The following is a 56,978-nucleotide window of genomic DNA, read 5'->3' on the forward strand; positions in this document are numbered from 1 at the left end:
CTTCTCTCCTTCCTCTTAAAACTTGTACCCTATTTTAAATTAACAGGCTGTAATCTCGAGTTAATCTTTTTGGGGTACCCTGTAGCTTGCAAGTGTTTGCAAAAGGCAAAAATGTAAGGCCAACGCAGATTTTGACCTTGGAAATCTTGAAATAAAACTGCCTTGGTTATCAGTAAATCGACAGCTAAGCGAATCGCTCAAACAAGGGAGAACTATGATACGCCCTCTACCTTTGTTAGCAATGCTCTGCACTGTGGCCCTTGCCCAGGCCCTTGGGTGGGGATCCCTGAGCTCGGTCTGGGCCAAGCCATCTGGGGCGTTGCGTTTGTACACTTCCCAACCTGATGCAGACGCTCAGAAAACCGTGTCTGCGTTTCGGGAAGTTTATCCAGAAGTTTCGGTAGAGATCTTTCGCTCCGGCACCGAGGAGGTGATCAGCCGCTTTTTGCTGGAAGCGGAAAAGGGTAGTCCCCAAGCCGATGTGCTGCTGGTGGCCGATGCGCCTACTTTCGAGTTGCTGAAATCCCGCAATTTGCTGGAGTCCTACTGCAGTCCCGAGGCCAAGGCCATCGCTGCCACCTACTACGACCCAGAGTGTCACTACTTCGGCACCAAGATCTTGGCTACAGTGATCGTCTATAACACTGCCAAAGCCCAGCCCATTGACAGTTGGGCGGCTCTAGCCCAGGTTCCCCAAGGCCAGGCAGTGATGCCCAGCCCCACCTATTCGGGTGCTGCTGCTTACAACTTGGGAGTTATCACCCGCACCCCTGGCCTGGGCTGGGAGTGGTACGAAGCTCTGAAAAAGAATAAAACCGTGCTGGTGCAAGGCAATGGCGCTGTGGCCCGTAACGTCGCTAGCGGTGAACAGAGCTACGGCATGGTGGTAGACTTTCTTGCTATTCGCAGCCGCAACGAGGGATCCCCAGTGGAGGTGGTTTATCCCAAGGAGGGCGTGCCAGTGATTACCGAGCCGGTGGGAATTGTCAAAGGAACGCCTAACTTGGAAGCTGCCCAGGCTTTTGTGGACTTCTTGCTGTCTCAGAAGGGACAGGAGGTCGCTGCTGAGATGGGCTACATGCCGCTGCGGCAGGATGTGACGCCGCCAAAAGGTTTCCCCGCTTTGAGCGAGCTGAAGATCTTGAGCGCCCCGGCAGCGGAGTTGGCCGAAAGCCGCGAGGCCGACAAAGCCCGCTTTGCCAAGTTGTTTGGGGAATAGGTGGGATCCCTTGGGCGTCAGCAAAGGCGTGGTCTAACGTTTCTGGGGGAGGGCTTGAGTAAAGGGTTAAGGCACCCCATCATCCCCTGGCTGGTAGCCGTAGCGTGCCTTTTGACTTTGACCCACGCTTATCCCCTCTGGAAGCTGTTGCAGCGAGCCTTGAGCAGCGAAGGGGAAGGGCTTTCCTTTGAGAACATCCGCTGGTTGCTGGAAACGCCCCGCGTCCATCTGGCGCTGGGCCACAGCCTTTGGGTGTCGGCGGTCTCAGCCGCATTAGCGCTGGTCGGCGGCCTGGTGCTGGCGGTGCTCACCACCCAGACAGATCTGCCGGGCCGCGGCATCCTGCGGGTGCTCTTTTTATCTCCCCTCGTGGTTCCGCCCCAGGTTTTGGCCTTGGCCTGGATCCAATGGGCCGGGCCGGTGGGCTATTTGCAGCAGGGGCTGCGCTGGATTTTGGGGAAGCAGGGATCCCTGTGGAGCTTCTACACGCCGGGGGGGATCATTCTGCTGCTAGCTCTTTTTGTGCTGCCAATTGCCTACCTGACGCTGGTGGCGGGCTTGAGCCGGCTCTCCAAGCAAGCTCAGGAGGCGGCCCAACTGGATGGGGCAAACCTGCTGCAGGTTTGGCTCTTCATCACCCTGCCCCTGTTGCGGCCCTCTGTGGCAGCAGCGGCGGCGCTGGCTTTTCTGGGGGCCTGGGGCAATTTCGGGATCCCGGCCTTGCTGGGGATCCCAGGACGCTACCTGACTTTGCCCACCCTGCTGTACCAAGAGGTGATCAACTTCGGCGGGGATGGGTTTGGGCGCAGCGCGGCGCTGGCGTTGCTCTTTGGCCTGCCGGCCCTCTTCTTTTTGGCCTGGTCACAGCAGCCTCAGGCGGGGCTGGATCCAGGCGAGGCCCCTCCGGATCCCTATCGCTTGGGCTGGCTGGGTTGGCTGCTCAGCGGGATCCTCTTCGCCGCAGCCTTGCTGCTCATTCTCGGGCCTTTGCTGGCCATGGCTGCAACTGCCCTGCTGCGGGCCTATGGCCTGCCCTTAGTCTGGTCTAACCTGACGCTGGAGCATTTCCGCCTGGTTCTTTTTGAGCTGGAGCGGGCCCGCCGCGCCACGCTGCACAGTTTGGGCTTGGCGGGAGGAGCAGCGCTGCTCTGCAGCGGGATGGCGACGATCTTGGGCTATGCCCTGACCCGGTTGAAAGTACGGCTGCTGGCGCTGCTCAGCTTCCTCGTGGACTTGCCCTATGCCCTGCCGGGCCTGATTTTTGCGTTGTCCCTCATTTTGGTGTGGTTGCCCCCGCCCCTGCCGGGGCTGAGCCTCTACGGCACCCTAGGGCTGATCCTGATGGCCTATCTGGGACGGTTCTTGGCCCTGGCGCTACAACCACTGCAAGCTGCTTGGCGCAGCCTGGACACCAGCCTAGAGGAGGCAGCCAGCCTGGATGGGGCTTCTCTGCTGCAAACCTTTCGCCACATTCTGCTGCCCCTGCTGGCACCGGCCTTAACGGCAGCGGTGTTGCTGGTGTTTTTGCAATCTTTTGCCGAGCTGACCCTCTCTGCCCTCTTGGTAACCTCCCGCTCGGAAACCTTTGGGTGGCTCATCTTTGGCTTGCAACAAGGGGGCTACACCCACCAGGCGGCGGCCCTGAGCACCCTGCTGCTGATCGTCCTGTTGGGTCTAGCCGCAGGGATCCAGGCGCTGCGGCGGCAGGTCGGGCAGCCTTGAGCAGGGGATCCCACCAGATCCTTCACGGATGGGGGTCGATGGTGGTGGTGCGACGGATGGGTTGCCCCTTCAGGTTCCAGGTCTGGCCTTGTTGGGTGGTCACCTGGCCGGAATAGTCCCCTTCCACCCCTTGACCGGGGGATCCCTGGCCGGAATAGGTGCCACTAGCCGCTCTGCCGCCTGGCCCGCTGCGCGTGTAGGTGCCAGAGTGGGCGCGCTGACGGGGGCGAGCCTGCGCAAAGGGAGCAAGCGCCATTAGTAAAGCAGTAACCAATAACAGGCAAAAGCTTGCATTTTTCATCATTTTCATGTTCGAGACCCCTTGAGAAATTGCCAATCATAACCTGGGCTGGGCGCTCATTTCATCTGACTCTGACTGCGGCCTGAGGGTTCACTTTCTGGGGGGATCCCGGCCAGATATAACCTGCTCTTAATGTCGGTGCAGTATTCTCGGATGTGCCTTTAGCGAGTGCAACTGCCTTTTTCTATGAACACCCGTCGTACTTTCCTGGCTTTCGCCGCTGGCTTGGTGGCTGCCTTCCTGGCTGCCGACAGCTTTGCCCAGTCTCCTGCCAACGTCAAAGTTTGGATTGCCTTTACCGATAACCGTCTCGATTGGGCCCGCGCAAAAGCGGCGGAGTTTAACAAGCAATTTCCTCAATACAACGTAACCGTTGAGGGCTACGGCAACTACGAAGAAATTCAACAGGCTACCGACCTCGCTATTCAACAAAATGCCGCTCCGGCGGTGGTGCAGTGGTTTGAGGTGGGCACCCAACGGGCACGGGATTTCGGCTACTTCAAGTCCATCGCCGAGGCGCTGGGCAACCGCACCGAGGTGAACGGGATCCCGGTGAACTTCGACGATTTTATCGAGCCGGTGGTGAGCTACTACACCCTGGATGGTAAGTTCACCTCCATGCCTTGGAACAGCTCCAGCCCCATCCTCTATTCCAACACCGCCATTTTGAAGAAAGCTGGGATCGAGAAGCCACCGGCCACCTGGCAGGAGCTGGAAGCCGCCTGCGAGAAGATCATGGCGCTTCCCGATGCGCCCCAGGGCTGCGTCACCTGGCCCAACCACGGCTGGTTCTACGAGCAGTGGATGGCACAGCAGAATGCTCTCTTGGCCAATAACGAAAATGGCCGCGCCGCTCGGGCTACCCAGGTCTTTTTGGACTCGGAGCCCTCGGTAGCCATCGCCACCTGGTGGAAAGGGATGTACGACAAACGCTACTACATCTACAGCGGCAAGCAGCGGGATTGGGCGGCCACGGAGCAAGCCATCCAAACCGGCACCGTCGCCATGGCCATCACCAGCAGCGCCGATGCGGCCAACATCACCAACGCCGCCAAGCAGAACAACATCGAGCTGGTCACCACCCGCATGCCCTACAACGCCGACAAGGGTTGGACGGGGAACTTGATTGGGGGCGCCAGCCTTTGGTTGGTGAAGGATCTGCCCAAAGAGGTGGAAGAGGGGGCACTGACCTTCATGTTGTGGCTGAATAGCACCGAAAATGCTGCCGAGTGGCACAAGGTAACTGGCTATCTGCCCATTCGCAAAAGCTCGGTAGCCTTGCTGGAGTCGCAGGGCTGGTTCAAGGAAAACCCCAACTTCTTCACTGCCATCGACCAAATCAACAACTCCAAGGTCACCCCTGCCACCCGTGGGGCGTTGCTGGGAGCCTTTCCTGAGATTCGCAACGTGGTGACCCAAACCATGGAGGATCTCATGCTCAAAGGCGGGGAGCCGGCCCAGGCCATGGCCAAGGCCAACGAGGAGGCCAACCGCCTGCTGGCCGAGTACAACTCCCTCTATCAGTAATTGGCCGGTAGCTGGGATGCTGTCGGATTGACGGCGAAATCCGAAGATGGGGAGTGGGCAGCTGCCTGCCCCTTTCTTGGCTTTTACAAGGTTAGAGGGGAAAGAGAACATGGGGGAATGGATGCAAGTGCTGGTGCCACTGCTGGCAGGGTTGTCAGGGGCCCTCTGGGTGGGATCGCGTTTTCGGCGCATCGAGCGGCCTGTGCTGCTGGGGGCGGCTCTGGGGGGTCTGGCAGGAGGGTTGGGATCCCTGATCTTCATGGTGCCGCTGGATTTTTGCACCTTTGCGCCGGAGCGCAAGGCCATCGACCTCGCTTTTGGCGTGGGGCTGGTGCTGGCGGGCATGGCCATCCCCCTCTGGCCGCTGCTGGCGTGGGTCGGCAAGGAGCGGAAGCGCCGCCTGGGGATCCCCAGTGCAGCCCCCCAAGAGAGGGGTATCTTCAAGCAGGGGTGGCTGGCCTGGCTGCTCTTGTTGCCCACCTTCACCATTTTGGTGGTGTTTCTCTACTATCCAGGGCTGGATACCCTGCGCCTTTCCACTCTGCTCACCTTTGTGGGTGCACCGCGCAGCCGCTTTGTCTGTGTGGATAACTTTACCGCTCTGCTGACAGATTCCACCTATCTGCGCAGCCTGGGGATTACCTTTGCCATTTCGGCAGCTATCGTGGTGCTAGGGCTGAGCGGATCCCTGTTGATCGCCACGTTGCTCTACCAGCCCATTCGCGGAGCGGCGATCTATCGCATCTTACTGATCTGGCCCTATGCCATTTCGCCAGCAGTGGCCGGCATCATCTTTTTCATCATCTTCAACCCCTTGGGCGGTGTAGCCAACTACTTACTAGGGCTGGTAGGGATCCCACGTTTGAACTGGCTGAGCGATCCCAATTTAGCCCCTTGGGTGGTGATCTTTGCCAGTGTTTGGAAGCAGATGGGCTACAACATTTTGTTTTATTTGGCTGGGCTGCAAAACCTGCCTAAAGATTTGCAGGAGGCGGCTGCCATCGATGGGGCAGGGGCCCTTCGCCGCTTTTTTGCCATCACCCTACCGCTGCTTTCCCCCATCACCTTCTTTTTGGTGATCACCAACATGACCTACGCCTTTTTTGATATTTTTGGCACCATTGATCTGCTGACTGCCGGCGGCCCTTCCGGATCCACCTCGGTGCTGATCTACGAGATCTACAAAATCGGTGTATCGTCGGGCAATTTGGGCAGAGCAGCCGCCCAATCAATTGTGCTCTTCTTAATTGTGGTGGGCCTGACGATCCTGCAATTCCGCACCACCGAGCGTCATGTAACGTATGGAGGATGAGAGTTGAGAGCCCCGCTCCCAGAGGAGAGGGGCTAGGGACGAGGGCTGGCCTTTTTTGAGAGAGAGCAAAATCTAGGACTCGTCGGCGTCCGAAGGCTCAGAAGGGGCAGACAACTCGCGCCACTGCTTGAAAACATTGCCTAGGTTGCGGCGGAACTCGCCAATTCCCAGCAGGGATCCCGGCTCTGGATCCCAAGAAGCCGAGAACACGCCGTAGCTAATACCCAAAAAGCCAAGGCCGAAAAAGGCCAGCGACTCCACCAGGGTAAAGTAAGGTGGCAGAGCCACCACATGGTTGGTTAAGAGATAGTAATTGACAAAAAAGCTGCTCAAGCCAAGGCCAGAAGGGATCCCGGAAAAGACCAAGATCCGCCGCACCATGCGCCGGCTCACCTCCGGAGGGATAACAGCAACCGGCTCTCTTTGGGTCGGCTGCTTCTCCACCTGAGCAGGGGTAGGGCTGGAGCGGCGGCGGGAGGCTTTGGAATAGCGGCTGGACTTGCCCACGAAGGTAGCTCTCCAACAGCGATTTAGCTAGCTGCCTACTTTCTCACGCGGATGTTCAACCGTTCGGCCAGCTCCCGGAAGCGGTCGGGAGAACGTTTGGCAATGTAGTTGAGCAGACGCTTGCGCCGACCGATCATCATCATCAGGCCGCGGCGGGAGTTAAAATCTTTCGGGTTTTTCTGAAGGTGCTGCGAGAGTTGGTTGATACGGCTGGTTAGAAGAGCAACTTGTACCTCCGCAGAACCGGTGTCGGTGTCGTGAAGTCGGTAGGTCTCGATAATCTCCTGCTTTTCTTGCTGCAGTAAGGCCATAAGTTCACAAAAACTGGATGCACTGCCTCAGAATGATAACATCGGCTTTTCGTCCTTTGCTATAGCCGGGTTAGGGGGAGAATAAGGAGATGACGACAACTTCTGGGGATCTGCCGGCCTTGCTGGAGCTGTTGAGCTCTCAGAACTTGGGGGATCGGCTGCGCGCCGTCAACAAAGCCAGAGAGCTCCCCCCGACCGCAGCCTTGACACTGTTGCAGCGAGCTGTAACCGACGAGAATGCCCGCGTCCGCTATGCCGCCATCAGCCAATTGGGCACCCTCTCCGGCGAAGGTGTCGATCCGGCTGCCCTTTTGCCGATTCTGCGACGGTTTTTGCGAGAGGATCCCGAGTTCGATGTGCGGGCTGCCGCCGCCGCCGCCCTGGGGGATCTGAAGCAGCCGCAGGCCCTAGACGATCTGCTAGAAGCCTACCAGCGAGAGACGGAGTGGCTGGTGCGCTTTAGCATTGTCGCCGCCCTGGGCGAGCTGGGTAACCCCGCCGCCTTCGATACCCTAGTGCAGGTTTTGCAGGAAGAAGACGAGCTGCTGACAACAGCCGCCGCCGCTGCCCTGGGAGATCTAGGGGATCCGCGAGCCATCCCCCATCTGGAGCCCCTCATCGATTCGGACGACTGGCAGTTGCGCTACCGCGTCTGCATTGCCCTAGCCCAGCTTGGCACCGAGGCAGCTCGCCCTGGCTTGACCCGCTTGGCTCAGGATCCCCAAGAGCAGGTGGCCGCCCACGCCCGCGCCGCCCTAGCATCTCTGTAGGCAGCCCACCTCTTGACACTCAGACAGGCTTTGCTCCCCAGCAGATACGAGCTAGCTCATGGCGTTGATGATGTAATCAAAGTAGGGAGCGGCCTCGGCGGCGGAGTCGGGATCCAGCAGGCTGAGGGCTGCTTCCTTCAAGAACACGATCGCATCGATCATACCGGCAATGGGCACGTTGAGGGCATTGTACATCTCCCGCACCCCTATCAGGCCGATGGACTCGATCGGCTCCTTGCTGCCAGCAATGATGCCATAGGTCACCAGACGTAGATACCAGTCGTAGTCCCGCAGGCACTGGTTGTAGCGCTTTTCGCCGTAGGCATTGCCGCCGGGTTGTATATATTCGGGTCGCTTGGCAAATAGCCGCTTTTGGGCCTCGTCGATGATGCGCTTTTTATTTTCTGTTAGCACCTGAGCGATTTGCAGACGCCTCTCGCCGCTGCTCATGTAATCTTTGATAGCTTCCAGTTCGCTGACTGAGAGGTAACGCAGTTGGTCATCCGCAGTCTCGATGATCTGGTTGATCACGCTCACGGTAGGGATTCTCCTGTTTTGTAACGCTCTTTCAATTCACTTAATCAAGCCAGCCCAGCAACCCATCCCCCTAGCCAAAGGCTGGCCCAGAAGATGAGAAGACAACTTAGCAAGCTAACTGCTCCCAGTTTAGGATAGGACAGACCTTCCCTCAAGCACCTGGCCCAGCCGGCAGACCGGCTCTAAATCCGGCCCCGCAGCCATTGGGCCATCTCGTTGCGCCGTGGAGCCGCCTCCAGACACACCTCCTCAGTAATCCGTCCCTCCTGGTAGAGCCGAAACAAAGACTGATTCATGGTACACATGCCCTCGTAGGAGCCGTCGGCAATCAGCTCCTCAATCTCGTCCACGGCGCCCCGCTTGATGTAGTCGCGGATAGCATCGGTGTTGCGCATGATCTCGTGGGCCGCCGTCCGCTTACCATCGGTGGTGCGCACCAGCGTCTGGGCAATAATTGCTACTAGAGTCTCCGCTAGTTGCAGACGCATCGGCTCCTGCTCCTCCGGCCGGTAGATCCCCAAGAGACGCTCGATGGTGCGGACGGCACTGTTGGTGTGCAGGGTTCCGAAGACCAAGTGGCCAGTCTGACCAGCCTTCAGAGCCGTATCCACCGTTTCCCGATCCCGCATCTCCCCAATCAGGATGATGTCTGGATCTTCGCGCAGCGAGGCCTTTAGGGCGTTGGCAAACTCCAGAGTGTGGATCCCAACCTCCCGCTGCCGCACCATCGATTTCTTGCTTTGGTGGACGAACTCGATGGGATCCTCAATGGAGATGATGTGCTTGGCGAAGTTGGAGTTGATGTAGTCCACCATCGCCGCCAGAGTCGTGGACTTACCGGAGCCGGTGGGGCCAGTTACCAGAACCAGGCCCTTGTGCTCTTCGGCAATGCGCTTCAACACCTCCGGCGCTCGCAACTGCTCCAAGGTCAAGATCTTGAGCGGGATCAGACGCATCACCATCGCCGGCCCCAGCAGGGAAACAAAGCAGTTGACCCGGCAGCGCACCAGGCCTTCGTACTGGATAGCGGTATCCAGCTCCAGGCACTCCTCAAATTGCCGGATTTGGTTTTCCGGCAGGCTTTCCCGCAGCCAGCCATAGAACATCTCAGTAGTGGTGACCGGGTAGTTACTCAAGACCATTTGCCCCCGATCCCGGAAACGGGGCACCTCTCCCACCCCTAGGTGAATATCCGAGTAGCCTTTTTCGTAGGCTTCCTGCACCAGTTGGCGCAGCGTCGGGCCAGCGGGGGCAGACTTAGGAGCAGCGGCGGCCACCGGGATCCGTCCAGCAGCCGTTGGTCGAGCCGGCGGCCCAAAAGGCGGAGCAGCCGGACTGGGGCTGGGGGGAGACACCTGAGGCCGGGCGGCAGGAGCTGGAGCGGGCGGTGGCATCTGCGAGGCAGTTGCAGGGCCAGGCATGGGCACTGGCGTCTGAGGCGGAGCGGCAGCCACACCCGGTGGAACGGGTCGACCCAAGATGGGTTTGGGAGCACTGGTGGCAGGACGCGATCTAAGCCCTTGAGGGGGAGAGGCAGCCAGTACCGGATCCAACTGGGTTGGGGGCTCCACCGGCGGCGTCTGCGCAGCCTCCCGCGCGGGGCGCTGGATATCAGGCGGGGTCGGCGGCTTCCAACCGGAGTCTAAGTCAGTGGGAAATTGGTTCTCAGGGCTGACCTCGCTCATAACAGGCCTCGCTTCTGGCAGGATCTGCGTCGATTTTAAGCTAGTATGCCCAGCTTGAGCAGAGGGTTAGCTTTCTTGCCGGCAAAGCGCTGCGGGATCCTTAAAAGTTGGACGGGTGGCGAATGAGGCTCAAGAACTCCTCCCGCGTGCGGGGATCCTCCTGAAATACTCCTACCATGGAGCTGGTGACCGTCCAAGAGCCGGGCTTTTGCACCCCCCGCATCACCATGCACATGTGGGTAGCCTCGATAACTACCCCCACCCCATAGGGATCCAGCATGGTCATCAAGGCTTCCGCGATCTGGCGGGTAAGACGCTCCTGAACCTGCAGGCGGCGGGAGTACATCTCGACAATGCGGGCAATCTTGCTCAGGCCAACCACTTTTTGGCGGGGGATGTAAGCCACATGGGCCTTGCCGATAAAGGGCAACAGATGGTGCTCACAGAGGCTAAATAGGGTTACGTCCCGCAGCAGCACCATCTCGTCGTGGCCCTCGTCGAAGATGGCGCCGTTGATGAGATCTTCCAGGGACTGCTGATAGCCGCTGGTCAAAAACTTCAGCGCGGCCACCACTCGCTCCGGGGTTTTCTTGAGACCCTCCCGCTGGGGATCTTCCCCAATTCCCCGCAGCAACGTCTCCACTGCGGCCACCATCGCCGGATCCAGGCTTTCTGAGCCCCTGGGCTCTTGCTCTGCCGAGTGGGACAGATCGCGAATAACCCGAGACTTGAGGTTGGCTTTGTCGTTGAGTCGCAATTCGGCACCGGATCCAGGCTTGGCAAGAGTCATAGCAGGATATTCCTTTGGTTGAACGAAGGGTTGAAGGAACTTGTCGAGGGAGACAGGGCCGGGAAACCCTCAAAACTGGGCTAGCAAGGCCACTCCAGGAAGAGCCAGCCTAAAAGGCCCCCGCCGCCGGCATGAGGGTGAGATCTTCCACCACAGCACCCCTGGGCAGGCGAACGAGATAGGCAATCAAGTCCGCCACCCACTCCGGCGAGAGCATTTGGGAACGGTCGAAATCGACCTGAACTGTGTCCCAAAGGGGGGTATCCACAGCTCCGGGACACAGGCTGGTCACCCGAATGCCATGCTGCCGTTCCTCTGCGGCCAGGGCTTGAGAAAAGCCCAGCAGGCCAAACTTGCTGGCGCAGTAGGCCCCCCAATTGGGAAAGGCTCGCTTGCCCGCAATGGAGATAATGTTGACAATCGTGCCGCAGCGCTGCTGGCGCATCCCGGGCAGAACGGCTTGGGCACAGAGAAAAGCTGCCGTCAGGTTCAAGTCGATCACTCGCTGCCAATCGGACAAAGATAAGGTGGCCAAAGGCCCAACCTGGGCTATGCCGGCGTTATTGACCAAGACATCACAAACACCAAATCGATCCAAAAGAGCTTGCAACCGCTGCGGTAGAGCGGGCAAGTCGGCCAAGTCGATGGGAAAAACCTCCGCCTTTCCTCCTTTTGCCTGGATCTCCGCCTGCACTGCCAGCAAATCGGGGTGGGAACGGGCAACCAAAGCAACCGCTATCCCTTCCTCGGCCAGTCTCAGAGCTACCGCTTTGCCGATCCCTCGACTGGCCCCCGTGATCAGGGCACGTTCAGGGAACTTTCTCTCAAAACTCATCCAGAACAGAGACCCTGGAAGGCGCTATCGAGAGCAAGCGCCGCCAAAGTCTGGGAAACTTCGTTAACTAAGTGTAACACTGATTTCTGCCACCCAAAACAAATGGTCGAAGCTGGGATCCCGACCCCTCTCTACCCCGAGCCGACCGGCCTCAACACAACTTGGGGTATGGTAGTCTGGTAAAAATAGTGAAAATCTTTTGCAACAATGGCCATGACCGAGTTCTTGGTTTCCTCAACGTCCACTGCTGCCCGGGCGGATTCTCCCTACATTCTTCAGGTTGAGGGCATTAGCAAGAGGTTTCCTGGCCAGCGGCAGTGGGTTTTGCAGGAGGTGGAGTTTCGCCTGCCTCAGGGAGACATTCTGGGGATTGTGGGCCCGTCGGGCTGCGGAAAAACCACCCTCTTGCGTACCATTGCCGGTTTTGAGCAGCCAGACAGCGGGCGGATCCTGCTGGGAGGACAGGTTGTGGTTGGGGATGGGCAGTGGATCCCGCCGGAGCGGCGGGGAGTGGGGCTGGTGTTTCAAGATTTTGCCCTGTTTCCGCACTTGGACGTGTTGGCCAATGTGATGTTTGGCCTCCGGTCCACCAACGCGACTGCGGCAGGGGCGCAGCGGAGCCATCACCCTCCCTTGACGGAGTGGCGAGGTACTGCCCAACAGGCGCGGGAACGGGCTTACGAGGTGTTGCGCTTGGTGGGCCTAGAAGGCTACGTCCACCGCTATCCGCACGAGCTCTCGGGCGGTCAGCAGCAGCGAGTGGCTCTGGCCCGGGCTTTGGCCCCCAGGCCCAGCCTGATCCTTTTGGATGAGCCGCTGAGCAACTTGGATGTGCAGGTGCGCTACTACTTGCGGGAAGAAATCCGCAAAATCCTCAAGCAAACCCAGACCTCGGCCATTTTCGTTACCCACGACCAGGAAGAGGCCCTCTCCCTTTCCGATTGGGTGGCGGTGATGCGGGAGGGCCGCATCGAGCAATGGGGATCCCCGGAGGAAGTTTACCGGGAGCCGGCTACCCGTTTTGTGGCAGAATTCATCGCCCAGGCCAACTTTCTGCGCTGTGAGCGGCGGGAGTCTGGTTGGCAAGCTAAGGAGCTGCTGCAGATTCCCTCCCAGTTTCTCCGAGATCAGCCCGATCCCCATCTGCGCGAGGGAGAGTTGATGATCCGGCAGGAGGAGTTACGTCTGCATCCGGATCCGCAAGGGAGAGTTACCATTCGGGATCGTCAGTTTTTGGGGCGGGAGTATCGCTATTGTCTGGTCACAGAGACGGGCAAGGAATTGCACGCCCTGGCGCGGGAAGCTTTGCCCGTGGGCACGCGGGTTCAAGTTACCGTCGAGCAGGGCCGTCTGTTCCCCCTTTCCCAACCTTAGGCAGTAGCGGGCCCCCAGCAAAACCGATCGGGAAGCAAGAGCTTTGCCTAGTGGGAATTGGCCTTCTCAGCCCAGACTCTGCATCCAGAGGATGGAGGGGCGATCTGTATTTGGTGTGGATCCGCTTTGTTGGACTCCGTATATAGTAGGAGGTGATGCGGGATCCCCACCCAAAACAGGGGCTTTACCCCTCGACAGGGGTTGAGCAAATGCTTTAACCTTGCCTTCTAGGGTGGCCTAGGGGCGCTCGTCAAAAAGGGTAGAGGGGGGGTAGTGTCAGCAAGGGCCAGTTCGCCAGGCGCTGTCCCCAAAGTCCCAAGAGTGTGCCGCATCGCTCGCCCGAGCTGTGTTGAGCAAGGTAAGCTTGGTCAGCTCTTCTTGGGCAGAGGCCGTCGGTTAGGGTCTTAGGGATCTGACCCCATAGCAACGAAGACAAGGCGCAAGGCCGGGAGTAGAGATGAAAAGGATGCGCAGTAATGCAGTGCCGCTTTTGGGATCCCTTTGCCGCCGCGCAGCTCAGGCAGGTGGGCGGGCTGTGTTCGTAGCAGCAGTTCGCAGCACTCTCCTGCTGGGGGTGGCGGGGGTAATTTGGGGGGGAGTTCCTATTTTTGCTCAAGGGGGGCTCCTCTTGACTCAGGCAGTGGCAGCTCCCATGAGTCGTCAAGAAGTGGCGGAGCGGCTGAATCTGGTGCCGGTTTTTGCCATCGTGTCTCAGAACGGCACCCCTGTGGTCGCCAACGTAGAGCGGGAGGGGCGCACCATCCAGGTGGCTTCTTTTTGGCTGGATCAGAACCAAGCCCAGCAAGCGTTGCAGCAGGTGAAAGCCAAGAACCCTGAGGTGGGTCAGCAGGCCCAGGTGGTGCCCATTCCCTTGGGCTACGCCTACGAAAAGTCGGAAGAAGAGCGGGCCAAGAATAGCGATCTGTACTTTGAGGTGGTGCCCCGGGCTGCTGATGTGGAGGCGGCCAAGCAGGTGCTGAAAGAAACGGGTCAGGAGGTGCCGCCGGAAGTGATCGGTGTGCCGCTGTTCTATGGCCGCTCGGGAGAGGGGCTGCTGACCATCGAGCAGGATGGCCAGGAGGTGGTGCCTTTCTTCTTCGACCGCAACGACCTGAAGGGGGCTTTGGATCGGGCGGCGGCGCAGAACCCAGAGGTGGTCGGCAAAACCCAGATCGAGGTCACTTCCTTGGCCATCGTGGTGGAGCGCATGTTAGCCCCTGATGCCCAGGAGGATGTGCAGAAGATTGCTTTCATCCCCCCGCGCGCGTCGCTGGAGTACGTGCAATCGTTAGTTCGCTCTGCCACTCCTCAGCCCAATTCACCTGCCACTCCCCAGCCTCAGCGGCGTTGACCTAGCTCCTGATGGGATCCCCGCTGGTGCAGCAATTGCTGGCCTGGCGTGCCCAGGCTTTGCGGGCGGCGCAAGCTGCCGGCATCTCTCCTCAGGAAGTGGAACTTTTGCTGAGGGAACGGCTGGGCTGGGGATCGTTGGAGCGCTTGCTGGGTCGGCCCCCGACGGTGCAGGGGGATCCCCTGGCGGAGGTAGAGGAGCTGTGGCGGCGCCGGCTGACAGAGCGCATCCCTCTACAGTACCTGCTGGGAAGGGTAGAGTGGGCGGGTTTGAGCTTGCGGGTAACGCCAGCGGTGTTGATCCCACGCCCGGAGACCGAGCTACTGGTGGAGCAAGCCTCCCTTTGGTTGAGGTCTAACCCGCTGCCGCCGGGATCCCTTTTTGCCGACCTGGGCACCGGTAGTGGGGCAATTGCCATCGCTTTGGCCCAGGGGCATCCCCAGTTGCAGCTTCTGGCGGTGGACGTGAGCCCAGAGGCTTTGGCCGTTGCGGCAGCCAATGTGGCGGACTATCATCTGCAGGAACGGGTGAAGCTGTTGCAGGGATCCTGGTTTGTGCCTTTGGATCCCTGGCGAGGCCGGCTGCGTGGCCTGGTTTCCAACCCGCCCTACATCCCCACTGGAGAGCTGGCCTACCTCATGCCCGAGGTACGGCTACACGAGCCACGACAGGCCCTCGATGGGGGGGAAGATGGGCTGGTGCACTTGCGCCTTTTGATTCAAAAGGCACCGGATTACTTGGCCCCCAACTCCTTTTGGGCGGTGGAGGTGATGCAAGGCCAAGCCCCTTGGGTGGTGGAGCAGTTGCAGGCCAGAGGCGGCTATCAGCAGATCCAAGTCCACAAGGATCTGGCTGGAATTGAGCGGGTGGTCAGCGCCCATTTCGTCGGCTAGAAAGTTGGAAAGAAAAAGGTAGGATCCAGGAGCGCGCTGCTGTCAAATTAGCTAAAACCCAAGGCTCTCCATCCGAACACATCACCAGATCTCCTACCTTTCGTCCAAAGTACCTCTTGAGGAAACCCTTGCCTGCAGCAAAACCCGATCCTCCCTCCCAGCAGGCCGCTGCTGCCGCCGGGCAAGAGGCGGTGGACTGGCAGTTTGCGTTTGAGCGCTCGGAGGTGATGCGCGCCTTTCAGCAGGAGCTGCTCGTCAGTATTGGCCACGAGCTGCGCAACCCCCTCAGCAGCCAGATGGGATCCCTGCAGTTGGTGCTGTCCGATCTGTGCGATTCCCGCGAAGAAGAGCGGGAGTACCTGCAAAGTGCCAAAGAAGCGGTGGAGCGCCTGATCAAGTTGCTCGAGGAGTACACTCGCCTGGCTCGCCACGACCTGCCCATTCAACCCTTGCAACCGGAGCCGACCCGACTCCGCCCCCTCCTTCAGGATGTGTACAGCCTAACTCGCCTACAGGCCCAGGATCAGGGCATTCGCTACGAATGGCCGACCCTACAACCGCCTTCTGCCTCTGAGCTGCCCGCCTTCTCGGAGAGCCTTATGGTTTGGGCAGATCGCCACGGTTTGGTGCAGGCCCTGCTGGGGGTGTGTCGCTGGGGTATTCGCACCCTACGCTATGGTTCGATGACTCTGCACCTCTACCCCATCGCAGCAGCAGAGGGGCGCCTTTGCCTAGAGTGGAATCTGGAAGGGCGGTGCCATGTGCCCATCCAAACAAAGGGTTGCGCTGCTTGGCGGGTGAGCGAGCGGCTCCTGAGAGAAATGGGGGGCGATCTGGAGCTTTGCGAAAGCAGCCTCCACCGGGTTGTTATCAAAGTAACCCTGCGCCTTGCCCAGTAAATCTCAGACAAAAGAAGATACCCTTTCCTGCGAGGGAGAACTACTCTTCCTCCTCGCCTTTGGAAAGAGCGCCGTGGACGACCTCGACTTTTGCAGGCCGACAAGAGCTTGGCTGCACTAGGGGCAATTTGCCTGTGACTTGGATCTGGGATATCTAACAAAGCTTAACCTTCGCGGCGCAGGGCCAGCTCAGCGCGATCCAGTTGCATCAGCACCCGCTCCACCTTCTCCGGGTCAAGAGGCCGGTTGGAGGTGCGGTAGTGGGAGGCCACGGTGTTGAACACGGTGCGCAGAGTAGTGAAGGATTGCAGCTTGTCGTAGCGATGGCCATGGTAGCGCCCTGCGAATTCTTGCATAGCCTCCATCACTTCCGCCCGCGCCTCTGCCGGGTTCATCACGGGATCCGCTTCCGAAAGGACGGTGCGCAGCGTCTGAATCAGAGTCATGCTGTCTTCGTAGTACTTGCCGGTGAGACGGGCCGCCTGAGCACTTGCGGTCGTCCAGCCCAGCACCAGGATGACCGAGAGCAACAGGCCGAGAAGGCGTAGAAAAAAAGTTTTCAGCATGGGAAGCTTGCCTAATGTAACTTATCTTTAAGCATAAGTCACAGCGACGCCGGAAGAGGAGCCATTGAGAAGATGCCGTCCACCTTCTTCAACCACTTGCTGCCGGAGCTCGCCCAGTACAGATCCCACGCGATCATGTTGGCCCTGATTTTGGGGTTTGCTTGTGCTCACAGTGGGCTGGCCTACTTGCGCCCCTGGGGAGAAGCTTGGCTGGGATCCCGTCTGTACCGCCTTCTTTTTGCGCTGGTCAGCCTCAGCTTGGCGCCGCTGCTGCTGATCTACTTCTTTAACCATCGCTACGACGGCGTGATCCTTTGGGATCTCCATGCTGTCCCCGGCATTCACACCACCGTTGTTCTTTTGTCGGCACTCTCGTTTTTCTTTTTGTATCCGGCCACCTTCAATTTGCTGGAGATCGCTGCCATTCAGAAGCCGGAGATCCACCTGTTTGAGAGCGGGATCATCCGCATCACCCGCCACCCCCAAATGGTGGGCCAGGTGATCTGGTGTGTGGCCCATTCCCTTTGGATTGGCTCCAGTTTCATGCTGGTCACTTCCCTGGGGTTGGTGGCCTATCACCTGTTCGCCGTCTGGCACGGGGATCACCGGCTGGAGCGGAAATACGGTCAGGCCTTCCGCGATCTCAAGGCCCGTACTTCTGTGATCCCCGGCTTGGCCATTCTGCAGAAGCGCCAGCAACTGCAACCGCGAGAGTTTCTACGCTGGGCCTACCTGGGAGTGTTCAGCTTCGTAGTGATTCTTTACGCCCTCCACCCGCAAATGATATCTGCAGCCAGCAGAGTTGCCTGGTAGCATGATCCCAAAGAACTTCTTTAGTTTGGGAGTGGCGATCTTGCAAGTTGCACTTGATGCTTTTAATCAAGAACTTTTGACAAGCGATGGATGGGTTTTGGTGGATTTTGGCGCCCCTTGGTGTGGCCTGTGTCGTTTCATTCAGCCGATTACCGATCGCCTCGCCTCCGAATGGGGAGGGTCGATCAAGGTGCTGCGGGTGAATGTGGACGACAATTTTTGGCTACCGCGCCGCTATCGGGTGCGCTCGCTACCAACCTTAATTTTGTTTGAGAAAGGTCAAGAAGTGCATAGATTAGAGCACTTCGCCAGCCGTGATGATGTGCTCCGCCGCTGCGAGCAGTTGTTTCTCGCTCATCTGCGCTATTTGGGCCCGCCAGGCCCCTCTTCTTCCCTAGCTCCCCAGGCACCGCCGCCAGGGGTGTAGAGGGTGAGCACATCGCCGGCTTTTAAGGGGCGGCTGATCTTGCTGGGCAAGGGATCCCCGTTGACGAGGTTGATCCCCACCTGGCCAGGCTCGCCGCCTTCTTCCCCTTGGGGGGCATGGTGACGCCGGTCGGTGAGCAGGGAGAGGGTGCAATCTTGCAAGGTCTGGAGGGAGCGGATCAGCCCCCAGCCGCCCCGCTGGCGGCCATGGCCGCCGGAATCCGGGCGTAGCTCATAGCGCAGCACCCGCAGGGGATACTCCAGCTCCAGAGCTTCGATGGGGGTGTTGAGGGTATTGCTCATGCCCACGTGGACACCGTCCAGGCCCGGTCGCTGCCGGCTGGCTCCTTGGCCGCCCCCCAGGGTTTCGTAGTAGGTGAAGTGGCGGTTGCCCAGCACACAGTTGTTCATGGTGCCCTGCCCCTGGGCAATGGCACGGGATCCGGCCACCGGGGCTAGGGCTTTGAACACCACATCGGCAATGCGCTGCGAAGTTTCTACGTTGCCCGCCACCACCGCCGCCGGAAATTGGGCGTTCACCAGGCAACCAGGCGGGGCCACGATCTCGATGGGATCCTCCAGGCCGACATTGCTGGGCGCCGTGGGATCCAACAGGCAGCGGAGGGCAAAGAGCACTGCCGAGCGGGTCACAGCCAAAGGTGCGTTCAGGTTCCCTGCGGTGGCCGGGGCTGTGCCGGCAAAGTCCACCCGTAGCCTCTCCCCCCTTACCTCAATCTGCACCTGGATGCGGAGCGGCTCGGGCGGATCCCCGTAGCCCTCCAGGTAGTCGCAGGCGGTGTAGATCCCAGCGGGCAGAGCCTGGATCTGGGCCTGCATCCGCCGCCGGCTGTAGGCGATCACCCCGGCAATCAACTGCCAGGTCTCCTCCTCGCCAAAGCGGGCCAGCAGCTCGCGAAACCGGCTCACCCCCACGGCGCTGGCTCCCACCTGGGCCTGCAAATCCCCCTGCCGCTGCTCAGGGTTGCGCACATTGGCCAGGATCAGGCGCAGCAGATCGCCCTGCCAGCACAGCTCCCCCGTCAGGGTCATTTGGGCCAGCCGCAGCGGCGGGATCACCAGCCCCTCCTGCCAGATTTCCGTGGAGTCGGCCGGCATGGAGCCAGGGCGCATCCCCCCAATATCGGCATGGTGAGCCCGGTTCACCGCGTAGGCGCAGACCTGTTCTGGATCCCGCAGGCCGGGGATGGCTGTAACCACCGTGATATCCGGCAGATGGGATCCCCCCTGGTAGGGATCGTTGAGGACGAACACATCACCCGGCCGCGGGCCGGTTGCCACCACTGCCCGCACTGCTTCCGCGAGAGCTCCCAGGTGCACCGGAATGTGGGCCGCCTGGGCAATACAGGCCCCTTGGGCATCGAACAGGGCCGTCGAGCAATCCCGCCGCTCCTTGATGTTGGCCGAGTAAGAACCGCGGATGAGGCGCGCCCCCATCTCCTCGGCGATCCCCGCCAGCGCATTGGCCATCACCTGCAACCGGATGGGATGGGAGACGCTATCCATGCCCCTCACAGCCTGCGCCCCAGCCAAACAGCCACCCTGCGGATCCCTTGCCAAAACTGGAGACGCCGCTGCCAGCGGTCGAGGTTAGTGCGATTCTCCCGCAGCCGATCCCGTAGGCGCAACAACTCAGCCGGCGTGGGAGCCAAAGCCCGCTCAGCTGCTTCCCGCCAGTCGGCCATGGCCCGCTCCGTAATCCAAAGCGCCGATCGCAAGCTCAAGACAGTAGGAATAAGAGCAACCAGAGCAAGAAACAGCAGCCCATTGAAGCTGCAAACCGCCCAAACTGCCCACTCTGTCCCTGATGCAGCAGTCACAGAGAGCTCAGCAAGGGATCCCGACAAAGCTTACTGCTGCTGCAGCATCAAGGGGCGCAACACACGGCCATCGCCGACCACCACCACCGTGGACAATACCTGTCCGCCGCGCCGGAAGGTAATGGGTACCCGCTGGCCCACCGGGGTGTTTTGGATAATTTGCTGGACGTGCTGCACCGAGGTGACCCGCTGCCCGTCCACCCCAATCAAAATATCTCCCTGGGCCAGACCTGCTTGTTGAGCCGGGCCATCCTGGAGCAGACCAACCACCTGTACCCCTTGGATTTGAGGCGCGGGGCCAAACAGGCGACGACTGATGGCGCCTTGAGCTGGCTGTCCATCCACCGTTTCGATGGCAACCCCGATAAAACCGTTGCCTACGACAGCAGGCGACGCCTGAGCCCCGAAACTGTCAACCTGAACCGTGGGGCTGTAGAAGTTGTAAGCTTCACCCCCAACCGAGTCACAGGGGTAGGCCACAACTGCATCTGCCAGCAGGAGGGAGGCGGGCAGGGCAAGGGCAAGCTTGAACAGAGTGTTCGGTTTCTGCATAGTTCGACCCTGGAAACGGCGAAGAATGACAAGTTGGGATCCGCAAAAGCACTGGGATGGATCGACCAGCCCGCGGGAGACAGCGGAAGTCATCAACCGGGCAGCTTGCACCGCCCTTCCCTCAGTGATAAACCCAAAATCCGCAACTGTCGATAGGTTGGGGCGCTTTCCTGGAAGGTATCCCAGTTTTCAAGGTGTTGCCAACCAGTCCAAAACCGTCTCCCTGCGCCCCAGCCTCTCTCCCGAAGGCTGCAAGTTGAGCTCCTTCCCCAAAGGTGAGCGACAAGACCTAGAGGTCAGCGCAGCGATCCGTGGCCTGCAGCAGGGCAGTGCGGATCCCGGGCTCGGTGATGGAATGGCCGGCATCGGGAATGAGGTGAAACTCTGCCTCTGGCCAGGCCTGGTGCAGCTCCCAGGCGGAAATGGGCGGGCAGACCACGTCGTAGCGTCCCTGGACGATCACAGCCGGCAGATGGCGCAGGCGCTCCACCCCCCTAAGGAGCTGGTCTTCAGGATCCAAAAAACCCCCATGGACGAAGTAGTGGCACTCGATGCGGGCAAAGGCCTCGGCAAAGGTCTCCTGGCCAAAGCGCTCGATGAGCTCAGGGCTGGGGATCAACTTGCTGGTGCTGGCCTCCCAGATGGCCCAGGCGCGGGCCGCTCTCAGCCGCACCTGGGGATCCGGGTCGTTGAGGCGGCGGTGGTAGGCTGCCAGCAGGTCATCCCGCTCTTCGGGGGGGATGGGCTCCAGGTAATGTTCCCAAGCATCGGGGAACAGGTAGCTGGCCCCCGACTGGTAAAACCAGCGGATCTCAAAAGGGCGTAGCAGGAAAATGCCCCGCAAGATAAACCCCAGGCAGGAGTGGGGGTGGGTTTGCCCATAGGCCAAGGCAAGGGCGCTGCCCCAACTGCCCCCAAACACCCACCAGCGCTCAATGCCCAGGTGTTGGCGCAGCTTCTCGATATCGGCCACCAGATCCCAGGTGGTGTTCTCCCGCAGCTCGGCGTAGGGGCGGCTCTTGCCGCAACCACGTTGATCGAATAGCACCACCCGCCAGCGGCTGGGATCAAAGTACTGCCGGTAGAGGGGATCGATCCCACCCCCTGGCCCCCCATGCAAAAACACCACCGCCTTGCCCGCCGGGTTGCCGCACTGCTCGTAGTAGAGGGTGTGCAGGGAAGAGACGGGGAGAAAGCCGTGATCGTAGGGCTCGATGGGCGGGTAGAGATCGCGCGCCATAACTTAAATTTCTCAAATTCTCAAGGTCTCCGCAGGGCGATGGTGGCCTTGGGGGGGATCCCTTCTTGGAAGGTCTCGCCATCGGCGGCCACGATGATAAATTGCAGCTCCTGCCCCGGCTGGGCGCCCAAATTGCTCCAGGGAATGGCCACCTCCAAACAGGCATCCACCACCGCCTTCACCTGATGGTTGATGGGGTGCCAGCTATGGTACTCCCCTGCTTCCAAGAGCTGAGCCTCGACGGGTGCGGGATGCTGGCCGGTGCCAGGCGGCGGCAGCGACAGCTTCAACAGGTGGCGGTAGAGATAGTTGAGGGGGGCTTCTGCCGGCAACCCCTGCAGGGGAATGGGGCTGTTGACGGTAACGCGGTTGGGATAAAACCACAGCACCTGCAATTGCTTGGGCCGCTGCACCACCGAGTTAAAATCCAGCCGCAGATAGAGGTTGAAGTGATCGAACCCGTACCAGAGGCGGCGGACGACGCTGTTGCGGTGCATGGTTCCTCGGGCTGCGCCGATCTCCACCCGCCCGGCCTGGCTCCACTCCCGTTCGGCGGGGCGACCGTTGATGGTGGGATGGATAAACCCCTGCGGCAGGCGATCCCCCAGCCCGTCGTGATCCTCGAGGGGAAACTGCAGCGCCGCCGGCACCGCCTCTCCCAAAGCGGTGTAGAGGGCCTGTAGATGTTCCCGAAACAACTGGTCAAAAACGGCATCGTGGGCGGAAGAGTGGCCTGCCCCAAACCACCAGAACCAATCGGATCCCTCAGCGGCCCAGAGGGCTTCCCAGGCCTGGGGGGTGGCGTGAGGGTGATCCTGGATCACCTGGCGGGCTTGGGCAAGGAGCTCCCAGGCGCGGTTTTTGACGGGATCCCCAATCCAAGTGGTAAAGTCGGCCTCAATCCAGGAGCCGCTGTGCAATTGTTCGGCTGGCAGAAACTCCGTGGGGGGAAACTGATCCAAAAACTCCGACACCTTCACCAAGCGCAACGCCGGGTGCTGGCTGAGGCGGGCATAGAGGTTTTCCAGGAAGGGGCGGCCATCTTGGGGGTAGTACTCCCAGCAATTTTCCCCATCCAGGGCAATGGTGACCAGCCAGGGCTGGTCTTGGGGTAGGCGGTTGCGGATGCTCTCCAGGTGGCCGATGAGATCTTTGGCGGCAGCGTCGGCAGGCATGGCGCTGTAGCTAAAGCCAATGAGATCGGAAAGGCGGTGATCCCGAAAGATGATGGCCAAATCCCCTGCCTCGCTCTCCAGACGGTAGGGGCGGTAGAGCTTTTCCGGCTCGAGGATATGGCCCTGCCCGTCGCGATGAAAGGGTTGGCCCAAGCTCCAGCCCAGCACTCCCTCGTCGGAGATGATCCAATCAAAGCCTTGTTTCTGGATCAGGGGCACGATGGCGGGGCTGACCGCCTGCTCTGAAGGCCACAGACCCCGCGGATCGCGGCCAAAGCGCTCCCGGTAGATCTGCTTGGCCCGCTCCAGTTGGCTGTGGACATCCTGCTCCCAGTGGAAGGGGTAGCGGGGCAGGGGCAAGCCGGGCCGGGCCACCCGCGCCGAGCGCTCGCTCACCAGCAGGGGCAAGATGGGGTGGGTGTAGGGGCTGGTGGTCAACTCCAGTTGGCCGCTACTTTGCAATTTGGCGTGCTGGGGCAGGATGGCGGCCAGGATCTGCTGTTGCTTGGCGTAGATCCGCTGCCGATCCGCCAGGGTAAAGCCGGATCCCATCTTGATCCAGCTCTCGATCTCAGGATCCTCCTGGAAGAGGGGATCGAACCAGGAGAGGTTGTGCCAGGCCAGCAGGTCACTGAAGTCTTGGGGCGTCCAGTACTGTAGGCACCAGTTGATCCCTTGCGATTCCCGCTGTTCGTAGAGCTGGCGGTAGCGGGGGTAGGGCTCAATCATGGTGGGGTAATGGCTGTCGAAGAAACGCTCGACAATGAAGCGCCGCTGCTCCGGGGTCAGCTTTTCGACAGGAGATAAAGTCAGCTCCAAATAGGGATCGAAGGCCGAGCCGGCCACGTAGTCTTCGATTTGCACAATGAGAGAGGGCACTAGGTTAACCGTTTGGTGCAGGCGGGGATAGCGCTCCAGCAGCAAAATTAAGTCCAGGTAGTCTTTGATCCCGTGCAGGCGCACCCAGGGCAAGCGATACTTGCCTGCCAGCGGGCTTTTGTAGAGGGGCTGGTGTTGGTGCCAAACCAGGGCAACATGCAGCGGGTAGGTCATGGGAGGCACGGGATCCAACCATCACCCGGATACTAGCCCATCTGTCCGGCTCCCGATCGTAAGAAACTCTGGAATGTTGAATGGTGGGGCTCCACCTGGATGGTGCCCACTGCGGGAAAACCTTGTCATTTGCCAGATTTCTCAGGACAATGGCGGCAAATGGAAGAGCTAAGTCATGACTGCTGCTACCCACGTCCTGGAACAGTCGATTGTTGTCTTTTCCCAAAACTACTTGCCCATTAGCCGGGTCAACATTAGGCGGGCGATTGTGCTGCTGCTGACGGGCAAGGCAGAGCCGCTGGCGATGATGAATGTGCCGGTGTGGAAGGTGCGCTCCCCTAGCCAGGTGATCGAGGTGCCCGAGCACATCCGCCTGACCATCAAAGGCAAGGAGCGATCCTGGCGGGTGCCCCCTGTCAACCGGCGGGAGGTTTTGCGGCGGGACCACCACACCTGTCAGTACTGCGGCAGCACCCATAACCTAACCCTGGATCATGTCGTGCCTCTTTCTCGCGGGGGATCCCACACTTGGGACAATGTAGTCACGGCCTGCGAGCGCTGCAACCAGCGCAAGGGCAACCGCACTCCTGAAGAGGCCAATATGCCTCTGCGCAGCAAACCCCGCGCCCCCCTCCACCCGACGGTGGCTTTTGCCGAGCAGTTTTGGCGCGAACAGCAGAGCCGGCAAGAGCAAATCTACGGCTACAGCACAAGCTAGAATCGGCAAATCCCGGTTGTTATCGATGAGGATCCGCGTCGGCCATGATGACCGTAATGGAGTTTTTTGCCCTCAGCGCTGGCGAGTGGATGTGTCAGCGTACCAGCCATCACTTGGCCTTTCGCCGCTCTGAGGGGGGGAGATCGCGGGTACAAATTGCCACCCTTTCGCCCGCCGATCCGGCAGTTATCCAGGTTTGTGAGCTGTTCAAGGTGGATCCACGGCGGGCCGTGGGGGCGGCGCGAGTGCAGTGGAATGGGGAGCAGGAGTGGGACAACGAAGAGTACAAAGGCGATGTGGTGCTGGTTCCCATCCCCGATCCCGATAATCCCATGCGGGGGCAACTGTTGCGGGACCAGGGCTATGCCGAGAAAGTGCCGGTGGCCGGCACCTACGTCATGGGATCCGACGGCGCCCTCACCCTCTACACCGAATATGAGATGACTGAGTCAGAGGAGCGCATCTGGTTTGCCAGCCCGAACCTGCGCCTGCGGGCCAGCACCGTCAAGCGCTTTGGCGGCTTCAGCATGGCCTCTTTCTGCTCTGAGGTGCGCAAGCTCTCCGCCAGCCCTTCCCCCCTCTCGGCCATCGCCGAGTCCCGCTCTCCCTAGGTGTGTGCTGACCAGAAAGCTTGCCGGCGTCGGATCCCTGGCTGAAAGTTGCCTGCTTTTGGGTCGGGGGAGAGCCTCAGCCGGCAAGGGATGGGCTAAAACCTCTGTTGGTGGGTTATTTGTAGACGGAAAACCCCGGCTGTGGCGGATCTAAGCGATTTTATCCAGGGTATTGAGCAGCTTATCGAGCTAGCCCAGAAACTGGACGAGAAAAGAAACACGGGGGAGCTGCGAACTGAGGTGCGCATCCAGGCCCGTCCTTTGGGCAGCTCTATTCCCCCTTCCGGCTCCATCCCCCGTCGCCGCAGCAGCGCCCAGACGGGGGATCCCTCCTGGAGCAGCGAGCCTCAGGTGATGTCCACAGCAAGCTGGCGCGAACAGCCCAAGGCTGCTCCCTCGCCTGATTTGGTCGCCGACCGCCTCAGCGGGACGGAATCCGGCCCAGGGCCGCGCCTCAGGGATGTGGGGGGGCTGAGGGAACAGCTCCAAGCTTTGCGGGAAATGGTCGAGATCCCCCTCAAGCGGCCCGATCTGCTGGCCAAGTTAGGTTTAGAGCCGCCCCGTGGCGTGCTGTTGGTAGGCCCCCCTGGCACCGGCAAGACTCTGACGGCCCGCGCCCTGGCCGAGAGCCTGGGGGTGAACTACATCGCCATTGTCGGCCCAGAGCTGATCGGCAAGTACTACGGGGAGGCGGAGGCGCGCCTGCGGCAGCTTTTTGAGAAGGCGGCTAAGTCGACTCCCTGTCTGGTGTTCATTGACGAAATCGATGCTCTTGTCCCCAACCGCGCCGCCGTCGAGGGGGAGGTAGAAAAACGCCTGGTGGCTCAAATGCTGGGGCTGATGGACGGGTTTGCGGCTCAAAAAGGTGTTGTGGTGCTGGCAGCCACCAACCGACCTGAGGCCCTGGATCCGGCGCTGCGGCGACCGGGGCGCTTTGACCGGGAGATCATCTTTAAGGTGCCGGATCGGGAGGGGCGGCGGGAGATCTTGGCCATTCACACCCGTGGCATGCCCCTGGCGGAGGATGTGGATTTGGACAGCCTAGCAGAGCAAACGCTGGGCTTTGTAGGCGCGGATCTGCGCGGCCTGTGCCAGGCGGCCGCCTATGCAGCTTTGCGGCGTCAGGTGCCGGATTTGGAATCCCCCATTCCCGAATCCCTAAAAGTTACGGCAGCGGACTTTCAAGAAGCTCTGCAACAGGTAAAGCCGGCGGTGTTGCGCTCGGTGGAAATTGAGTCGCCCCAGGTGAGCTGGGATCAGATCGGCGGCCTGGAGGGTGCCAAGCAGATTTTGCAGGAGGCCATCGAGGGATCCCTGCTGCACCCAGAGCTGTACGAGCAGGCCCAGGCCCAAGCCCCCAAAGGGATCCTCCTCAGTGGGCCCCCCGGCACCGGCAAGACGCTGCTGGCCAAGGCCATCGCCTCCCAGGCCAAGGCCAATTTCATCGCCGTCTCCGGCCCGGAGCTTTTGAGCAAATGGGTGGGATCCTCCGAGCAGGCGGTGCGGGAACTCTTTGCCCGCGCCCGCCAGTGTGCCCCTTGCGTCATCTTCATCGATGAGATCGACACCCTCGCTCCCGCGCGAGGCAGCTACTCCGGCGACAGTGGCGTCAGTGACCGGGTTCTGGGGCAACTGCTGGCCGAACTGGACGGGATCCGTCCCAGCCAGGGGGTCTTGCTAGTGGCGGCCACCAACCGCAAAGCCAGTTTGGATCCCGCCCTCACCCGCGCTGGCCGGCTGGAGCTGCACCTGAGTGTGGAGCTGCCGGATCGCGCCGGGCGGTGGGAAATCTTATCTGTACATAACCGCAAGCGTCCCCTGGGGCCAGATGTAAATCTGGAGGTGTGGGCCGAGCGCACCGAAGGCTGGAGTGGTGCCGACCTGGCCCTGCTCAGTAACCGTGCCGCCATTGCTGCTATTCGCCGCCACCGCGCCACTGCCGAGACGGTGGAGGCCAAAACCTTGGTCATCTGCCAGGAAGACTTTGCCCAGGCCTTTGCCGAGCTGCAGCAGCAGCGGCAGGCCAGCTAGAAGACAGGGATCCCTTGCCATTCCGGCCGCCGGTGGGCATGGGCCGCCTCGCCGCAGGTGCGGGGAGTGGGAAAGATCTTGTCGGGGTTGGCGATGTGCTGCGGGTCAAATACCTGCCGCACCCACTGCATGCTCTCCAAATCCGTGGGCGTAAACATCTCCGACATGTAGCAGCGTTTCTCCGCCCCGATGCCGTGCTCGCCAGAAAGGCTACCCCCCAGGCGCACACAGAGTTTGAGAATCTCGCCCCCCAGTTTCTCCACCTGCTCCAGGGATCCCGGCACCGACTCGTCGTAGAGGATCAGCGGATGGAGATTGCCGTCGCCGGCATGGAACACATTGGCCACCGGGTAGCCGTATTCGCGGCTGAGGCGCTCGATTTCTTTGAGGACATAGGCTAGCTGGCTGCGGGGGATCACCCCATCCTGGACGTAGTAGTTGGGGCTGAGCTTGCCCATTGCAGCAAAGGCCGCCTTGCGCCCTTTCCATAGCCGCGCCCGCTCTTCTGGGCCGGCTGCCACTTGCACCTGGCGGGCCCCGTTTTTGAGGCACAGCGCCCTCACCTGTTGGCCGGCTTCCTCCACCTCCAGCTCCAGCCCGTCCACCTCCACCAGCAAGATGGCCGCCGCATCCCGCGGGTAGCAGCCCAACTGCACCACATCCTCGACGGCGTTGATGCTGAAGTTGTCCATGATCTCCAGGCCGGCGGGGATGATCCCGGCAGCGATAATGTCAGAGACGGCGGATCCCGCTGCTTCTACACTGTCGAAGTCCGCCAGCAAAACCTGAACCTGGGCCGGGGTTTTCAGCAGGCGCAGGGTAATCTCGGTAGCGATGCCCAGGGTGCCCTCGGAACCGACAAACAGACCTACCCAGTCGTAGCCGGGCATCTCCGGGATCTTGCCCCCCCAGCGCACCACTTCCCCATCCGGCAGCACCACCGTCAAGCCGAGGATGTGGTTGGCTGTTACCCCGTACTTGAGGCAGTGGACGCCGCCGGAGTTTTCCGCCACATTGCCGCCGATGGAGCAAACCGACTGGCTAGAGGGATCCGGCGCATAAAAATAGCCCTGGTCGGCCACCGCTTGGGTAATCCAGGCGTTGATCACCCCCGGCTGCACCACCATGCAGCGGTTGTCTAGGTCAATCTCCAGGATCTGTTTCATCAGGGTGGTGGCAATGACGACGCTATTTTCCAGGGGTAGCGCCCCTCCCGAAAGGCCAGTGCCGGATCCCCGCGCCACAAAGGGCACCTGGTAGCGGCTGCACAGCTTCACCACCTGCGCCACCTCTTCTGTGGTGCGCGGCAACACCACCAAAGCCGGCCTTTGCCGGTAGCTGGTCAGCCCGTCACACTCGTAAACCAACAGCTCCTCCGGCTTGCTGATCACTCGCCGGGGATCGAGAATTTTTTTGAGCTCAGCCGTCAGCTTGATCCAGTCGAAGGTGAGGCCAGCTTGCAGAGGATGGGAAGCGCGGACAACCATAGAGCGTTGGCGAGAAATGTGCTTAGGGGAGATATCGTCACTATAGTCTGGATAGTCTGGCTGGAGAGCCTATGCAGTCCCGCAGCGCCGAACAGATTCTCAAACAAGTGCGGCAGCTCTACGACCTCTACCCCTTCCCGCCACAGCCCATCGGCACCGTTCCCCCGCCGGGGTGGAACTGGCGCTGGAGCTGGCCCCAGGCCTATGCCTTTTGCACAGGTGCTCATCCAGGCCGCCGCCCAGTGCGCATCCTGGACGCCGGCTGCGGCTCTGGGGTGGGGACGGAGTATATCGCCCACCAAAACCCCAACGCCGAAATCTGGGCTTTTGACCTGAGCAGCCGCGCCCTGGAGATTGCCGAGGCCCGCTGCCGGGCTTCCCAGGCACCACCAGTGCACTTTCGCCAGCTCAACGTTTACGACATTGACCAACTGCCGGGGCAGTTCGACTTCATCAACTGCGTAGGCATGCTCCACCACCTCCCGGATCCGGTGGCGGGGCTGCAGGCTCTGGCAAACAAGCTGGCTCCCGGCGGGATCCTGCACCTATTTGTGTACGGCGAGCTGGGCCGCCACGAGATCCGCCTGATGCAGAAGGCCATCCGCCTCTTGGTCACTGGCTCAGAGCATCAGCCGCTAGCTTCCGCAGAACACCTACAGCAAGGGCTCCAGGTGGGCCGCCGCCTTTTCCAGATTTTGCCAGACAGCAACCGCATCCAGCAGCAGGAACGCGCCCGCTGGGCCATCGAAAACGTGGACGACGAATGCTTTGCCGATATGTACCTGCACCCGCAGGAAGTGGACTACACCATCGAGACGCTGTTTGAGCTAATTCAGGCTTCAGGGCTGCAGTTTTTGCGCTTTTCCAACCCAGAGTTCTGGCGGCTGGAGCGGGTGTTGGGCAAAGATGAAACCCTACTGGCCCAGGCAGCCCAACTGCCGGAGCCGGAGCGCTACCGCCTAATCGAGCTGTTGGATCCGGTGGTGGCCCACTACGAGCTCTTTCTCGGCAAGCCCCCTATTCGCCGCTGGGAATGGACCCATCCAGAGGATGTGGCCGCGGCAGTTGCCCACCTCAGCCCCTGCCTGGGCCTGTGGCCGGGGCGGAGCCTCTTCAACTACGCCTATGAGGCCATCTCCCTCAGCGAGGAAGCCTTCGCCTTCCTGCAGCAGGTGGACGGGATCCGCACCGTCCAAGCCCTTCAAGAAAGCCTAGACTCTCCCCTGAGCTGGCCGCAGTTGCAGCAGTTGCTGCGCTGGCAAGTGTTGCTTTTGGAGCCGCAAGAGAACAGTTTTTGAGGGCTCTTGGCGGCTTTGAGACAGGAAGAGGCCATTGCGGCATTTGCTTTCTTGGTCTTCCCTAGCTTATGCTAGGAGACTGTGACCTTTCCCCTGGCCATTTCTGGGGTTATTGCCATGCCCAAAATCAAAACTCGCAAGGCAGCCGCCAAGCGCTTTCGCCTCACCGGCAGCGGCAAGTTCATGCGTCGCCGGGCCGGGCACAACCACTTGCTTGAGCACAAAACCACCAACCGCAAACGCAAATTGGCCGGCGTGGCCCTGGTGGATGAACGGGATCTGGCCAACGTGCGCCTGATGCTGCCCAACACCCACTAGGTGGGATCCCGTTGCGCCGCTTCCTCCACTCCCTCAGCCTAGGGTGAGCCGATCGCCACGGCAGGCCAAAAGTCTCAAGGCTTGTTCGCCCTTGTATCCATCTGTCTGTATTGAGTTACCGCCATGAGAGTCAAACGGGGCAATGTTGCCCGCAAGCGTCGCAAGAAGATCCTCAAGCTGGCCAAAGGCTTTCGCGGAGCCGGCTCTAAGCTGTTCCGCACCGCCAACCAGCAGGTGATGAAGGCCCTGCGCAGTGCCTACCGGGATCGCCGCCGCAAGAAGCGAGATTTTCGCCGCCTCTGGATTGCCCGCATCAATGCCGCCACCCGCGCCCAGGGCCTGCGCTACAGCGAGTTCATCGACGGCCTCAAAAAAGCCAATATCCAGCTCAATCGCAAAATGTTGGCCCGCTTGGCTTTCCTGGATCCCGAAGCCTTCACCCAAGTGGTGGCTGCGGCCCGCCAGTCCCGCACCGCCTGAAGGGGATGGGATCTCGGCCTCCGTTGGCCTCGGCGATCCAGAGGTCTTGCTGGGCGGCCAGCCTGGCCTTAGTTTGCCTAGGGATCCCTGCCGCTGCCCGTCCCTGGTCAGAGATTGTTCGTTCGGGTCAGTTGCGAGTTGCGGTCAAAGACAACCTCAGGCCGTTGGGGTTTCGCGATGCCGAAGGCAAGCTGCAGGGGTTTGAGATTGACCTAGCCCGCGAGCTGGGATCCCGGCTGCTGGGATCCCCGGCGGCGGTGGAGCTGGTGCCAGTGGCCAATGTGGAGCGGCTACAGGTGCTGACTGCAGGGGAAGTGGATCTGGCCATCGCTCAGATCGGCATCACACCGGATCGGGCGCGCCAGGTGGAGTTCACCTCGGCCTACTACCCGGATGGCCCCAGCCTGGTTGTGGCCCGTTCCCAAGACTGGCAGAGCTGGTCAGAGCTACGCGGCGCGCGGATTGCCGTCCTGCGCGGGTCGGCCGCCATTCCCCACCTCCATCGCTACCTCCCAGGGGTTGAGTTGGTGGCGGTGGATTCCTACCAGGAAGGGGCAGAATTGCTCCTAAAAGGGGCGGTGCAGGCCTGGGCAGCGGATCGCTCGGTGCTGGCGGGGTGGCTGGCGGAGCACCCCCAGTTTCAGTTTCTGGGATCCCCGTTGGCGACAGTGGGGCTGGGCATTGCCCTGCCCAAGGGGCTGGAGCATGCTGAATTGCGGCTGCGGGTGCGCCGCGAGCTGGAGAACCTGCGCGCCGAGGGCTGGCTGGCGGACCAGGCCAGAGCCTGGGGTCTGCCCTAGTGCAAAAAGTGACGGATGCCAGTGCAGACCATGGCGATGCCGGCAGCATTGGCAGCAGCAATGGAATCGGCATCGCGGAGACTGCCTCCCGGCTGGATGATGGCGCGGATCCCGGCACGGGCTGCTGCCTCCACGCTGTCGGCAAAGGGGAAAAAGCCGTCGCTGGCCAAAACCGCTCCTGCCGCCTGTGAGCCGGCCTGGCGAAGGGCAATCTCGACGGCACCCACCCGGTTCATCTGGCCTGCCCCAATGCCGAGAGTCTGCCCCTGCCGGGCAACGACGATGGCGTTGGATTTGACGTGTTTGCAGACTATCCAGGCAAACTCCAGATCCGCCCACTCTTCCAGTGTCGGCTGGCGCTCGCTCACCACCCGCCAGGAGGGTTGGCGAACGGATCCCTGCAGCCGGTCGGCTTCCTGCACCAGAAAACCCCCAGCCAAGGTGCGGAGGCTTTGGGTTGGCCCAACCTCAAAGTCCGGCAAAACCAAAAGCCGCAAGTTCTTTTTGGCTGCCAGTTGCTCAGCCGCCTCAGAGGTGCAGGCCGGGACAACCACGCACTCCAAAAAAGGCTCCGCCAGGCGCTGGGCAGTCTCCCTGTCCAAAGTTTGGTTGAGGGCAACGATGCCCCCAAAGGCGGAGACGGGATCGGCAGCCAAAGCCGCCTCAAAAGCGGCAGCCAGGGTTGGGCGAACGGCTACCCCACAGGGGTTGTTGTGCTTGACAATCACCGCCACCGCTGGCTTAGGGTCGTTGCCAAGCCCTAGGCTGAGTTCTGCTGCCAGGGCGCGAGCCGCCTCCAGATCCAGCAGGTTGTTGTAGCTCAGCTCTTTCCCCTGCAACTGTTTGGCCCGATGCCAACCGGGAGCAGCCGCATCCACCACATACCAGGTGGCGGCTTGGTGAGGGTTTTCTCCGTAGCGCAAGCGCTGCCAAGGGATCCCTTGCAGTTGAAAAACCTCTGCGGCAGCGGCTGCAGGAGCTGGAGGTGGAGAGGAGTGGGACAGCTCGGAGCAGGCCAGGTAGTGGACAATGGTGCGGTCGTAGGCCAACACCTGCTCAAAGGCGCGGCGGGCGCACTGGAAGCGAAAGGCCAGCCGCTCCGCCTCGCTGGAGGAGCTAGAGAGCAGTTGCAAGTACTGAGGGTACTGGCTGGGATCCGTTAGCACGGTAACGTGGGGATAATTTTTGGCTGCCGCCCGCGCCAGCGTGGGCCCGCCGATGTCAATCTGCTCGCAAGCCTCCTCCAGCGACACCCCTGGCTGAGCCACCGTCTGCTCGAAAGGATAGAAATTGACCACCACCAGTTGGATGGGAGGGATCCCCAGGGCCTCCAGATCCGCCCGGTCTTCGCCGCGCTCCAGGCGGGCCAAAATGCCCCCGTGAATGCGGGGGTGCAGCGTTTTCACCCGTCCCCCCAAGATTTCCGGGGCGCCGGTATGGTCTGAAACAGGGGTGACCGGGATCCCGGCCTCTAAAAGCGCCTTGGCGGTGCCTCCGCTGCTGAGCAGTTGAAAGCCGTGCTCCTGCACGAGGGCCTGAGCCAGCGGGATCAGGCCAGTTTTATCGGAGACACTTAGGAGAGCCAAAGGGGGGAAGGACTGAGCAGACATCGGTTTTGAGCTATCCCAAGAGATCGAGATCAGAGTTGCCTAAGAAACCCCAACAGGTTAATATCCCACGCCCCAGCATAGCGCCCCTGCCAGAAAATCAGCAGCGCAGGCCCCGGTATGGATGCCGACTGCTCCGCGTTCCTGCGGCGAGGGAGATAGGAGGCTGTTGCCAGTGCCAAGAGTCAGAGAAATGGCTGGGGTTGACTTGGGAGAGGCGCACCTGGCTGTGGCTCACCCCAGCAGTCAAACCGTCAAGAGATGGTTCAGGATGCCAGGAGGTGCAATCCCAGCCGCTCAAAAGGGATCCCAGCCCTGCTGAGAAAGTGCTATGACAAGATGAGCGTGAATTGCCGCTAGAAGGGGGTAATCAGGATCGTATGGATAGAGTCTTGCAGCTCATGATCCAAGGTTGGTACTATTCCATCCCCCTGTTGACGTTCTCGGTCTTCTCGGTTGCCTGTTGCATCGAGCGGGCCTTGTTTTGGTGGAAAGTCACCCATCGGCAGGAGGAGGTGGTGCGACAAGCCCTGAGTCAATACCGCCGCAACCCCAGGGCCGCCCAGTACCTGCTGGAGCAAAATGCCGACCTGCCTATTGCGCGCATCTTTTTGGCCGGCCTGGAGCTCAACGAAGCCAGCCCCGAGGATTTTAAATTGGCCCTGGAGACAGCCCTGGCGGCAGAAGTGCCCCTGCTGAAACGCTTTAACACCCTCTTCGACACCGTCATCACCGTTGCCCCCTTCCTGGGCTTGCTGGGCACGGTTACCGGCATCATCCAGATCCTCAGCTCCATCCAACTGGGGGATATTGGCGGCACCAATACTCAGGGGGTAGGGCAGGGGATTGCCGAGGCCCTCTACTCGACCGCCTTTGGGCTGATCGTGGCCATTCCCACCTTGTTGATCTCCAACGTCTTCCGCTCCCTGTACCTGCGGCAGCTCTCCAAGATCCAGGAGTACGGCGGCGAGCTGGAGTTGCTGCATCGCCAGCGGCAAGAGATGCAAGCCCAACAGCTTTCCCAGTACCCCTACGCAAAGTCCAGCCCCAGCGGCAGCTCCACCCTTCCGCCCTACTCCTCGCTTGATCCCTCCTAGCCTATGCGCATCCCAGAAGAAAACTTTCGACCCGCCGAGATCAACATCGTGCCTCTAATCGATGTCATCTTCTCGATCTTGGTGTTTTTCGTCATCGCCAGCCTGGTGCTTACCCGCTCCGAGGCTCTCGAGGTCAATTTGCCAGAGGCCTCCACAGCCGAAGCCCGCCGCCAGCCAGACGTTACGGTGAGCATCACGGCTGAGGGCCAAATTGCCGTCAACCAGGAGAAAATTGCCGATCTCTCCGCTCTGCTCCCGGCAGTGGAACGCATCCTGGCCGAGAAGCCGGCTGAAGGGCGCCGCCTGGTGGTGATCAACGCCGATTTGGCCCTCTCCCACGGCAAAGTGGTAGAGGTGATGGATACCCTGCAGCGGCTGCCCAACGTCAGCCTGGCCATTGCCGCCCGCCGCCCCGCCAATAACCGTTGACACCTCCCCTGTCTCTGGGGTCACCCTGCCCCCAGCAGTTGGATCAGCAGTGCCTTTTGCACGTGGAGGCGATTTTCTGCCTGATCCCACACACGGGACTGGGATCCCTCCAAAACCTCGGCCGTAATCTCCTCTTCCCGGTGAGCGGGCAGGCAGTGGAGCACGATGGCCTCGGGATCCGCCAGTTTCATCAGCGCGGCGTTGACCTGGTAGGGCAGAAAATGGGCTTTGCGGGCCTCGGCCTGATCCTCTTGGCCCATGCTGGCCCACACGTCGGTATAGACCACCTGGGCTCCCGAGACGGCCTCATGGGGATCCTGCAAGACCCACACCTGGGATCCCTGGGCCAAGGCCTGTGCTTCTGCTACTACTGCTGCATCCGGCTCGTAGCCGGGGGGCGTGGCGACGCGGATGTGAATCCCGCTCATGGCACAGCCCAGCAGCAGGGAATGGGCAACATTATTGCCATCACCGCAATAGGCCAAGGTCAGGCCTGCCAGTTGGCCGAAGTTCTCCTGGATGGTGAGCAGATCGGCCAAAACCTGGCAGGGGTGAAACTGATCCGTGAGGGCGTTGATCACCGGGATCTCGGCATATTCGGCAAAGGTTTCCAGCTCCCGCTGGTCGTAGGTGCGAATGGCAATCGCGTCCAGGTAGCGGGAGAGGACGCGGGCCGTATCCGGCAAGGGCTCGCCGCGGCTCATCTGCATCGCCGTCGGCACCAGATCCAGGGTGCTGCCCCCGCACTGGGCCATGGCAGCGGTAAAGCTGACGCGGGTGCGGGTAGAAGCCTTCTGGAACAACAGCCCTAGCACCCGTCCGCGCAGATCCACCCGATAGGGATCCCGCTTCAGTTCCGCCGCTTGAGCTAGCAAGGCCGCCAGCTCCGCCGGGCTCAGGTCGCTGAGTTTGAGCAGATCCCGCCCAGCCAAGTTGATGGATTCTACAGCTTGCAACCCCGCCATAGCGCTTCACCACCTCCGCCAACAACTTCCAGCCCCGCGTCGCCTCAACCTGCCTGCCGAAGCTGCTGCCTGCTCACCAGCGCAAGGTCGCTACTCAGCAAGGTCTCGCAGCCTGGGCCCCCACACTGGCTAGAGGGAAGAGGAACGCATTGGCTCCTTGGCCTGTTGCTGGCGGGCCGAGATCTGTGCCTGGAGGGCCTGGATGGCGGCGGCATATTGCGGGTCGGCGGGAGTGGCCACCAACTCGCGATCCCGGCTGAGGCGATTGAGATCTTCTTCGGACAGTTCCACGACAATATCCGGGGTGATGCCTTTGTGATCGATATCGGTGCCTTTGGGGGTGCGATAGCGGGCAATGGTCACCGCCAGGCCCGACCCATCGGAGAGGGGATGCACCGACTGCACCAGGCCCTTGCCGAAGGTTTGCGTGCCGATGATCACGGCGCGACGGTTATCTTGCAAGGCTCCCGACAGGATCTCGCTGGCGCTGGCGGATCCCCCATCCACCAAAACGGCCAAAGGCTTGTCGGTAAGGGCGGTGTTGTTGGCCGTGAGGCGATCCTGCTCCCCTTGCCGGTTCACCGTCGAGACAATGCTGCCTCGGTCGATCCACATGCGGGCAATCTCGGCGCTGGAGTAGAGCAGCCCCCCTGGGTTGGCCCGCAGATCCAGCACATAGGCAACTACGCCTTGCTTTTCCAGCTCGCGAATGGCCTGGCGCACCTTGTCGGCGGCATTGCCGGAAAACTGGGTAATGCGAATGTAGCCGATGGGCAGGCCATTTTCCTGGTGAACCGCATAGCGCACAGTGGCCAGCTCAATTCTCTCCCGCACCAAGTCGAATACCTTCAGCCCTTCCCCCTCGCGACGGATGGTCAGCCGCACCCGCGTGCCCGGCTCGCCGCGAATGAGGCTGACGGCGGTGTTGGTGTCCATGCCTTCGGTGGATTTGTCGTCGATGCGCACGATCACATCTTTGGACTTGATCCCAGCGCGATCGGCGGGAGACCCTTCGATGGGGGAGATCACCACCAGCTCGTTGGTCTCTTGATCCAAGCCAAGGGTAATCCCCACCCCCGTCAGCTCGCCAGAGGTGTCGATCTGCATGCTGGCAAACTGATCCGGATCCAAGAAGCGGGTGTAGGGATCGTTCAGCTTCTTGAGAGCCTCTCGAATCGCCTCGTAGGCCTCCTCGCGGGTGGCATACTCGCGGCTGAGCAGATCGCGGCGCACCGCCTCCCAGTCGACGGAATTAAAGGAAGGATCGACGTACTCCCGATTGACAATCTGCCAAACTTCGTCCACCACCTCTTTGGGATCCCGGCGAAACCCTGCCCAACCCGGCATGGATAGCTGCACCCCGACAAGCGACACGGCTGTGACCACCGCAGCCGTTGCACTAACCACAAACCCGCGCTTTCTCATTGGCTCTCCTGGCAGACAAGGTCTAAAAGTCGAGGTTGATCTCCAGCCTCTAGGGGTTTCGCACAGAGGCCTTTCTCTGCCCCAACTTTATCTCAGGGACAGAGCAATGCCCCCTGCCACGGCAGGTGGGATCCAAAGTTTGGTAGGCTGCAAATGGTACAGCCCAACTGTGCCCAACGTAGCACAGGGATCTCTGCAAAGGTGCTCCCGGAATCCCATTTGCAGGAGCGTTTTCGTCTTCTTCTGGAGTCTATGTCTCTTGTAACCGACTCTCCCAGCCTGCCGGAAGCTGCTGCTGACTCGCCCCTGCTGGCCCAGGTGCAGTTGGCTCGCGCTGCCGCTCGACGCACGGCTACCTTGCCCACTGCGGTAAAGAATGCCGCCCTAGAGGCCATGGCCACCGCTTTGCTGGCGCAGCAGGAGACTATCTTGGCAGCCAATCAAGCGGATCTGGCCCGGGCAGCGGAGCAGGTCAAGGCCGGCGAGCTGTCCGCCTCGGCCTACGCCCGCTTGAAGTTGGACGCCCAGAAATTGGCCGAGATGGTGGCTGGGGTGCGGCAGGTGCTGCGGCTGCCAGATCCGGTGGGGCAGGCCTTGCTGATCCGGGAATTGGACGAGGGGCTGGTGCTGGAGCGGCGCACCTACCCTCTAGGAGTGCTGGGGGTGATCTTCGAGTCGCGGCCCGATGCCTTGGTGCAAATTGCTGCCCTGGCCGTGAAGACAGGCAACAGCGTCCTGCTCAAAGGCGGATCGGAGGCGCTACTCTCCTGCCAGGCCCTGATGGCTGCCATCCAGGCGGGGCTGCAGCAGATCCCAGACTTTCCCCAGGGATCCCTGCAATTGCTCACCAGCCGCGAGGAGATCAAAGCCCTGCTGCAACTGGAAGGGCTGGTGGATCTCATCATCCCGCGCGGCTCCAGCAGCTTTGTCCGCTACATTATGGAAAATACTCGCATCCCGGTGCTGGGCCATGCCGATGGCCTGTGTCACCTGTACGTGGATCGGGCCGCCGATGTGGACATGGCGGTGAGGCTGACGCTGGACAGCAAAACCCAGTATCCTGCCGCCTGCAACGCCATCGAGACCCTGCTGGTGCACGCGGCCATCGCCCCTCGATTTTTGCCCCTGGCTGTGCAGGCGCTGCGCGAGAAAGGGGTAGAGCTACGCGGGGATCCCCGCTGCCGCGAGCTGGTACCCGATCTGATCCCGGCCACTGAGGCCGACTGGAGCACTGAGTACGCCGACCTGATTCTAGCTATCAAAATGGTGGATTCCCTCGACGAGGCCATTGCCCACATCCAACGGTACGGATCCCGGCACACCGAGGCCATCGTGACCGAAGACGCCGCCGCTGCCCAGCGCTTTCTCGACGAAGTGGACGCAGCAGGGGTCTTTCACAATGCCTCCACCCGCTTTGCCGATGGCTTTCGCTATGGCTTCGGGGCGGAGGTGGGGATCAGCACCCAAAAGCTGCCGCCGCGCGGCCCGGTGGGTCTGGAAGGCCTAGTAACCTACCGCTACCAACTGCGGGGGCGAGGCCATCTCGTAGCCGACTACACCGGGCCCCAGGCCCGTCCCTTTCTCCATCGGGATCGCTTGAGCGGCGCTGGTTGGACCTAGGCAGGAACCGCCGGCCAACGCCGCTCCCTGCAAAAGCTGCCTGGGTCAGCCAGCCAATCGACAAAGCCGTTTTGCTCAGCTTTTTGGCTTGGGCCTGAGGTAAATTGAAAAATAGCTTTATGCTTTGCAAAGGTTGCGGTTTGTGCTGCGCTGGGATGGGACAATGAACTACTGAGTTCTGGGTTTCCTAATCTGGCAGCCCCAATGCTTTTGGATTGACCCGTTGCATTTTGGCCTTCTGTTATTTCGATAAGGAGCTTCGCTGCATCATGCCCGTTCGTCTGTATGTCGGAAATCTGCCGGAAGAGGTGGATCGTCAGGCATTGGAGAAGCTCTTTAGCTCTGCAGGTGAGGTCATTTCCACCAAGGTGATTCGGGATCGGCGGACAGGCAAATGTCGCGGCTTCGGGTTTGTAACTGTGAGCACCGAAGAGCAGGCGCAGCAGTACATCGAGAAATTCAACGGCCATAGCTTTGGCGATGTCAACTTGCGCATCGAGATTGCCCAGCCGCGGGAGAAACGGGAAGACGCCGAAGCCAAAGCAGCAGCCTCCGGCTCCCCAGCTAAGGAGTCTGCCAAAGACGCTGGCAAGGATTCCAGGGCGCCCGGGGATCCTGAGCCCCGAGGTTCTTCCAAAGGCTCCAAAGAGTCGGGGGACAAGTCCGCCCCCAGCAAGAAGCAACGCCAGCGGGGCCACAAAGGGGGCGGAGGCAATGTCGTTGCCGAGACCGAAGGGGCCTCTGAGCCGGATCCCCGTTGGGCCAGCCAGCTGCAGCGGATTAAGGAGCAGCTTCTCCAAGCGACCAACTCCTGATCCCCCCGAAAGCGTGGTAGACATCGCCGCCATCTGGCGTTAGCTTGGTTGAGCTGTACAGCTCTGGGCATACCTGGAGGGGGTTTTGGAATGGATAGGCTGGCAAGGGTTTTTCGCGTGTGGGGACAGCACTTGGCCAAGGCTGGGTTCCTCGCCGTGCTGCTGGTTTGGCTGGGGATGAGCAGTGTTGTCCAAGTTGCCTTCGCAGCTCCAGCCGATTTGGAGGAGCAGGTGCTGCAGATCATTCGCAAGAACCCCCAGGTGATCCTTGAGGCTGTGCAGGAGTACCAGCAGCGGCAGTACCAAGAGCAGCAGCAACAACAGCAGCAGTTGGCGGAAGAATTTGGCCGTCAGTTGCGGGAGAACCCGCGTGCTGTCATCGGAGACTCTCCTCAACTGGGATCCGACACTTTGCGGCTGGTGTTGGTGGAGTTTTCTGATTTCCAATGTCCCTTCTGCGCCCGCGCCCACGACACCCTCAAACAGTTCATGGCCGAGCACGGGAAGGAGGTGACCTTGGTGTATAAGCACCTGCCCTTGACCAGCATCCACCCGGAGGCGATGGCGGCGGCTCGCGCGGCTTGGGCTGCCCACCGCCAGGGCAAGTTCTGGGAGTTCCACGACGAGCTCTTCGCCAACCAATCCCAGCTTGGGGATGCGTTTTATGTGGCCACTGCCGAGAAGTTGGGCCTGAACGTGGAGAAGTTCAACCGGGATCGGCGCAGCCGGGCGGCAGAGCGAGCCATTCAGCGGGATATGGATCTGGCCTCTCAACTGGGCATTGGCGGCACGCCCTATTTCATCTTGAACGGCATTGCCTTCTCGGGGGCGCAGCCGCTGGAGGTGTTTGAGCAGACGCTGCAACAGGCCAAACAAGCTCTTTAGCCCGTTCAGGGTCTTAGGTCCTGATGTCGAGTCCCTATCGTTGCCCGGAGTGTGGGGATGAGTTCCTGTTTCGACCGGATCCCTGCCCCACCTGTGCAAGACGACAACGCCAGAAGCGACAGGCCGCTCGTGCCAAGGAAAAGCGGGGCAGCTACGACCTGACGGGCCAGGTGGCCACTGCCGAGTTCTGGCAACTGTTGCGCTGGTACCCCTGTTGCCCCCGCTGTGGCAGGCCATGGTCACAGGTGGGATCCGCCCCTGTGCAGGATCACATCATCCCGCTCAGCCGCGGAGGGCCCAACACGGCTGCCAACTTGCAGCCCCTCTGCCCGGCCTGCAACGGCTGGAAGGCAGACTTTCTCATCTATTTCGACAGGGCTGTGCCGGGTCAGGTGCGGGCTTTGCCCCCACAACTCTGGCCCAGCTTTCGGTGTTGGCTCCGCCTTACCGGGGCCGATCCAGGGGTGGAGGATATCCACAGCACCCCGTCCAACCCCTGCGAAAGGCAACTGGACTGGTTGGATCCCAGCCTAGATCTTGGCGGTGGGAATTGCCCCCAAGTGATGCAACAGTTGGCCTATCCCCTGGCCAGCCCGGCCCAGTTACAGGCGGAAACCCTGCGCCTCACCCTGGCGGCGATCTCACTTGTAGAAGGATCCCTGGTGATTCCAAGAAGTGGTGCAAAGGGCAACGAGGCCCAATGGGGCTATGCTCAACAGCCGCGAAACGGTTTCTGACCTCCCCTCTCCCTCAGGGAAAGGGGCTGAAGCCGGCTGCTGCTACTCGACGGGCAGGACGCGGGCGTCAAACCCCGCCTCGGCCAGGGCACGCCGCGCCTGTTCGGCATTGGCCCGCTGCCGGTAAGTGCCCACCTGAATCACAGAGCCGCGCACAAAAGCGTCAGGGGCAAACTGCTGCAGCTTAGGCAGCGCCTCTGCCCCGGCGGATACCACCACCCAAAATCCACCTGTGCCTTCTTCGCGCAGGGATGCGGGAGAGGGGGTGGGATCCTGAACCAGAAGCGGTCGAGAGCGGCGCAGGTCGGCGGGGAAGATCCCGGCTTCGTAGCCTTGGCCAGCCAGGTACCGCACTTGTTCGGCGGCAGCAGCCGGGTCGGCAAACCCGCCCGTGCGCACCACCCGCAGGTCGTCGTAGATCAAGGGCAGGGATCCCTCTAGCAGTTGTTTGAGTGCAGGCCATTTCTCCCCCCTGGGATCCGCCACCAACACCCAGTAGCGCTCCCCCTGAGGTGGCTGGGAGTCGGGATCCCTTCCGGATCCCCCTTCAGCTAGCGACACCGCCACCGCCGGCAAGCCCTGGGCAGTTAGCCAGCGGGCCTGATCCTGGGCCAACGACAGGCGGGAGAAGGTGCCCGTCTGCAAGGCGGCCTGGCCGCGGTATTGCACCACAGCAGCCCCTGGAAAGAAGCGGCGTACCCGCTCCTCTAGCCGGGGATCCCTGCTGGGGTTGGGCACATAGGTGGCAAAGGGCCGCTGGGGATCGGAGGGGGGAGCCGTTGGCGCCGGTGGGACAGGGTTTTCAGAACTGGCGGAGGGGCGGTCGGGCGCTGTTTGGGCGGGGAAAGCGGGCGGAAGGGGCGGATCCGTATCTTGACGGCTCACCACCCGCACCGGCAAGCCCAACCGTTCCAATTCGGCCTGGCGGCGTTGGGCGTGGTTGCGGTTGATGAAGGTTCCTGCCAGAATGAATACCTGTCCATCCCCTTGCACGAAATAGGCGTCCGGTACCTGGGCACGCACCTGAGCCAAGGCGGCTGCCTCGGCGGCCAAGACGTGGACTTGGTAGCGGGTTAAGGCCAAAGCAGCGGGCAGGGCAAGCATGCCAGCCGCCAGGGATCCAGCCAGGAGGGCTGCCGTCCTCCCCACTTGGGGCCATGGGCCGGCGGGGATCCCCTGCCACCCTGGAGCAGCCCTTTGGTTTATAAGCCATCTGTGGCACTGACACAGCCCAGCGTTCACGGGAGAAGCACAGATTTAGCGCATCTCTAGTATAGACAGGTCGGCAGAACTCCACTGCTGGTCGGAACGGTTTCAGCCAGGGGTTTTTAGAAGCGGCGGCGACGATAGCTCTGGCGGCGCGGCGCTCCGAGGGCGCGGGATCCTCCCAGGGCAAAGCGGAGGATCTCGGTTTTGTAGTGCTGGGAACCTTCGGTGTAGCGGGCAAGCTGAATGGTGGATCCCTGGCCGGAGGGGAGGGCCGGCAAAGGCTGCTCCGGCGTTGCAGCTTCGATGGCGATGAAAAACCGCAAGCGCAGCAGCACCTCCAACTTAGACAGGCGCTCGCTCTGTTCGGGCACGAGGCGGCCCAGAGAGATTTGGAGTCGCGGCCTGCGGCGCCGGGATCCGGGGCGGCCCCAGAGCTGCTGGATCAACGTCCACAGGGAGGCCTGCTCAGGGGATTTGACCAACAGCTTCAGTCCCGTCAGCGGGTTGAGGCCATAGGTAAGCAGCAGAGAATACATGGGCAGCGCACTGAGGAGCAGAGAGGCGTTTTTAGGTTAGGGTCAAAAGATAGCTTACAGGCCAACTGTAGCACTGCTACCCGCTAGCTGAAGACCAATGGCCATGGCCGGGATCCCCGACCAACGCTGGCTGTTCCATCCTGTGGATGAGCCGACGGCCCGGCGTCTGGCTGAGGTCGTGGGGATCTCGCCCCTGTTGGCCCAGATCCTGCTCAACCGCGGCCTGTCTGGCCCCGCCGAGATCCAACACTATTTGCAGCCGGATCCCACCTACCTGCCCCCGCCCAGCCATGACTTTGCCGAGCTGCCCCTGGCGGTAGAGCTGTTGGAGAGGGCGATTTGCCGGCAGGAGCCCATCGCCATCTGCGGCGACTACGATGCCGACGGCATGACCAGCACGGCCCTGCTGCTGCGGGCTTTGCGGGGCACACCGGTGGTTTACCGCATCCCCAGCCGCCTCAGGGAGGGCTATGGCCTCAACAGCCGCATGGTGCAAGAGCTGCACCGCGAGGGGGTACGCCTCATTCTCACCGTAGACAATGGCATTGCTGCCCACGAGCCCATCCAACTGGCCAAAGAGTTAGGGCTAACGGTGATCGTGACAGATCACCACGACTTGCCCCCCCAGTTGCCCCCTGCCGACGCCATTCTCAACCCCAAGCGGATCCCGGCATCGTCTCCCTATCGGGGGATGGCCGGGGTGGGGGTGGCCTACCTCCTGGCCCAAGCCTTGGCAGAGCGCCGCGGCGACGAACAGTTGGGGCGGGTAGCCCTGGAACTGTTTACCGTGGGCACCATTGCCGATTTGGCGCCGCTGACGGGGGTGAACCGTCTTTGGGTGCGGCAGGGGCTGGCTCTCTTGCCCACTTCGCCGCTGGCCGGGATCCGCGCCCTCTTGGCAGTGATGGGAATGACAGGATCCCTAGAGGAGCTGCGGCCAGAGTGGGTAGGGTTTGGCTTGGGGCCCCGCATCAATGCCATTGGGCGAATTGGCCGACCGGAGATGGGGATCCGGCTGCTGACCACCGACGACCCGCAGCAGGCAGAGAAACTGGCCCGCCGCTGTGAACGGCTCAACCAGGTGCGGCAGCAGATGTGCAGCCGCATTGAGGCGGAGGCTTTGGAGCAGATGGCCCGGCAAGAGCGGGATCTGGCGCAGGAGCGGGTGTTAATCCTTTTGGGAACTCCCCAGCAGCGCTGGCACAAGGGGGTGATTGGCCTGGTGGCTTCGCGGCTGGCGGAGCGCTTTGGCTGTCCAGTGTTTATCGGCAGCCAGTCGCGCCAGGGGGAGATCACTGGCTCGGCGCGGCAGGGGATCCCGGAGTTCGACGTGTTTCAGGCCCTGGAGTTTTGCAAGGATCTGTTTATCAAACATGGCGGCCACCCGGCGGCGGGGGGGTTTAGCCTGAAAGCGGAAAACTGGCCTCTTTTGGAAGAGCGGCTGCGGCAATTGGCCCAACAGCGTCTGCAGCCGGAGCAAATCCGGCCCCTGGTGCAGATCGACGCGGAGGTGGCGCTGGCGGATCTCACCCTCGACCTCTACCGAGAGCTGCAACGGTTGCAACCCTGTGGCATCGGCAATCCTGAGCCGGTCTTTTGCAGCCGCAACCTGCAGGTGCTGCAGCAGCAGCGATTTGGCCCGCAGCCTGCCCAGGGGGAGGAGGATACCCCCGGCCACCTAAAGCTGCTGCTCCGGGATCCCGTCAGCCGGCGCCTGGACGGGGCAGGATCCTCGCTTGCCGCACCAGCCAAAGTCCCCAGCCGTCCCCTTTGGGCCATTTGCTGGCGAGGGGCCGCCGCCTATCCCCTGCCGGAGCAGATTGACATCGCCTACACCCTCAAGGCTAAAAGGTGGGGGGAAGAAACCCAACTGGAGCTGGAAATTCTTGGGATCCGGCCTGCCGCAGAGGCCAGCTCTGCCAATCTTTCGCCCGCCGCCGTTGCTCCCACCATGTCCAATGCCAAAGCTGGGGCCCAGACAGCACCCTCGCCCCTGCTGATCTATCGCCCTGCCCCCCAGCCCACCCAACCGCTGCGTTGGCAGGCTGCATCTCGATTTTCTGCCCTCCTGCCCCAGGCGCGGGGAACGATCCTCCTCTACGGCTTCCGGCGCCCTACGTTTGTCCTTCTCCCGAAGCAGCATCCCTCCCTAACCCTCCACTACGACCGCCCCCAAGCTGGCCATCGCTACGACCAACTGTGGCTGTGGAGCTGGCCTCCCTCTTTGGATCACCTCAAGTGGCTGCTCTACTGCACCCCTAGCGACGCGCTGCTCGTTGTCCTGCACCACCAGGCGGTGCCTCTGCCCTCCGCCGCTGTCTTACAACGGCAATTGCGCCACTACCTGCAAAACCAAGCCCAGGTGGATCTGTTACGCTTGGCCCAACAATGGTGGCTGTCGCCAGCACTGTTGGTGGCGGGCCTGCGCTCCCTGGGGTATGCCTGTCCGGAGTTTGGCCCGACAGGATCTTTAGAAGAGGAGCTGGAGGCCCAACGGGCCTGGTACCGCAGCTCCTGGCAACAGGTGGCTGCCCTGCTGCAGGGATCCCGTCCGCAATAGACCCTTTGCTTCCCGCCAGCCTATGGGGATTAAACTGCTCCTCGGCTCCGACTACCACGGCAGCAACCGGCTGATCCAGCAGGCCCTTGACCATCTGCCCCAGGTGGATGCCTACATCAACTGCGGCGACTTCTGCTCCAAGGCTGGCAAGCCCTCCCTCAACGCCACCCAAGGCTTTTACCCAACAGCCGAAGCTGAGGTCATCCAGTTGCAATCTTTCCTGGCGGCAGTAGACGGCCTGGGCAAGCCCTGGCTCTTTTTGCCCGGCAACCACGACCCAGCCGCTGCCGTGTTGGATGCCCTAGCTGGCAGGTGGGGACGGGCCATCACCCAGTCTTGTTACTTTGAGTGGCTAGGGCTGCAAGTGTTGGCGGTGCCCTGGACTCCCCCTTGCGGCTGGAGCTGGACCCTTACCCGCAGCCATCTGCAGGAGCTGCTTACCCTCTACAGCCAGCCTCCTCGCCCCATTGACCTGCTGCTTAGCCACGCGCCGCCGCGGGGCCTGTTGGACGAAGGCGGCAAATGGTACCACCGCCGCATGCCCACCCTGCGCCCCCTGTTGGATCACCTACAGCCGCGCTACTACATCTGCGGCCACATGCACTGGGACGGGGGAAAGGTGGAACGCTGCGGCTCCACCCTGGTGATCAACACGGCCTTGCACAACATGGTTCTGGAAATCCACTGAGGACCTGGGCAGCCCTCTGCTGTCTGCTTTCTTCCGCTAAGATACCTGTGTTTCCCGCGATCCCCAGCCTATGGCGCGCCCCTTGATCTTGGCCAGCAGCAACCCTGGTAAATGGCGGGAGTTCAACACCTTCTTCCAGGCCCATGCTCCCAGCTGGGATCTGCGTCCCCTGCCGGCGGCGATAGAAGTGGAAGAAAGCGGCAGCACCTTTGTCGAAAATGCCCTTCTCAAGGCCAAGGCTGTAGCAGCCGCTCTGGGGGAGTGGGCCATTGCCGATGACTCTGGGCTGGCGGTGGCAGCCCTTGGCGGCGCCCCGGGGATCCATTCGGCCCGCTATGCCCCTGACGATGCCGCCCGCATTGCGCGGCTGCTGCGGGAGATGGAAGGGATCCCCAACCGCCAAGCCAGCTTTCACTGCGCCATTGCTGTGGTGGATCCCCAGGGGCAGGTGCGGGCCTTGGTGGAGGGCATCTGCCACGGGGAGATCCTGGCTCAGCCCCGGGGAGCAGGAGGATTTGGCTATGACCCGCTCTTTTGGGTGCCGGAGGTGGGGCTGACCTTTGCCGAGATGAGCCCGGCGCAAAAGGAAGCCGTCAGCCACCGCGGCCAGGCCCTGAGGGCCTTGAAAGAACAGCTCCTGATCTTGGAGCGCAGTCTAGGCTAGCTTGGAGGTACGGCGGCATTTGTCCACGACAAGAGCCCGAGATCACGGCAGCAACCTGGGCCAGAAAAGGCTGCACAATGCCGCTGAGGGGATCCCTTGAACCCCAAGGCTGCAGCTCTGTGGATCCTACCTGCCAAAAGGTTTCCTCGGTACAGGAAGATGGGAATGCCAGTTTTGCGTTGGGAGCCTGAAGAATGACCTTCTCTGAGGAGCGCGATCCAAACCGTTTTCCAGACTCAACGGCTGCTGCCGGTGAGGGAAGCCGCGGCCAAGCTCCCAGCAGCTCAGAGTCCCAAGGCCGGCGTTCCCCGCCCCCCTTGCCGGAGGACAGTTCTGCCCCCTCCGCTGGCGGTGCCCAAGACTGGCTAGAGGATGAGGAGAGGCAAAACAATGGGAAGGCGTCTTCTGCTCGTCTCTCTGGGCGCGCCCTGCAAGCGGAGGATGCCAGGAGAGAACAGAGGGCTAGCTCAGCCCGAGAAGCTGCCGCCGGATCTTCGCGGGGTGAGGAGACAGAGTCCTCTCGGCCCCGGGCCAGGCGTGCCGGACAAGCCTTGGTTCCCCGGCGCCCTATCTCCAGCAACTGGGGCTACGACGGATCGGCCCGCTCTTCCGCCTATGCCGGCTCCTCCCGGTCTGCAACTTACGGCTACACCGCCGGCTCCGGGGGCAGTGGGGGATATGGAGGTGGAGGGCGCAGCAGCAGCTCCTCAGGGGAAGTCTCCTCTTCGGATCTGACAATCTTGCTGGTGGTGGCCCTGCTGGCTTTCTTTGGTGGGTTTGCCATCCGCAACCTCTTCGCGGAGTCGGGCGGCTTTGACGATGAGCGTCCCATCCGCGCGGCCAACGTGCCGGCGGCCTTCCGGGACTTTTGCTTTGCCTACAACGGCACGGCTTCCTTTACCGTGGTGCAACTAACCAGCGTTTCCGCCCTCACCATGGCCTCGGTGCCCATTTACAAGATGGACACCTGCACCATCCCCGTCAGCCAAACCGCCAACGCCCTGCAGGCCTTGGGCATCCGTGGCCGAGCCAACACCTTAGGCCCGCAACTGGGCGGATCCAACCTCACCCTCATTCAGCTCCCCTTGGCCAGCGGCTTGGCCCGCGCCATCTACAACCAGTTTCCTAGCTTGGCCAGTCAGGGTAATGAGGCCCAGGTTCTCTCCCAACTGGAAACCACCATCAACGACGCCCTGCGCTCCAACGTGGAGGGGCTGGCCCTGCAAGGCCTGGAGCCTACCAACATCCCCGACGTGTACGTGGTGATCCCGGGCCACTCCTTTAACTTGCAACCGCAGCTTAATCTGCGCTAGCTCTCCTTTCTAGGGAGACTGCTGTGTTCATCACCTTAGAAGGTGGAGAAGGAGCGGGCAAAACCACTCAGCAGTCCCTTTTGGCCGAGCAGCTTCAACAAGAGGGCTATGCTTGCCTGTGTACCCGCGAGCCAGGGGGCACAGCACTGGGAAAGGTGCTGCGGGAGCTGCTGTTGCACGGGGATCCCATAACGCCGCTGGCCGAGTTGCTCCTGTACGCGGCAGACCGGGCCGAGCACGTGCAAAGATGCCTCCTTCCCGCCCTGGCGGCAGGGCAGGTTGTGCTCTGCGACCGCTTCACCGACTCTACCCTGGCCTACCAGGGCTATGGTCGCGGGCTGGACCTGGAGAAGATCCGCCAGCTCAACCACTTGGCTACCGGCGGGCTGCAGCCGCACCTCACCCTGTGGTTGGATCTCCCCCCTGAGGTGGGGCTGGCGCGTTCGCGTCAGCGTCGCGTAGCGATTACCCGTTCCCTACAGTCAGAGGCCGACAAACTCGAGCGAGAACACCTGGAGTTTCACCGCCGAGTTTACCGCGGATTTCAAGCTCTAGCCGCCGAGTTCCCGCAGCGGATTGTTCGCATCGACGCCATGGGATCCCCGGCAGAGGTAGCCACCCGCATCTGGGCAGCGGTCAGGCCCCGCCTACCAAAGGCTCCGCCCTGCTAGCCCGAATGGCGGTCTCAACCGTTTCCCTGGCCATACCCTGCTCAGAGGTTAAGATTAGGTTAAAAAAGAAGAGGGCGCGGGTGACCTCAGGGTAAGGTAAGTAGGCTATGCAGGGAAAGCCTTCTGCCCTTTTTAGGCCCCGTTTTGACAGGTAGAGGAGATTTGCCGTGAATGCCATTGCTGCTGAGCAGAAAAGCGAGCACTCGATCCTGCTGGCGTCTTCCCCTTCACCCACCGTGGCCGCTTGGGCCCACCAATTGTTAAGCCAGCAATGGCAGCGGCTGCAGAAGCACGTGGGGAGAGTGCTCAACCAGCACCCCGAGGCAGCAGAGTCCCTCCATCAAATCCGGGTGGGCCTGCGCCGCATCGGCACCTGGGTGGAGGTGTTTCAGGGATCCGTGCGCCTGCCCAAGCCGCTCAAGCCCAAACGTCTGCAAAAGTTGACCAGAACCCTGGGCCAGCAGCGGGATTTGGACGTGTTGCTGGAAATCCTCCAAGAGCCCTATTGGCAGGGGATCCCAGCAGCCGAGCTGGAGGAGCTGGAGGAAGACCTGCGGCAGTGTCAGGCCCAAGCCGAGAAACGTTCCCGCCGCATTTTGGAAGATGCAAACTTCCAAGAGTTTCAGGCAGCCTGCGCGGAGTGGCTGGAGCACCCCCGCTACCGGCCTGCGGCCCAGCTTCCCCTCCAGGAGAGCTTGCCTCACCTGTTGGCTCCTTTGCTGGCCGCCTGGTTCCTGCAGCCGGGCTGGCGGATCCCGTCTTTTCCCGAGACAGAATCTCAGGCCAAACAGCTACACGATCTGCGCAAAGCCACCAAACGCCTGCGCTACCAGGTGGAGTTTTTCGCCCCCTTTTACGGGGAAACTGTGCAGGAGTGGATCAAAACTCTGAAAGGCCTACAGGAGCAACTGGGCCGCTTCAACGATTTACAGGTTTTGCAGGCCAAGTTGCCCGCCGACTCGGCCCTACAGCCTAGGTTACGTGAGCAACAAGAGCTGGCTTTGCAGGATTGGCCGTTGCAGCAACAGCGCTACCGCAACCCTGCCGACCAGCAGCGGCTATATCAACTGCTATTCTCGGCTGGGGAAAGCAGCAACGGGGAAGCCCAGGTGGTAGGCTAGGGCGTAGGGTTGGACAAGCCTGCTCTAGGTCTAGGGGAGGGACAGCGGTGAGCTCCGCTTTTGCCTCAGGGCTAGAGGGAAGTCGGCTATTGTCTAAGTCTTTCCCAGAGCAGGAACTCCAGCCCCTTCACTGCTGCTCCTGCCCCTCCTGCCTATGAAAAAGGGAATTGCCACGGCCATCGCTTTGCTTTGCTGTTTGCTGCTCCTGCTTTTCTTCTGGCCCCTGAGAACGGCTGCCCAAAAACAAACCCTTCAACTCTACATCTGGTCGGAATACATTGACCCGGCCATTCTCACTGCCTTTGAGAAAGCCACCAATAGCCGCGTGGTGGTGAGTGTGTACGAGTCCAACGAGGACATGATCGCCAAGCTGCGGGGGGGCGGCGTGAGCCAGTACGACGTCGTTGTGCCCACGGACTACGTTGTGCCCAACATGGTGGAGCTGGGCCTGCTGCAGCCTCTCAACAAAGCCCTGATTCCCAATCTCCGCAACTTGGGGGAGAAGTTTGTCGGCTTGCCCTTTGACCCAGAAAACACCTACACAGTTCCCTACCAGTGGGGCACCACCGGCATCGGCTACCGCAAAGACCGCCTGCCGGAAAACTTTGAGCGCTCCTGGGGTCTGATTTTCGACCCGCAGCAGCAGTACGGCCCCTTTGTGATGATCGATGAGATGCGCTCCATGATTGCCGCGGCGGCCCTCTACCTCGGCTTCGATATCAACACCACTGTTCGCTCCGAACTGCAGCAGATCCAGCAGCTTCTCATCGACACCAAACGCCGCAGCGCCGGCCTCATTGGCGGGGTGGGCGGCAAAAATCAATTGGTCTCCGGAACAGCCAACGTGGCGGTTGTCTACAGCGGCGATGCCCTGCAAGCTGCTGAGGAAAATCCCAACATTGGCTACTTTGTCCCTCGCGAGGGCGCTCACATCTGGCTAGATGTGATGGCCATCCCAGCCAAAGCTCCTAACCCGGAGCTGGCCAACCGCTTCATCAACTTCCTTCTGGAGCCGGAAATTGGCGCCCAACTGAGCAACTACAACCGCTTTGCCACCCCCAATGCTGCCGCCCTGCCTAAGATTAACCCGCAGGATCGCCAAAACCCAGCTATCTATCCCGATGAGGCAACCTTTGCTAGGCTGCAGTACCTCAAAGTGCTGTCGCAGGAGGAGCTCCGTCTCGTAGACGCTGTCTGGACTGCCGTCAAAAGCAGCTAGGGATCCTTGTCGACCTCACCTTGTTAGCTCTCGACACAAAACTTGACACTTTTTAATATCTGAGCCACATTGGAGATGTCACCCCTTGATGGAGTTGCAACCATGGAAAACCAAGAAGCTAAGTTCGGCTTTACCACCTTCGCCGAAAAATGGAATGGCCGTCTGGCAATGTTGGGCTTTGTGATTGGCGTTTTGACCGAGTTGCTTACGGGCCAAGGGATCCTCTCTCAAATTGGCCTGATGTAATCCCAGCCCGCCTGATTGGGTCGAAGCACTAGCTAGACACCTTTTTGCCCGGCTGTCCTCTTCTAGCTTGCTCAAGCAGCCGGGCTTTTGCTGCAGTTCCGAGCCAGAGTGAAGCCCAAACAGCCGAAAGTAGTTGTTCCTTCTGCCCCCAACGGTTCCCCACTTGATCCCCATCTCCTTTTGGGAGAGGGGCTGGGGGTGAGGGCAACAAGTCTGGGATCGCCCTAGCCTTCCAATTCCTGCAGGTACTGGCAAATGTCGGCCAAGATGCGCTCCAGCTCCTCCAGGTTCTGGGAAGCGCTTGCCCATTTTGGGTCATCAGCTTGGGATCCCGGCTGCGCCAGTTGCACCCCCAGGTGTTCTAGCTCGCGGGCTGCTTGACAAAAGCCATTGGCCCCCACGTTGGCGCTAGCTCCCTTGAGGCGGTGGGCAATTTTCCTCAAGTCTTCGGCATTACCCGCTGCAAGAGCTTGGCGCAGCCGCGGCAACTGCTCCTGGCCATCTTGGACAAACACCTGCAGCAGCTCCCGCTGAAACTGGCGGTCACCTCCCGTAACCCGCTCCAAGTAGGCGGCGTCGATGGGGTAGGGCAGCGTGGGAGCAGGGTCACCGCCGGCAGCTTCAGGAGAAGGCGGATCGGACGAAGCCGCCCCGTTGGCTGCTCCTGCTGCGGAAGGGGCGATCCTTTGGCTCCAGTGGTTGAGCACTTTTTCCAGATCCTCCTTTAGCACCGGCTTACTGAGATAGTCGTCCATGCCCGCTTGCAGGCAGCGCTCCCGATCCTCCTGCATGGCGTTGGCCGTGATGGCAATCACCACGGTGCGGTGGCCGGATCCCCGCTCCTGCTGGCGCAGGCGGCGGGTGGCCTCGTAGCCATCCATCACCGGCATCTGGCAATCCATGAGGATGAGGTCGTACTTGACTTGCTGCAGCAAATCCAGCACCTCCTGGCCGTTGGCCACCACATCCGCCAGGTAGCCCAAGCTCTGCAGCTGGCGCAGGGCCACCTTCTGGTTGACGGGGTTGTCTTCGGCCAAGAGGATGCGCAGGGGTTGCTGGGGGCGGCTGGCCGAGGGCGCACTCTGCGAAAGGGGTGGGCCCATGCCCAGCAGCGCGGTGGCCAGGCCGGAAGACTTGCCCAGGGCCATGATCAGAGCTTCTTGCAATCGCGTTTGCTTGACCGGCTTGGTTAGGTAGGCAGCAAAGCCAATCTCGGCGGCGCGGCGGGAGTGCTCCCCCAACCCCAGCGAGGTCATCATCACCAGTTGCGTCGGGGACAGTTCGGGATCCGCCTTGATCCAGCGGCCCAGGGTTTCCCCATCCACCTCCGGCATCTGCATGTCCAAAACCGCCAAGGGGAAGGGGATCCCTTCCCGCGCAGCCTGGCGCAGCTTGTCCAGAGCCTGGTAGGCATTTTCGGCTTCTTCCACCACCATGCCCCAAGCGGTGGCCTGGCAGCGGACAATCTTGCGGTTGGTGGCGTTGTCGTCCACCACCAACAGCCGCTTGCCCTGGAGATTGACAGGGATGCGGGCAGGGTGCTGGGAGATTTGTCGGGCGTAGGGTTGTCTTTCCAGGGTCAGCTCGAGGCTGAAGGTGCTGCCGCGGCCCACCTCGCTCTCTAGGAAGATCTTGCCCCCCATCAGCTCTGTCAGTTGCTTGCAAATGGCCAGGCCCAGCCCTGTGCCCCCGTATTTGCGGGTGGTAGAAGCATCCACTTGGGTGAAGGGCTGAAACAGCTTGGCTTGCGCTTCCTTGGGGATCCCGATCCCTGTATCCCTTACCGAGAGCCGCAGTTGGACATGGGTGGCCGTTTTTTGCAGCAGCTCGGCCTGGATGACCACCTCCCCTTGATGGGTGAACTTGATGGCGTTGCTCACCAAGTTGTTGAGGATTTGGCGCAGCCGCGACGCATCCCCCCGCAGATAGCGGGGCACTTCCGGCGGCATGAGCACCGCCAGCTCCAGGCCCTTGGCGTGGGCAGTGGGGGCAAAGAGATCCGCCACCTCCTCCAAACAGGCCCTCAGGTCGAAGTCCAGGATCTCCAGCTCCATCTCCCCGGCTTCCAGCTTGGAGAAGTCCAGGATGTCGTTGATGAGGGTCAGCAGGGCATCGCCGCTGATGCGGATGGTCTCGACAAAGTCCCGCTGCTCGGGGGTCAGGGGCGTCTCCAGCAACAAGCCCGTCATCCCCAGCACCGCGTTCATGGGGGTGCGGATCTCGTGGCTCATGGTGGCCAAGAAGCTGCTTTTGGCCTGAGAAGCCTGCTCTGCCGCTTTGCGGGCTTGTTCTAGCTCAAGGCTGCGCTGGCGCTCCCGCTCCAGGAGCTCTGCCTGGGTAAGGGCAATGCCGATTTGGTTGGCCAGTTGCACCAGCAGCTCGATCTCAAACGGCTGCCACTGGCGGGGTGCAGAACACTGGTGGGCTAACAACAGCCCCCACAGCCGCTGCTCCATGAAGAGGGGCACCACCAGGTTGGCCTTCACCTGCATTGTTTGCAGCAGCTCCAGGTAGCAGGGCTCCAGCCCTTCGGCCTCCACGTCGCTGATGGCGCGAACCCGGCCCTGGCTGTAGAGCTCGGCATATTTTTCCTGAAAACAGGGATCCTCAATCACCTCGCCCAAAAGGGAAGGGATGCCGGGCTGGGTTTTCTCGTTGGAGATGATCCCGGATCCATCCGGCTGGAAGCGGTAGACCAAAACGCGATCCGCCCTGAGCAGGGCTTGGATCTCCGTTACTGCCGTTTCCAGGATCTCGGCAATATCCAGCGATTGGCGGATCTTTAAGCTGAGATCGGCCAGCAGTTGGGCCCGCCGGCTCTGCCGCTCCAGCTCCTCGGCAGCTTTTTTGCGCTCGGTGATGTTGCGGAAAATGCCCCGCGTGGAGACCATCACCCCATCTTCAAGGCGGCAGTTAACACTTCCCTCCACCCAGATGGTTTCGCCCTTGGCAGTCACAAAGGCCGTCTCCACCTTGTCCAGAGGTTGGCCAGCCAAAAGCTTCTGGAAAACCACCTGGCAGTGCTCTCGATAGTCGGGGTGGATGATGTCGAAAACCCTCATTTGGTGGATTTGAGCTTCGTCGTAGCCCAGGGTCTCCTTCCAGGCGCGGTTGACATAGAGAAAGTACCCTTCGGCATCGACAGCCTGAATGAGATCGCTGGCATTTTCAAAGAGATCCCGGTAGCGCTCTTCGCTTTCTTTGAGAGCCAGCTCCGCCAGCTTGCGCTCGGTGATGTCGATGCCGGTGCCGATGATAAACTCCACCTCGCCCTCGGCGTTGACCAGGGCGGTGTTGGTCCAAGCAATGAGCCGCAGCGCCCCCTGCTTGGTGCGCCAGAAGTTTTCATGGCGGTTTAAGAAAAGGGAGCGACTGCCCTTAAGTTGTTGAAAAGCTTGCTTCAGGCGGGCCATCTCCCCCGCCGGGATCAAGCCCAAGTCCCAGAGCAGTTGGCCCTTGACTTCTGCCAGCGAATAGCCAGAAAGCTGCTCGGCAGCGCGGTTAAAGCGCAGGATGCGCCCCTCGGGATCCATGACCACCACCACAGCGCCTGCCGTGTCGAGGATGGCGCTGGTAAAGTCCCGCTCCTGCTTGAGGAAGGTTTCCGCCCGCTCCCGCTCGGCAGTTTCGCGGCGAATGAGGGCATAAACTGCGGCCAACAGCAAGTAGGTAAAAGCCAGCCCCCCCAGCAGGATGGCATTGGTTCTAACCCAAGCAAGCTGGAACTGCTCGCTGCGCTGCTGCAACAGAAGCCGCTCTTGCTCCTGGAGCGCCTCCACTAGGTTGGCGATCCGCTCCATCAACCTTTGCCCTTCGCCCTTCTTCAAGGCTTCTTGAACAGCGGCCAGCCCCTCTTGATCCCGGAGCCGGATAAGATCTTGGGCAAGGTTCAGACGCTGTTCCAAAAGCAGCTCCAGCCACTTCAGGCGCCCTTGCTGGAGAGGGTTGTCGGCTGTCAACTCTTGCAGCCGGCTAAGACGAGTGGGAATGGCCTCAAGGCTGGCCTTGTACTCGTCGAGGTAGCGAGTCTCGTTGGTCAAAAGGTAACCCCGTTTACCTGCCTCGGCAGCACGGATCTCTGAGAGCAATCCTTCCAGGTTCTGGATCACTTCCAGGGTATCGGCCACTTGCTCCGTCAGTTGGGGCAGGCGACTGGCGTTGCGCTGGGCAGAGTAGGCGATCCCGCCCAAGATCAGGGCAGCCAGGCCCAGGCCAGCACTGACCTTGAGGAGAAAGCGGTTTTTGCGAGCAGGCTTGCTCTCGCCAGCTTTGGGAAGCAAGGGAGCCTTGGCCAACTCCCGCAAGGTGCGGCGCAGCTCCAGTTGGGCTGTCACCTGATGGGCCAGGGCCTTGAGCTGCTCCAATTGCTCCGGGCTGAGCTGGCGGGGTTGGTAGTCCACCACGCAGAGGGTACCCAGCGCTTGCCCTTCCGGCGTTACCAAGGGCACACCGGCGTAAAAGCGAATATGCGGCTCTTGGGTTACAAAAGGGTTGTCGGCAAAGCGCGGATCCTGGGTGGCATCGGGCACCACCAGCGGCTCTTTGGGCGAGAGAATGGCGTGGGCACAGAAGGCCACATCCCGCGGCGTTTCCTCGATGCCCTCAATGCCGAACTTGGCCTTAAACCACTGGCGATGCTCGTCGATGAGAGAGACCAGCGAGACGGGCGTGCCGCAGATGTAAGCAGCAAGCCGGACGATCTCGTCAAAGGCAGTTTCAGGGGCTGTATCGAGAACTTGATACTCTCGTAGGGCAGCCAGCCGCTCTTCTTCGTTGGGGGGAAGGGGAGCCTTGGGCATAGGTCAAGCTGGAGAGACGGGATCCCGCGCTGCCGTGGGTGAACCTCAGCAGCCTGGTAAAAGAGACAACCCCAGCATAACTCCCCGACCGCCTTGCCGAAATCCTCAAGGATCTATGCCCCCAAACGAACCAAGCGGGAGCCGTACTGCCTGACTTGAGGGAAATGCCCTTGTTCTCGGAGGGTGATCCCAGGGGCTTGGCTTTCAAGAAACTATACAGATACACGTAAAGGCAAGAAAATCTCGACGACCCTCGCTTAACACATTTAGCATTTAGTTTTACTTATCTTAAAAATAAGCAGGTTCTAGTACTTTTAAGTTGAAACTTTCCAATTAGAGACTTATGATGGTCGGACAGACTTCAGGATCAGGCTTTTGGGGATAGGGCAGTCTTATGAACAAGCTTCAAGACAGTCTGGTGAAGGCTCTCACCATTGACGGAGCACTGGGCGTGGCTTTGGGGGACTGGAAGACCGGAATGTGTCTGGGGTTTAAGGGCACCAACAGCCCTGCCTTTCCCGAAGCTAATCTGGAGTTGGCCATTGCCGGAAACACAGAGGTGATCCGCGCCAAGATGCGAGTTGCAGAGTCTCTTAAGTTCGCCGACAGAATCGAAGAGATACTTATTATTCTGGAGACTCAGTATCACCTGATGTATCTACTTAAGCACATACCTGGGCTATTTTTCTATCTGGCTTTGGATCGGGAGAAAGGCAACTTGGCTCTTGCTCGTATCAAGCTCTCCCAAATCGAAAAAGAGCTGACTCTCTAAAAGTTACGGCCTTTTCCGGCCTCACAGGAGTTCTGCAGCCAAGCAAGATTCTTTTAGGGCTTGCTCTACGTTGAGGTGATGGAGTAGTTAGCAACCAAGCCAAAAGAATGCGGAACCGGGGACTTGAACCCCGATGGCATTGCTGCCACTAGAACCTGAAT

Annotated in this window: 53 protein-coding genes; 33 read left to right on the forward strand and 20 right to left on the reverse strand. The window is 61.0% G+C overall.

Going from position 1 to position 56,978, the window contains the following annotated elements; translation table 11 throughout:
• The first annotated feature begins 241 nt into the window (after positions 1–241).
• Together NW852_RS07625 and NW852_RS07630 are read left to right on the forward strand one after the other, a co-directional pair.
• Positions 242–1,219: an ABC transporter substrate-binding protein gene (locus tag NW852_RS07625; protein WP_414366746.1), complete on the forward strand. Its 978-nt coding sequence runs from the start codon at positions 242–244 to the stop codon at positions 1,217–1,219.
• A 117-nt stretch (positions 1,220–1,336) separates the two neighbouring features.
• Positions 1,337–2,941, forward strand: a complete 1,605-nt coding sequence (locus NW852_RS07630; RefSeq protein WP_414398750.1) for an ABC transporter permease — start codon at positions 1,337–1,339, stop codon at positions 2,939–2,941.
• A gap of 22 nt (positions 2,942–2,963) precedes the next feature.
• On the opposite strand, the gene NW852_RS07635 is transcribed toward NW852_RS07630, so the two are convergent.
• Positions 2,964–3,197, reverse strand: a complete 234-nt coding sequence (locus NW852_RS07635) for a hypothetical protein (protein WP_414366743.1) — start codon at positions 3,195–3,197, stop codon at positions 2,964–2,966.
• Positions 3,198–3,428: 231 nt separating this feature from the next.
• Between NW852_RS07635 and NW852_RS07640 the strand changes: the two genes are divergently transcribed.
• Together NW852_RS07640 and NW852_RS07645 are read left to right on the forward strand one after the other, a co-directional pair.
• Entirely contained in the window at positions 3,429–4,769 is a 1,341-nt protein-coding gene (locus tag NW852_RS07640) for an ABC transporter substrate-binding protein (protein ID WP_414371233.1), read from the forward strand.
• 109 nt (positions 4,770–4,878) lie between these two features.
• A complete protein-coding gene (locus NW852_RS07645) occupies positions 4,879–6,081 on the forward strand; it encodes a carbohydrate ABC transporter permease (protein WP_414371231.1) in 1,203 nt (400 codons plus the stop codon).
• A gap of 72 nt (positions 6,082–6,153) precedes the next feature.
• Here NW852_RS07645 and NW852_RS07650 read toward each other — a convergent pair whose 3' ends face one another.
• Both NW852_RS07650 and rpsO read right to left on the reverse strand, forming a co-directional pair.
• Positions 6,154–6,588 (reverse strand): photosystem II biosynthesis protein, encoded by a 435-nt coding sequence (locus NW852_RS07650; protein ID WP_414366575.1) that lies wholly within the window; start codon positions 6,586–6,588, stop codon positions 6,154–6,156.
• 35 nt (positions 6,589–6,623) lie between these two features.
• Positions 6,624–6,899, reverse strand: coding sequence for a 30S ribosomal protein S15 (gene rpsO, locus NW852_RS07655; protein WP_414366576.1), 276 nt, complete (start codon positions 6,897–6,899; stop codon positions 6,624–6,626).
• A gap of 89 nt (positions 6,900–6,988) precedes the next feature.
• Between rpsO and NW852_RS07660 the strand changes: the two genes are divergently transcribed.
• Positions 6,989–7,669, forward strand: a complete 681-nt coding sequence (locus NW852_RS07660; protein ID WP_414371228.1) for a HEAT repeat domain-containing protein — start codon at positions 6,989–6,991, stop codon at positions 7,667–7,669.
• Positions 7,670–7,720: 51 nt separating this feature from the next.
• On the opposite strand, the gene apcD is transcribed toward NW852_RS07660, so the two are convergent.
• The 4 genes from apcD to NW852_RS07680 form a co-directional block, all read right to left on the reverse strand.
• Entirely contained in the window at positions 7,721–8,206 is a 486-nt protein-coding gene (gene apcD / locus NW852_RS07665) for an allophycocyanin subunit alpha-B (protein ID WP_414371226.1), read from the reverse strand.
• A 182-nt stretch (positions 8,207–8,388) separates the two neighbouring features.
• Positions 8,389–9,684, reverse strand: coding sequence for a type IV pilus twitching motility protein PilT (locus NW852_RS07670; protein WP_414371297.1), 1,296 nt, complete (start codon positions 9,682–9,684; stop codon positions 8,389–8,391).
• A 307-nt stretch (positions 9,685–9,991) separates the two neighbouring features.
• On the reverse strand, positions 9,992–10,681 hold the full coding sequence (gene folE, locus NW852_RS07675) for a GTP cyclohydrolase I FolE (protein WP_414335003.1): 690 nt from the start codon (positions 10,679–10,681) through the stop codon (positions 9,992–9,994).
• A gap of 109 nt (positions 10,682–10,790) precedes the next feature.
• Complete coding sequence (locus tag NW852_RS07680; protein ID WP_414371223.1) at positions 10,791–11,516, reverse strand: SDR family oxidoreductase; 726 nt, start codon at positions 11,514–11,516, stop codon at positions 10,791–10,793.
• 213 nt (positions 11,517–11,729) lie between these two features.
• Here NW852_RS07680 and NW852_RS07685 point away from each other — a divergent pair, with 213 nt between their 5' ends.
• The 4 genes from NW852_RS07685 (at position 11,730) to NW852_RS07700 (ending at position 16,033) form a co-directional block, all read left to right on the forward strand.
• Complete coding sequence (locus tag NW852_RS07685) at positions 11,730–12,890, forward strand: ABC transporter ATP-binding protein (protein ID WP_414371221.1); 1,161 nt, start codon at positions 11,730–11,732, stop codon at positions 12,888–12,890.
• Positions 12,891–13,356: 466 nt separating this feature from the next.
• Entirely contained in the window at positions 13,357–14,241 is an 885-nt protein-coding gene (locus NW852_RS07690; RefSeq protein ID WP_414364571.1) for a Tic22 family protein, read from the forward strand.
• An 11-nt stretch (positions 14,242–14,252) separates the two neighbouring features.
• Entirely contained in the window at positions 14,253–15,134 is an 882-nt protein-coding gene (prmC, locus tag NW852_RS07695) for a peptide chain release factor N(5)-glutamine methyltransferase (protein ID WP_414364572.1), read from the forward strand.
• Positions 15,135–15,262: 128 nt separating this feature from the next.
• A complete protein-coding gene (locus NW852_RS07700; RefSeq protein ID WP_414364574.1) occupies positions 15,263–16,033 on the forward strand; it encodes a sensor histidine kinase in 771 nt (256 codons plus the stop codon).
• A gap of 164 nt (positions 16,034–16,197) precedes the next feature.
• On the opposite strand, the gene psb27 is transcribed toward NW852_RS07700, so the two are convergent.
• A complete protein-coding gene (psb27, locus tag NW852_RS07705; RefSeq protein ID WP_414364576.1) occupies positions 16,198–16,599 on the reverse strand; it encodes a photosystem II protein Psb27 in 402 nt (133 codons plus the stop codon).
• A gap of 72 nt (positions 16,600–16,671) precedes the next feature.
• Here psb27 and NW852_RS07710 point away from each other — a divergent pair, with 72 nt between their 5' ends.
• Positions 16,672–17,412, forward strand: a complete 741-nt coding sequence (locus NW852_RS07710) for an NnrU family protein (RefSeq protein WP_414371218.1) — start codon at positions 16,672–16,674, stop codon at positions 17,410–17,412.
• A gap of 31 nt (positions 17,413–17,443) precedes the next feature.
• Positions 17,444–17,839 (forward strand): thioredoxin family protein, encoded by a 396-nt coding sequence (locus NW852_RS07715; protein WP_414371294.1) that lies wholly within the window; start codon positions 17,444–17,446, stop codon positions 17,837–17,839.
• Here the strand turns inward: NW852_RS07715 and NW852_RS07720 are convergent.
• From NW852_RS07720 to NW852_RS07740, 5 genes are all read right to left on the reverse strand, one after another.
• The gene (locus NW852_RS07720) at positions 17,776–19,362 is read right to left on the reverse strand and encodes a hydantoinase B/oxoprolinase family protein (RefSeq protein ID WP_414385474.1); all 1,587 of its coding nucleotides are present in this window, start codon (positions 19,360–19,362) and stop codon (positions 17,776–17,778) included. The genes NW852_RS07715 and NW852_RS07720 overlap by 64 nt on opposite strands.
• A 5-nt stretch (positions 19,363–19,367) precedes the next feature.
• Positions 19,368–19,676, reverse strand: a complete 309-nt coding sequence (locus NW852_RS07725) for a hypothetical protein (RefSeq protein ID WP_414426610.1) — start codon at positions 19,674–19,676, stop codon at positions 19,368–19,370.
• Positions 19,677–19,706: 30 nt separating this feature from the next.
• A complete protein-coding gene (locus tag NW852_RS07730; protein WP_414364584.1) occupies positions 19,707–20,228 on the reverse strand; it encodes a PDZ domain-containing protein in 522 nt (173 codons plus the stop codon).
• Between the two features lie 289 nt (positions 20,229–20,517).
• Positions 20,518–21,468 carry a prolyl aminopeptidase gene (gene pip / locus NW852_RS07735; RefSeq protein ID WP_414371213.1) on the reverse strand — a complete coding sequence of 317 codons (951 nt, stop codon included), beginning with the start codon at positions 21,466–21,468 and terminating at the stop codon, positions 20,518–20,520.
• Positions 21,469–21,488: 20 nt separating this feature from the next.
• Positions 21,489–23,696: a glycoside hydrolase gene (locus NW852_RS07740; protein WP_414371211.1), complete on the reverse strand. Its 2,208-nt coding sequence runs from the start codon at positions 23,694–23,696 to the stop codon at positions 21,489–21,491.
• Positions 23,697–23,871: 175 nt separating this feature from the next.
• On the opposite strand from NW852_RS07740, the gene NW852_RS07745 reads away from it, so the two are divergent.
• The 3 genes from NW852_RS07745 to NW852_RS07755 all read left to right on the forward strand — a co-directional run bounded on the left by NW852_RS07745 (position 23,872) and on the right by NW852_RS07755 (position 27,056).
• The gene (locus tag NW852_RS07745) at positions 23,872–24,414 is read left to right on the forward strand and encodes an HNH endonuclease (protein ID WP_414364588.1); all 543 of its coding nucleotides are present in this window, start codon (positions 23,872–23,874) and stop codon (positions 24,412–24,414) included.
• A 47-nt stretch (positions 24,415–24,461) separates the two neighbouring features.
• Positions 24,462–25,025, forward strand: coding sequence for a phycobiliprotein lyase (locus tag NW852_RS07750; protein ID WP_414364610.1), 564 nt, complete (start codon positions 24,462–24,464; stop codon positions 25,023–25,025).
• A 141-nt stretch (positions 25,026–25,166) separates the two neighbouring features.
• Complete coding sequence (locus NW852_RS07755) at positions 25,167–27,056, forward strand: AAA family ATPase (protein WP_414371209.1); 1,890 nt, start codon at positions 25,167–25,169, stop codon at positions 27,054–27,056.
• On the opposite strand, the gene glcD is transcribed toward NW852_RS07755, so the two are convergent.
• Positions 27,053–28,543: a glycolate oxidase subunit GlcD gene (gene glcD / locus NW852_RS07760; protein WP_414347454.1), complete on the reverse strand. Its 1,491-nt coding sequence runs from the start codon at positions 28,541–28,543 to the stop codon at positions 27,053–27,055. The two genes, NW852_RS07755 and glcD, sit on opposite strands and share 4 nt — an antisense overlap.
• Before the next feature lie 71 nt (positions 28,544–28,614).
• Here glcD and NW852_RS07765 point away from each other — a divergent pair, with 71 nt between their 5' ends.
• From NW852_RS07765 to NW852_RS07780, 4 genes are all read left to right on the forward strand, one after another.
• Positions 28,615–29,841: a class I SAM-dependent methyltransferase gene (locus NW852_RS07765; RefSeq protein ID WP_414364593.1), complete on the forward strand. Its 1,227-nt coding sequence runs from the start codon at positions 28,615–28,617 to the stop codon at positions 29,839–29,841.
• Positions 29,842–29,958: 117 nt separating this feature from the next.
• Positions 29,959–30,159 carry a 50S ribosomal protein L35 gene (gene rpmI, locus NW852_RS07770; protein ID WP_414333811.1) on the forward strand — a complete coding sequence of 67 codons (201 nt, stop codon included), beginning with the start codon at positions 29,959–29,961 and terminating at the stop codon, positions 30,157–30,159.
• A 123-nt stretch (positions 30,160–30,282) separates the two neighbouring features.
• Positions 30,283–30,639, forward strand: coding sequence for a 50S ribosomal protein L20 (gene rplT / locus NW852_RS07775; protein ID WP_414333801.1), 357 nt, complete (start codon positions 30,283–30,285; stop codon positions 30,637–30,639).
• Between the two features lie 5 nt (positions 30,640–30,644).
• The gene (locus NW852_RS07780) at positions 30,645–31,439 is read left to right on the forward strand and encodes a transporter substrate-binding domain-containing protein (RefSeq protein WP_414371206.1); all 795 of its coding nucleotides are present in this window, start codon (positions 30,645–30,647) and stop codon (positions 31,437–31,439) included.
• Here the strand turns inward: NW852_RS07780 and purH are convergent.
• Positions 31,436–33,049, reverse strand: coding sequence for a bifunctional phosphoribosylaminoimidazolecarboxamide formyltransferase/IMP cyclohydrolase (gene purH, locus NW852_RS07785; RefSeq protein ID WP_414371204.1), 1,614 nt, complete (start codon positions 33,047–33,049; stop codon positions 31,436–31,438). The genes NW852_RS07780 and purH overlap by 4 nt on opposite strands.
• Positions 33,050–33,450: 401 nt before the next feature.
• On the opposite strand from purH, the gene NW852_RS07790 reads away from it, so the two are divergent.
• Entirely contained in the window at positions 33,451–34,143 is a 693-nt protein-coding gene (locus tag NW852_RS07790; RefSeq protein WP_414371290.1) for a MotA/TolQ/ExbB proton channel family protein, read from the forward strand.
• A 3-nt stretch (positions 34,144–34,146) separates the two neighbouring features.
• Positions 34,147–34,572, forward strand: coding sequence for an ExbD/TolR family protein (locus NW852_RS07795; RefSeq protein ID WP_414364599.1), 426 nt, complete (start codon positions 34,147–34,149; stop codon positions 34,570–34,572).
• Positions 34,573–34,592: 20 nt separating this feature from the next.
• Here the strand turns inward: NW852_RS07795 and argF are convergent, their stop codons facing one another.
• Both argF and ctpC read right to left on the reverse strand, forming a co-directional pair.
• Positions 34,593–35,510: an ornithine carbamoyltransferase gene (argF, locus tag NW852_RS07800; RefSeq protein ID WP_414364614.1), complete on the reverse strand. Its 918-nt coding sequence runs from the start codon at positions 35,508–35,510 to the stop codon at positions 34,593–34,595.
• A 156-nt stretch (positions 35,511–35,666) separates the two neighbouring features.
• A complete protein-coding gene (ctpC, locus tag NW852_RS07805) occupies positions 35,667–36,962 on the reverse strand; it encodes a carboxyl-terminal processing protease CtpC (RefSeq protein WP_414364600.1) in 1,296 nt (431 codons plus the stop codon).
• Between the two features lie 252 nt (positions 36,963–37,214).
• Here ctpC and NW852_RS07810 point away from each other — a divergent pair, with 252 nt between their 5' ends.
• From NW852_RS07810 to NW852_RS07825, 4 genes are all read left to right on the forward strand, one after another.
• Positions 37,215–38,582 (forward strand): glutamate-5-semialdehyde dehydrogenase, encoded by a 1,368-nt coding sequence (locus NW852_RS07810; protein ID WP_414371201.1) that lies wholly within the window; start codon positions 37,215–37,217, stop codon positions 38,580–38,582.
• 269 nt (positions 38,583–38,851) lie between these two features.
• The gene (locus NW852_RS07815; RefSeq protein ID WP_414364604.1) at positions 38,852–39,397 is read left to right on the forward strand and encodes an RNA-binding protein; all 546 of its coding nucleotides are present in this window, start codon (positions 38,852–38,854) and stop codon (positions 39,395–39,397) included.
• Positions 39,398–39,487: 90 nt separating this feature from the next.
• The gene (locus NW852_RS07820; protein WP_414371199.1) at positions 39,488–40,282 is read left to right on the forward strand and encodes a DsbA family protein; all 795 of its coding nucleotides are present in this window, start codon (positions 39,488–39,490) and stop codon (positions 40,280–40,282) included.
• A gap of 23 nt (positions 40,283–40,305) precedes the next feature.
• Positions 40,306–41,019, forward strand: a complete 714-nt coding sequence (locus NW852_RS07825) for an HNH endonuclease (protein ID WP_414371197.1) — start codon at positions 40,306–40,308, stop codon at positions 41,017–41,019.
• 42 nt (positions 41,020–41,061) lie between these two features.
• Here NW852_RS07825 and NW852_RS07830 read toward each other — a convergent pair whose 3' ends face one another.
• Both NW852_RS07830 and NW852_RS07835 read right to left on the reverse strand, forming a co-directional pair.
• Positions 41,062–42,168 carry an SPOR domain-containing protein gene (locus NW852_RS07830; RefSeq protein WP_414398764.1) on the reverse strand — a complete coding sequence of 369 codons (1,107 nt, stop codon included), beginning with the start codon at positions 42,166–42,168 and terminating at the stop codon, positions 41,062–41,064.
• Positions 42,169–42,347: 179 nt separating this feature from the next.
• Complete coding sequence (locus tag NW852_RS07835; protein WP_414364996.1) at positions 42,348–42,764, reverse strand: hypothetical protein; 417 nt, start codon at positions 42,762–42,764, stop codon at positions 42,348–42,350.
• Positions 42,765–42,861: 97 nt separating this feature from the next.
• Between NW852_RS07835 and recJ the strand changes: the two genes are divergently transcribed.
• The 8 genes from recJ to NW852_RS07875 all read left to right on the forward strand — a co-directional run bounded on the left by recJ (position 42,862) and on the right by NW852_RS07875 (position 51,246).
• The gene (gene recJ / locus NW852_RS07840) at positions 42,862–45,324 is read left to right on the forward strand and encodes a single-stranded-DNA-specific exonuclease RecJ (protein ID WP_414371194.1); all 2,463 of its coding nucleotides are present in this window, start codon (positions 42,862–42,864) and stop codon (positions 45,322–45,324) included.
• A gap of 22 nt (positions 45,325–45,346) precedes the next feature.
• Complete coding sequence (locus NW852_RS07845; RefSeq protein ID WP_414365000.1) at positions 45,347–46,012, forward strand: metallophosphoesterase family protein; 666 nt, start codon at positions 45,347–45,349, stop codon at positions 46,010–46,012.
• A 70-nt stretch (positions 46,013–46,082) separates the two neighbouring features.
• Entirely contained in the window at positions 46,083–46,676 is a 594-nt protein-coding gene (rdgB, locus tag NW852_RS07850; RefSeq protein ID WP_414365002.1) for an RdgB/HAM1 family non-canonical purine NTP pyrophosphatase, read from the forward strand.
• 551 nt (positions 46,677–47,227) lie between these two features.
• A complete protein-coding gene (locus NW852_RS07855; RefSeq protein ID WP_414426611.1) occupies positions 47,228–47,989 on the forward strand; it encodes a hypothetical protein in 762 nt (253 codons plus the stop codon).
• A gap of 23 nt (positions 47,990–48,012) precedes the next feature.
• Complete coding sequence (gene tmk, locus NW852_RS07860; RefSeq protein ID WP_414371189.1) at positions 48,013–48,660, forward strand: dTMP kinase; 648 nt, start codon at positions 48,013–48,015, stop codon at positions 48,658–48,660.
• Between the two features lie 167 nt (positions 48,661–48,827).
• Positions 48,828–49,781: a CHAD domain-containing protein gene (locus NW852_RS07865; protein ID WP_414426612.1), complete on the forward strand. Its 954-nt coding sequence runs from the start codon at positions 48,828–48,830 to the stop codon at positions 49,779–49,781.
• 196 nt (positions 49,782–49,977) lie between these two features.
• Positions 49,978–51,000: a spermidine/putrescine ABC transporter substrate-binding protein gene (locus tag NW852_RS07870; RefSeq protein ID WP_414426613.1), complete on the forward strand. Its 1,023-nt coding sequence runs from the start codon at positions 49,978–49,980 to the stop codon at positions 50,998–51,000.
• A gap of 75 nt (positions 51,001–51,075) precedes the next feature.
• Complete coding sequence (locus NW852_RS07875; protein ID WP_414361756.1) at positions 51,076–51,246, forward strand: high light inducible protein; 171 nt, start codon at positions 51,076–51,078, stop codon at positions 51,244–51,246.
• Positions 51,247–51,470: 224 nt separating this feature from the next.
• On the opposite strand, the gene NW852_RS07880 is transcribed toward NW852_RS07875, so the two are convergent.
• Complete coding sequence (locus NW852_RS07880) at positions 51,471–56,045, reverse strand: GAF domain-containing protein (protein WP_414371183.1); 4,575 nt, start codon at positions 56,043–56,045, stop codon at positions 51,471–51,473.
• A 394-nt stretch (positions 56,046–56,439) separates the two neighbouring features.
• On the opposite strand from NW852_RS07880, the gene NW852_RS07885 reads away from it, so the two are divergent.
• The gene (locus NW852_RS07885; protein ID WP_414371181.1) at positions 56,440–56,817 is read left to right on the forward strand and encodes a hypothetical protein; all 378 of its coding nucleotides are present in this window, start codon (positions 56,440–56,442) and stop codon (positions 56,815–56,817) included.
• Positions 56,818–56,978: the final 161 nt, after the last annotated feature.

Source organism: Synechococcus sp. H60.1 (assembly GCF_047462335.1).
GTDB lineage: Bacteria > Cyanobacteriota > Cyanobacteriia > Thermostichales > Thermostichaceae > Thermostichus.

Bases quoted from the DNA above. Each gene is read 5' to 3' on its own strand.
- NW852_RS07625 (WP_414366746.1), top strand. From the start codon at position 242: ATGCTCTGCACTGTGGCCCTTGCCCAGGCCCTTGGGTGGGGATCCCTG.
- NW852_RS07635 (WP_414366743.1), bottom strand. From the start codon at position 3,197: ATGGCGCTTGCTCCCTTTGCGCAGGCTCGCCCCCGTCAGCGCGCCCAC.
- NW852_RS07640 (WP_414371233.1), top strand. From the start codon at position 3,429: ATGAACACCCGTCGTACTTTCCTGGCTTTCGCCGCTGGCTTGGTGGCT.
- NW852_RS07645 (WP_414371231.1), top strand. From the start codon at position 4,879: ATGGGGGAATGGATGCAAGTGCTGGTGCCACTGCTGGCAGGGTTGTCA.
- rpsO (WP_414366576.1), bottom strand. From the start codon at position 6,899: ATGGCCTTACTGCAGCAAGAAAAGCAGGAGATTATCGAGACCTACCGA.
- NW852_RS07660 (WP_414371228.1), top strand. From the start codon at position 6,989: ATGACGACAACTTCTGGGGATCTGCCGGCCTTGCTGGAGCTGTTGAGC.
- folE (WP_414335003.1), bottom strand. From the start codon at position 10,681: ATGACTCTTGCCAAGCCTGGATCCGGTGCCGAATTGCGACTCAACGAC.
- NW852_RS07680 (WP_414371223.1), bottom strand. From the start codon at position 11,516: ATGAGTTTTGAGAGAAAGTTCCCTGAACGTGCCCTGATCACGGGGGCC.
- NW852_RS07685 (WP_414371221.1), top strand. From the start codon at position 11,730: ATGACCGAGTTCTTGGTTTCCTCAACGTCCACTGCTGCCCGGGCGGAT.
- NW852_RS07690 (WP_414364571.1), top strand. From the start codon at position 13,357: ATGCGCAGTAATGCAGTGCCGCTTTTGGGATCCCTTTGCCGCCGCGCA.
- prmC (WP_414364572.1), top strand. From the start codon at position 14,253: ATGGGATCCCCGCTGGTGCAGCAATTGCTGGCCTGGCGTGCCCAGGCT.
- psb27 (WP_414364576.1), bottom strand. From the start codon at position 16,599: ATGCTGAAAACTTTTTTTCTACGCCTTCTCGGCCTGTTGCTCTCGGTC.
- NW852_RS07710 (WP_414371218.1), top strand. From the start codon at position 16,672: ATGCCGTCCACCTTCTTCAACCACTTGCTGCCGGAGCTCGCCCAGTAC.
- NW852_RS07720 (WP_414385474.1), bottom strand. From the start codon at position 19,362: ATGGATAGCGTCTCCCATCCCATCCGGTTGCAGGTGATGGCCAATGCG.
- NW852_RS07730 (WP_414364584.1), bottom strand. From the start codon at position 20,228: ATGCAGAAACCGAACACTCTGTTCAAGCTTGCCCTTGCCCTGCCCGCC.
- pip (WP_414371213.1), bottom strand. From the start codon at position 21,468: ATGGCGCGCGATCTCTACCCGCCCATCGAGCCCTACGATCACGGCTTT.
- NW852_RS07740 (WP_414371211.1), bottom strand. From the start codon at position 23,696: ATGACCTACCCGCTGCATGTTGCCCTGGTTTGGCACCAACACCAGCCC.
- NW852_RS07745 (WP_414364588.1), top strand. From the start codon at position 23,872: ATGACTGCTGCTACCCACGTCCTGGAACAGTCGATTGTTGTCTTTTCC.
- NW852_RS07750 (WP_414364610.1), top strand. From the start codon at position 24,462: ATGACCGTAATGGAGTTTTTTGCCCTCAGCGCTGGCGAGTGGATGTGT.
- glcD (WP_414347454.1), bottom strand. From the start codon at position 28,543: ATGGTTGTCCGCGCTTCCCATCCTCTGCAAGCTGGCCTCACCTTCGAC.
- NW852_RS07765 (WP_414364593.1), top strand. From the start codon at position 28,615: ATGCAGTCCCGCAGCGCCGAACAGATTCTCAAACAAGTGCGGCAGCTC.
- rpmI (WP_414333811.1), top strand. From the start codon at position 29,959: ATGCCCAAAATCAAAACTCGCAAGGCAGCCGCCAAGCGCTTTCGCCTC.
- rplT (WP_414333801.1), top strand. From the start codon at position 30,283: ATGAGAGTCAAACGGGGCAATGTTGCCCGCAAGCGTCGCAAGAAGATC.
- NW852_RS07780 (WP_414371206.1), top strand. From the start codon at position 30,645: ATGGGATCTCGGCCTCCGTTGGCCTCGGCGATCCAGAGGTCTTGCTGG.
- purH (WP_414371204.1), bottom strand. From the start codon at position 33,049: ATGTCTGCTCAGTCCTTCCCCCCTTTGGCTCTCCTAAGTGTCTCCGAT.
- NW852_RS07795 (WP_414364599.1), top strand. From the start codon at position 34,147: ATGCGCATCCCAGAAGAAAACTTTCGACCCGCCGAGATCAACATCGTG.
- ctpC (WP_414364600.1), bottom strand. From the start codon at position 36,962: ATGAGAAAGCGCGGGTTTGTGGTTAGTGCAACGGCTGCGGTGGTCACA.
- NW852_RS07810 (WP_414371201.1), top strand. From the start codon at position 37,215: ATGTCTCTTGTAACCGACTCTCCCAGCCTGCCGGAAGCTGCTGCTGAC.
- NW852_RS07815 (WP_414364604.1), top strand. From the start codon at position 38,852: ATGCCCGTTCGTCTGTATGTCGGAAATCTGCCGGAAGAGGTGGATCGT.
- NW852_RS07820 (WP_414371199.1), top strand. From the start codon at position 39,488: ATGGATAGGCTGGCAAGGGTTTTTCGCGTGTGGGGACAGCACTTGGCC.
- NW852_RS07825 (WP_414371197.1), top strand. From the start codon at position 40,306: ATGTCGAGTCCCTATCGTTGCCCGGAGTGTGGGGATGAGTTCCTGTTT.
- NW852_RS07835 (WP_414364996.1), bottom strand. From the start codon at position 42,764: ATGTATTCTCTGCTGCTTACCTATGGCCTCAACCCGCTGACGGGACTG.
- recJ (WP_414371194.1), top strand. From the start codon at position 42,862: ATGGCCATGGCCGGGATCCCCGACCAACGCTGGCTGTTCCATCCTGTG.
- NW852_RS07845 (WP_414365000.1), top strand. From the start codon at position 45,347: ATGGGGATTAAACTGCTCCTCGGCTCCGACTACCACGGCAGCAACCGG.
- rdgB (WP_414365002.1), top strand. From the start codon at position 46,083: ATGGCGCGCCCCTTGATCTTGGCCAGCAGCAACCCTGGTAAATGGCGG.
- NW852_RS07875 (WP_414361756.1), top strand. From the start codon at position 51,076: ATGTCACCCCTTGATGGAGTTGCAACCATGGAAAACCAAGAAGCTAAG.
- NW852_RS07880 (WP_414371183.1), bottom strand. From the start codon at position 56,045: ATGCCCAAGGCTCCCCTTCCCCCCAACGAAGAAGAGCGGCTGGCTGCC.
- NW852_RS07885 (WP_414371181.1), top strand. From the start codon at position 56,440: ATGAACAAGCTTCAAGACAGTCTGGTGAAGGCTCTCACCATTGACGGA.